Source organism: Aquimarina sp. MAR_2010_214 (genome assembly GCF_002846555.1).
In the GTDB taxonomy this organism is placed as follows: Bacteria; Bacteroidota; Bacteroidia; order Flavobacteriales; family Flavobacteriaceae; genus Aquimarina.
Genome location: NZ_PJMS01000001.1, coordinates 1,903,161 through 1,960,831 on the forward strand (window position 1 = coordinate 1,903,161; position 57,671 = coordinate 1,960,831).

48 protein-coding genes, 1 pseudogene and 2 riboswitches (2 of these 51 cut by a window edge) are annotated in these 57,671 nt (G+C 32.3%); of the genes and pseudogenes, 38 read left to right on the forward strand and 11 right to left on the reverse strand.

What is annotated here, in order from left to right; genetic code table 11:
• Positions 1–295, reverse strand: the 5' portion of a protein-coding gene (locus ATE84_RS07970) for a DoxX family membrane protein (RefSeq protein ID WP_101447400.1). Its footprint begins 86 nt before the window's first position; 295 of the gene's 381 nt are visible here — the first part of the coding sequence; its start codon is at positions 293–295; its stop codon lies beyond the left edge, outside the window.
• 264 nt (positions 296–559) lie between these two features.
• Between ATE84_RS07970 and ATE84_RS07975 the strand changes: the two genes are divergently transcribed.
• Together ATE84_RS07975 and ATE84_RS07980 are read left to right on the forward strand one after the other, a co-directional pair.
• Positions 560–1,774: a heparan-alpha-glucosaminide N-acetyltransferase domain-containing protein gene (locus ATE84_RS07975; RefSeq protein ID WP_158237207.1), complete on the forward strand. Its 1,215-nt coding sequence runs from the start codon at positions 560–562 to the stop codon at positions 1,772–1,774.
• An 86-nt stretch (positions 1,775–1,860) separates the two neighbouring features.
• Positions 1,861–2,283, forward strand: a complete 423-nt coding sequence (locus ATE84_RS07980; protein WP_101447404.1) for a DoxX family protein — start codon at positions 1,861–1,863, stop codon at positions 2,281–2,283.
• Between the two features lie 78 nt (positions 2,284–2,361).
• Here ATE84_RS07980 and ATE84_RS07985 read toward each other — a convergent pair whose 3' ends face one another.
• The 3 genes from ATE84_RS07985 to metK all read right to left on the reverse strand — a co-directional run bounded on the left by ATE84_RS07985 (position 2,362) and on the right by metK (position 5,058).
• Positions 2,362–2,718 (reverse strand): hypothetical protein, encoded by a 357-nt coding sequence (locus ATE84_RS07985; protein ID WP_101447406.1) that lies wholly within the window; start codon positions 2,716–2,718, stop codon positions 2,362–2,364.
• 504 nt (positions 2,719–3,222) lie between these two features.
• Positions 3,223–3,588: a hypothetical protein gene (locus ATE84_RS07990; RefSeq protein ID WP_101447408.1), complete on the reverse strand. Its 366-nt coding sequence runs from the start codon at positions 3,586–3,588 to the stop codon at positions 3,223–3,225.
• A gap of 213 nt (positions 3,589–3,801) precedes the next feature.
• Positions 3,802–5,058, reverse strand: coding sequence for a methionine adenosyltransferase (gene metK / locus ATE84_RS07995; RefSeq protein ID WP_101447424.1), 1,257 nt, complete (start codon positions 5,056–5,058; stop codon positions 3,802–3,804).
• Between the two features lie 331 nt (positions 5,059–5,389).
• Positions 5,390–5,497: riboswitch (SAM riboswitch) on the forward strand.
• 118 nt (positions 5,498–5,615) lie between these two features.
• On the opposite strand from metK, the gene ATE84_RS08000 reads away from it, so the two are divergent.
• The 6 genes and pseudogenes from ATE84_RS08000 (at position 5,616) to ATE84_RS26455 (ending at position 12,701) form a co-directional block, all read left to right on the forward strand.
• The gene (locus tag ATE84_RS08000; protein WP_101447426.1) at positions 5,616–6,902 is read left to right on the forward strand and encodes an O-acetylhomoserine aminocarboxypropyltransferase/cysteine synthase family protein; all 1,287 of its coding nucleotides are present in this window, start codon (positions 5,616–5,618) and stop codon (positions 6,900–6,902) included.
• An 80-nt stretch (positions 6,903–6,982) separates the two neighbouring features.
• Complete coding sequence (locus tag ATE84_RS08005) at positions 6,983–7,945, forward strand: alpha/beta fold hydrolase (RefSeq protein ID WP_101447428.1); 963 nt, start codon at positions 6,983–6,985, stop codon at positions 7,943–7,945.
• A 13-nt stretch (positions 7,946–7,958) separates the two neighbouring features.
• Positions 7,959–10,373, forward strand: coding sequence for a bifunctional aspartate kinase/homoserine dehydrogenase I (gene thrA / locus ATE84_RS08010; protein ID WP_101450907.1), 2,415 nt, complete (start codon positions 7,959–7,961; stop codon positions 10,371–10,373).
• 145 nt (positions 10,374–10,518) lie between these two features.
• On the forward strand, positions 10,519–10,944 hold the full coding sequence (locus ATE84_RS08015; protein ID WP_101447430.1) for an OsmC family protein: 426 nt from the start codon (positions 10,519–10,521) through the stop codon (positions 10,942–10,944).
• Positions 10,941–12,119, forward strand: coding sequence for a PLP-dependent aspartate aminotransferase family protein (locus ATE84_RS08020; protein ID WP_101447432.1), 1,179 nt, complete (start codon positions 10,941–10,943; stop codon positions 12,117–12,119). The genes ATE84_RS08015 and ATE84_RS08020 overlap by 4 nt, the downstream gene beginning before the upstream one ends.
• Positions 12,120–12,444: 325 nt before the next feature.
• Positions 12,445–12,701: pseudogene (locus ATE84_RS26455) on the forward strand (transposase).
• Positions 12,702–12,937: 236 nt separating this feature from the next.
• Here ATE84_RS26455 and ATE84_RS08030 read toward each other — a convergent pair.
• From ATE84_RS08030 to ATE84_RS08050, 5 genes are all read right to left on the reverse strand, one after another.
• Complete coding sequence (locus ATE84_RS08030; RefSeq protein WP_143273597.1) at positions 12,938–14,611, reverse strand: hypothetical protein; 1,674 nt, start codon at positions 14,609–14,611, stop codon at positions 12,938–12,940.
• A gap of 62 nt (positions 14,612–14,673) precedes the next feature.
• Entirely contained in the window at positions 14,674–15,903 is a 1,230-nt protein-coding gene (locus ATE84_RS08035) for a DUF4249 domain-containing protein (protein WP_101447436.1), read from the reverse strand.
• A 7-nt stretch (positions 15,904–15,910) separates the two neighbouring features.
• Positions 15,911–18,619 (reverse strand): carboxypeptidase-like regulatory domain-containing protein, encoded by a 2,709-nt coding sequence (locus ATE84_RS08040; protein WP_233195767.1) that lies wholly within the window; start codon positions 18,617–18,619, stop codon positions 15,911–15,913.
• Positions 18,620–18,677: 58 nt separating this feature from the next.
• On the reverse strand, positions 18,678–19,403 hold the full coding sequence (locus ATE84_RS08045; protein ID WP_101447440.1) for a hypothetical protein: 726 nt from the start codon (positions 19,401–19,403) through the stop codon (positions 18,678–18,680).
• Positions 19,404–19,894: 491 nt separating this feature from the next.
• Positions 19,895–20,437, reverse strand: a complete 543-nt coding sequence (locus tag ATE84_RS08050; protein WP_101447442.1) for a lipocalin family protein — start codon at positions 20,435–20,437, stop codon at positions 19,895–19,897.
• A 321-nt stretch (positions 20,438–20,758) separates the two neighbouring features.
• Between ATE84_RS08050 and ATE84_RS08055 the strand changes: the two genes are divergently transcribed.
• From ATE84_RS08055 to ATE84_RS08150, 20 genes are all read left to right on the forward strand, one after another.
• Positions 20,759–21,025, forward strand: a complete 267-nt coding sequence (locus ATE84_RS08055) for a DUF2061 domain-containing protein (RefSeq protein WP_199176863.1) — start codon at positions 20,759–20,761, stop codon at positions 21,023–21,025.
• A gap of 32 nt (positions 21,026–21,057) precedes the next feature.
• Positions 21,058–21,684, forward strand: coding sequence for a phosphoadenosine phosphosulfate reductase family protein (locus ATE84_RS08060; protein ID WP_101447444.1), 627 nt, complete (start codon positions 21,058–21,060; stop codon positions 21,682–21,684).
• A gap of 21 nt (positions 21,685–21,705) precedes the next feature.
• A complete protein-coding gene (cysD, locus tag ATE84_RS08065; RefSeq protein ID WP_233195768.1) occupies positions 21,706–22,665 on the forward strand; it encodes a sulfate adenylyltransferase subunit CysD in 960 nt (319 codons plus the stop codon).
• A 123-nt stretch (positions 22,666–22,788) separates the two neighbouring features.
• Positions 22,789–24,036 (forward strand): sulfate adenylyltransferase subunit 1, encoded by a 1,248-nt coding sequence (locus tag ATE84_RS08070; RefSeq protein ID WP_101447446.1) that lies wholly within the window; start codon positions 22,789–22,791, stop codon positions 24,034–24,036.
• A gap of 106 nt (positions 24,037–24,142) precedes the next feature.
• Positions 24,143–26,233, forward strand: coding sequence for a HEPN domain-containing protein (locus ATE84_RS08075; protein WP_101447448.1), 2,091 nt, complete (start codon positions 24,143–24,145; stop codon positions 26,231–26,233).
• Positions 26,226–27,008, forward strand: a complete 783-nt coding sequence (gene cobA / locus ATE84_RS08080) for a uroporphyrinogen-III C-methyltransferase (protein WP_101447450.1) — start codon at positions 26,226–26,228, stop codon at positions 27,006–27,008. The genes ATE84_RS08075 and cobA overlap by 8 nt, the downstream gene beginning before the upstream one ends.
• Before the next feature lie 21 nt (positions 27,009–27,029).
• Positions 27,030–27,623 carry a bifunctional precorrin-2 dehydrogenase/sirohydrochlorin ferrochelatase gene (locus ATE84_RS08085; protein WP_101447452.1) on the forward strand — a complete coding sequence of 198 codons (594 nt, stop codon included), beginning with the start codon at positions 27,030–27,032 and terminating at the stop codon, positions 27,621–27,623.
• Positions 27,620–28,675, forward strand: a complete 1,056-nt coding sequence (locus tag ATE84_RS08090) for an NAD(P)/FAD-dependent oxidoreductase (RefSeq protein WP_101447454.1) — start codon at positions 27,620–27,622, stop codon at positions 28,673–28,675. Before ATE84_RS08085 ends, ATE84_RS08090 begins: the two co-directional genes overlap by 4 nt.
• 337 nt (positions 28,676–29,012) lie before the next feature.
• Positions 29,013–30,185 carry a DUF5009 domain-containing protein gene (locus ATE84_RS08095; RefSeq protein WP_101447456.1) on the forward strand — a complete coding sequence of 391 codons (1,173 nt, stop codon included), beginning with the start codon at positions 29,013–29,015 and terminating at the stop codon, positions 30,183–30,185.
• A 324-nt stretch (positions 30,186–30,509) separates the two neighbouring features.
• Positions 30,510–30,830 carry a 2Fe-2S iron-sulfur cluster-binding protein gene (locus ATE84_RS08100; protein ID WP_101447458.1) on the forward strand — a complete coding sequence of 107 codons (321 nt, stop codon included), beginning with the start codon at positions 30,510–30,512 and terminating at the stop codon, positions 30,828–30,830.
• Positions 30,831–31,538: 708 nt separating this feature from the next.
• Positions 31,539–33,050: a M12 family metallopeptidase gene (locus tag ATE84_RS08105; protein WP_101447460.1), complete on the forward strand. Its 1,512-nt coding sequence runs from the start codon at positions 31,539–31,541 to the stop codon at positions 33,048–33,050.
• 160 nt (positions 33,051–33,210) lie between these two features.
• Positions 33,211–33,316: riboswitch (SAM riboswitch) on the forward strand.
• A 152-nt stretch (positions 33,317–33,468) separates the two neighbouring features.
• The gene (locus ATE84_RS08110) at positions 33,469–34,470 is read left to right on the forward strand and encodes a homocysteine S-methyltransferase family protein (protein WP_101447462.1); all 1,002 of its coding nucleotides are present in this window, start codon (positions 33,469–33,471) and stop codon (positions 34,468–34,470) included.
• A 3-nt stretch (positions 34,471–34,473) separates the two neighbouring features.
• Positions 34,474–37,176, forward strand: a complete 2,703-nt coding sequence (gene metH, locus ATE84_RS08115; protein WP_101447464.1) for a methionine synthase — start codon at positions 34,474–34,476, stop codon at positions 37,174–37,176.
• 16 nt (positions 37,177–37,192) lie between these two features.
• Positions 37,193–37,663, forward strand: coding sequence for a DinB family protein (locus tag ATE84_RS08120; RefSeq protein WP_101447466.1), 471 nt, complete (start codon positions 37,193–37,195; stop codon positions 37,661–37,663).
• A 90-nt stretch (positions 37,664–37,753) separates the two neighbouring features.
• Positions 37,754–38,707 (forward strand): methylenetetrahydrofolate reductase [NAD(P)H], encoded by a 954-nt coding sequence (gene metF, locus ATE84_RS08125; RefSeq protein ID WP_101447468.1) that lies wholly within the window; start codon positions 37,754–37,756, stop codon positions 38,705–38,707.
• Positions 38,708–38,957: 250 nt separating this feature from the next.
• Entirely contained in the window at positions 38,958–40,214 is a 1,257-nt protein-coding gene (locus tag ATE84_RS08130) for a leucine-rich repeat domain-containing protein (RefSeq protein ID WP_101447470.1), read from the forward strand.
• Between the two features lie 301 nt (positions 40,215–40,515).
• Positions 40,516–41,613 (forward strand): acyloxyacyl hydrolase, encoded by a 1,098-nt coding sequence (locus ATE84_RS08135; RefSeq protein ID WP_101450914.1) that lies wholly within the window; start codon positions 40,516–40,518, stop codon positions 41,611–41,613.
• Positions 41,614–41,715: 102 nt separating this feature from the next.
• Positions 41,716–42,534 carry a head GIN domain-containing protein gene (locus ATE84_RS08140; protein ID WP_233195769.1) on the forward strand — a complete coding sequence of 273 codons (819 nt, stop codon included), beginning with the start codon at positions 41,716–41,718 and terminating at the stop codon, positions 42,532–42,534.
• 240 nt (positions 42,535–42,774) lie between these two features.
• The gene (locus ATE84_RS08145; RefSeq protein ID WP_101447472.1) at positions 42,775–45,504 is read left to right on the forward strand and encodes a PAS domain S-box protein; all 2,730 of its coding nucleotides are present in this window, start codon (positions 42,775–42,777) and stop codon (positions 45,502–45,504) included.
• On the forward strand, positions 45,491–45,904 hold the full coding sequence (locus ATE84_RS08150; protein WP_101447474.1) for a response regulator: 414 nt from the start codon (positions 45,491–45,493) through the stop codon (positions 45,902–45,904). The genes ATE84_RS08145 and ATE84_RS08150 overlap by 14 nt, the downstream gene beginning before the upstream one ends.
• Before the next feature lie 28 nt (positions 45,905–45,932).
• Here the strand turns inward: ATE84_RS08150 and gldA are convergent, their stop codons facing one another.
• Positions 45,933–46,832 carry a gliding motility-associated ABC transporter ATP-binding subunit GldA gene (gene gldA, locus ATE84_RS08155; RefSeq protein ID WP_101450918.1) on the reverse strand — a complete coding sequence of 300 codons (900 nt, stop codon included), beginning with the start codon at positions 46,830–46,832 and terminating at the stop codon, positions 45,933–45,935.
• A gap of 314 nt (positions 46,833–47,146) precedes the next feature.
• Here gldA and ATE84_RS08160 point away from each other — a divergent pair, with 314 nt between their 5' ends.
• Positions 47,147–48,460, forward strand: coding sequence for a glycoside hydrolase family 1 protein (locus ATE84_RS08160; RefSeq protein ID WP_101447475.1), 1,314 nt, complete (start codon positions 47,147–47,149; stop codon positions 48,458–48,460).
• Here ATE84_RS08160 and ATE84_RS08165 read toward each other — a convergent pair.
• Positions 48,443–48,904 carry an Lrp/AsnC family transcriptional regulator gene (locus ATE84_RS08165; protein ID WP_101447477.1) on the reverse strand — a complete coding sequence of 154 codons (462 nt, stop codon included), beginning with the start codon at positions 48,902–48,904 and terminating at the stop codon, positions 48,443–48,445. The genes ATE84_RS08160 and ATE84_RS08165 overlap by 18 nt on opposite strands.
• Before the next feature lie 180 nt (positions 48,905–49,084).
• Between ATE84_RS08165 and ATE84_RS08170 the strand changes: the two genes are divergently transcribed.
• From ATE84_RS08170 to ATE84_RS08210, 9 genes are all read left to right on the forward strand, one after another.
• A complete protein-coding gene (locus ATE84_RS08170) occupies positions 49,085–50,059 on the forward strand; it encodes an NAD-dependent epimerase/dehydratase family protein (protein ID WP_101450920.1) in 975 nt (324 codons plus the stop codon).
• Positions 50,060–50,112: 53 nt separating this feature from the next.
• Complete coding sequence (gene kbl / locus ATE84_RS08175) at positions 50,113–51,300, forward strand: glycine C-acetyltransferase (RefSeq protein ID WP_101447479.1); 1,188 nt, start codon at positions 50,113–50,115, stop codon at positions 51,298–51,300.
• 344 nt (positions 51,301–51,644) lie between these two features.
• A complete protein-coding gene (locus tag ATE84_RS08180) occupies positions 51,645–52,475 on the forward strand; it encodes a prephenate dehydratase (RefSeq protein ID WP_101447481.1) in 831 nt (276 codons plus the stop codon).
• Positions 52,472–53,668: a pyridoxal phosphate-dependent aminotransferase gene (locus ATE84_RS08185; protein WP_101447483.1), complete on the forward strand. Its 1,197-nt coding sequence runs from the start codon at positions 52,472–52,474 to the stop codon at positions 53,666–53,668. Before ATE84_RS08180 ends, ATE84_RS08185 begins: the two co-directional genes overlap by 4 nt.
• Positions 53,669–54,517, forward strand: a complete 849-nt coding sequence (locus ATE84_RS08190) for a prephenate dehydrogenase (RefSeq protein WP_101447485.1) — start codon at positions 53,669–53,671, stop codon at positions 54,515–54,517. It abuts the gene before it with no gap.
• Between the two features lie 47 nt (positions 54,518–54,564).
• Positions 54,565–55,647, forward strand: a complete 1,083-nt coding sequence (locus ATE84_RS08195; RefSeq protein ID WP_101447487.1) for a bifunctional 3-deoxy-7-phosphoheptulonate synthase/chorismate mutase type II — start codon at positions 54,565–54,567, stop codon at positions 55,645–55,647.
• Positions 55,648–55,886: 239 nt separating this feature from the next.
• Entirely contained in the window at positions 55,887–56,837 is a 951-nt protein-coding gene (gene rsgA / locus ATE84_RS08200) for a ribosome small subunit-dependent GTPase A (RefSeq protein WP_101450922.1), read from the forward strand.
• Between the two features lie 262 nt (positions 56,838–57,099).
• A complete protein-coding gene (gene dtd, locus ATE84_RS08205) occupies positions 57,100–57,552 on the forward strand; it encodes a D-aminoacyl-tRNA deacylase (RefSeq protein ID WP_101447489.1) in 453 nt (150 codons plus the stop codon).
• Positions 57,553–57,574: 22 nt separating this feature from the next.
• Positions 57,575–57,671: the 5' end (the start) of a DUF3857 domain-containing transglutaminase family protein gene (locus tag ATE84_RS08210; RefSeq protein ID WP_101447491.1), read on the forward strand. Its footprint extends 1,820 nt past the window's final position; only the first 97 of its 1,917 coding nucleotides appear in the window; it begins with the start codon at positions 57,575–57,577; the stop codon falls past the right edge of the window.

Here is a 57,671-nt window from a genome sequence, read left to right on the forward strand (position 1 = left end):
TCCAATTTTCGGTATCAAGTTTAATGTGATATAAAAATGCATTGACTGATACACTCATTAGAATGACCATCATTAAGGGAGCAAATCTATTGGTTAGTAAGGCAACTCCTGCGCAGATTTCTACAATGGCTACCAGCATCATAGTTTTAGAGGATACTAAAACTTTTAAAAAACTTATAGCTATTTTGGTTGAAGGAGCTGGAGGATCCATAAAATAAAACAATTTATTACATCCAAAAAATAAAATGGCAAGTCCAAAAACTATTCTAATTCCTAAAATTACTTTTGTATTCATAGATTGAAAATTTTGGTTATTAGTACTATTGTTTAACGTATTAACCTTTTTAAAATTGCCGGGATGCAGATGAGATCTAAGTGATTATATGGGTTTAAAGTATTAAAACTGCCGATATAGAACACTTATATGAGTTTTTCTTTTACGTAAAATCCCACAAATATATAGGCTCAGAGATAAACGCCTTAAAATCAACACGAAACCCATAAAAATTACCTAGATTTGCGCTTTTTTAAGCAATAATACAACTCGAAAACTCGTTTTTTGGAAACAACCCAACCAAAGACTACAATAATGACCAAACGTACTAGTCGATTGCACTTTCTTGATGCAATTCGAGCATTTGCTATTCTTATGATGCTTCAAGGGCATTTTGTACATTCTCTTTTAGGTGATGTGTATAGGGATAAAAATAATATTGTGTATACGATCTGGGAGTATTTTAGAGGAATGACTGCCCCAACGTTTTTTACGATAACAGGCTTTATTTTTACGTATTTATTACTAAAGCAAAACACGAAAGGAATTGATAATCCAAGAGTTTTGAAAGGTATAAAACGTGCTACTAAGGTTATTTTTTGGGGATATTTATTGCGATTAAGTTTTTATGCAGTCTTTACCGGAACAGTAAACCCTTCATTTTTCTATGTAGATGTATTGCAATGTATTGGTACATCATTGTTGCTGTTGATAGGAGTGTATCTTATTTTGAGTCAAATTAATGAAGCGTGGTTTCAAAATGTAATACTGGGTATTGGAGTGATTATTTTTCTTCTGCAACCAATATACGGTAGTTGTATACTAGAGTTTTTACCACAAACAGTTGCTAATTATTTTACAAATAGAAACGGATCTATTTTTACATTACTACCTTGGTTTGGATATGTGTGTATAGGTAGTTTTATGGCTAGTTTGTTTTTGAAATACGGAAAACAAAAGATGTTTTACCCTTATGCTGCTATAATGCTTTTATCCATAGGAGTAGTATTGGTGTTCTATTCTTCAACTATGTTAATGGTAGTTTATAGAATGACAGGTGTGGGCATTTTTAAATCAGTAGCTTATAACAACTTCTTGTTTATAAGATTGGGAAATGTGTGTATGCTTTTTTCTGTATTTATTATGATGAAAAATTATTTTACAAATCATATGATAACCAAAATAGGAGGGAGCACACTATCTATCTATATAGTCCACTTTTTTGTGCTTTACGGAAGTTGGTTTGGATTAGGGCTTAGTCGCTTTTTTTATCACAGTTTAACCCCGATACAAACTTTTATTGGAGCATTATTATTTATAATTGGTGTATGTGCAATAGTTTTATGTTATTATAAATATGAAGAAGAACTGAAGCTTCAAACACATCATGTATTTAAATCGACAAACCAGAAGATAAAAGCTGTTTTACCAGAAGCTTTTATACTGTTTAGAAATACTATTATTCGCACCTATCGAAACATTAGATATACAAGACGGTAGTATTGTAGTCTTTGTATTGGCAGTTGGTTTTTTTATTGTATTAAAAATCAGTACCTTATAGTGGTCTAATCAATACTCATTTTGTCATGCCAACAATAAAATCGTTAAACAAATGGGCTAATGCACATACGTATTATCCGTTAGATTTGTTAAGAATTGCCTTAGGAGTTTTTTTATTTATAAAAGGAATAAATTTTATTAGTAATAGCCAGATTCTTGTAGACCTTATTAAGCCTGTTCAAAACCTTGCAGGTGCTATGATTATAATTCATTATGTAGCTCCGGCACATTTAATAGGGGGCGTGCTTATTTCTTTTGGATTACTGACACGATGGTCAGTTACAGCTCAACTTCCATTATTAATAGGGGCAGTACTCATTAATTTTATAGGAGAGATGAATGTGGCAAATCTTATTATTGCCAGTATAATTCTATTACTATGTGTATTTTTCTTGTTCTACGGTTCGGGGAAACACTCTGTAGATTACTATTTAAAAATGGAACAGTGAAGCTGTAAAGATAGAATAAGATTTAATACATTATTAAAAATAAAAAAACCGCTCAATGAACGGTTTTTTTATTTTTTTTTACCATCCCGATAAACGAGATTTTCCGCTATAGGTTGGAATATCTAGATATACAGTGTCTATCTTTTTTGAAGCATAGACACTATTTTTATATTTAAAAAGCCTCTTTTTATTCTTTTGAATTTGTTTTCTTATTTTTTTCCACTTCTTTTCACTGTATATACTGGTGTTTTTTGATCGCTGGGCTACATTTTTGTTTGCCTCTATTGGATTAGTATTAGTGTGAGAAAGGTTTTGTTTTTGTAACGTATTATTAGTGATAGTAATAGGTTTGAAGTCAGTTGTATTACTTTGTCCTATTGATGAATACGATATACATATCAATATCACTGTAGTCGTAGCGATTCTCATTTTCATTTTTTTAGATTTTTGGGGGTTAGTAATCATAAGTATAAAATTGAAGTTATTTATAGAAATTTGGATAAGGTTAATTTTTACAATCCAAAAAATAAATAAATGACTGATATTCAGTTACTAAGATAGTTATACTAATTCAATTTTGAATACGGAAAAACCGCAACACAGTATGGGGATTTTTCCCCTAAATAGAGCTGGTAAGTACCGTGGTTATTCGTATTTTTTTCTAAATGTTGGGTGAAAATTTTATTTTATTTTTTTCTCAAAAAAACATAAAATACTGGGCCAGTTAAGCTAGAATAGGGGTTGAACGCTGTTTTTTTAAATATTAAATAAATGTACTAATCTTCTTGAAAACAGTTTTTTTTCAAGAAAACACACTTATTTTAATCTCAAAAGAAGATAAAAACGTCAAGTTTTGGATATGATAGAGGTAATAATATGCTATTAAAGAGAAATAGGATAATTAATTGAAAAAGAAATACTTTTGACTTAATTATAAATTTACCAACCTGATAAACGAGATTTGCCTCTAACAGTATTAAAAGACGGTATATCTATATATATAGTATCAATAACCTTATAAGTGTACACACTATTTTTTGTGTTAGAAACTCTCCTTTTATTTTTTTTGAGTTGTTTTTTGATTTTTCGCCACTCTTTTTTGCTATAAAAATCTTTACTTTTAGTTTTTATAGGAGTTTGTATTATTAAACGATCCGTCATAGCAATTTCATCAGTACTATATTGCTCTTGTTGAATTTGATTATCAATGGTTTTTACTGAAGAAAGATCATTTTTAAAATCTTGACCAAAAGAGATGCTACACACTAATAAAAAAGCGATGCTTAATGCAAATTTTAATTTCATTTCCCTAAATTTAAATGTATTAATCAATTGTGATACACTAAAATTTTTAAAAAAACATATCAAAATTATTCCCCCCGAATAGATATGTTATGTATCTTATAACGTTTATGGGGTAAATGTAATGATAATACTTGATTTTGTAATACGGGAAAACCTCATTTCTTCAGGGCTGCACCTGATTTTTCGATGAATAACTATAAAATCAGATAAACGTTAAATCTTAAACGCCTTTTTTACTTTTTCTACATAATCAAGTTTCTCCCAGGTAAATAGTTCTACTTCTTTTTCTATTTTACCAGAATACGGGCTTTCAAAAACTTTAGTAATCGTTTGCGGTTCTTTACCCATATGTCCATAAGCAGCTGTTTCCTGATAGATGGGATTACGTAATTTAAGACGTTTCTCAATCGCAGCTGGACGCATATCGAAGATTTCACCTACTATTTCGGCAATTTCTCCATCTGTTAATCCCAGAGTACCAGTTCCATAAGTGTCTACAAAAATAGAGGTGGGTTCAACAACACCAATCGCATATGATACTTGTACTAATACTTCATTTGCTACTCCTGCAGCTACAAGATTTTTAGCAATATGCCTAGAAGCATATGCAGCAGATCGATCTACTTTACTTGGGTCTTTACCTGAAAATGCACCTCCACCGTGAGCTCCTTTACCACCATAAGTGTCGACTATAATTTTTCTTCCAGTAAGACCAGTGTCACCATGTGGTCCACCAATCACAAATTTTCCAGTCGGATTAATATGATATGTAATCTGATCATTAAACAATTGTTGGATATAACTAGGTAATTGAGCAATTACCCTAGGCATTAAAATAGAAATAATATCATTTTTTATTTTACTCAACATTGCATCATCATTGCTGTCAAAATCATCATGCTGTGTAGATACAACGATGGCAACAATACGTTGAGGTATATTATCATCACTATACTCAATAGTTACCTGACTTTTAGAATCAGGACGCAAATAAGGGATTTCTGTACCTTCACGTCTTAGCTTGGCTAATTCAATTAATATTTTATGTGAAATATCAAGAGCCAAAGGCATATAATTAGCAGTTTCTTTGGTGGCATACCCAAACATCATTCCTTGGTCACCAGCACCTTGCTCTTCTTTATTTTCACGATCAACCCCTTGATTTATATCTTGCGATTGTTCATGGATAAGAGAGATTACTCCACAAGAGTCACCACTAAACTGATATGCCCCTTTAGTATATCCAATCGTATTGATGACATCCCTTGCTATATGTTGTACATCAAGATATGTTTTGGATTTTACTTCTCCGGCAAGTACTACCTGACCAGTAGTTACAAGCGTTTCGCAAGCTACCTTAGAGTCAGCATCAAAAGCTAAAAAGTTATCTAATAATGCATCACTTATCTGATCTGCTACTTTATCCGGATGTCCTTCGGATACACTTTCCGAAGTAAATAAATATGCCATTCTTTATTGTTTTATAGAAAATGCTTTAGACGTAATTGCAATGCGAAGCTTTCGACAGAATATCTAAATCGAACTGCTTTAGCATTTTTGTACTGTAAAAAAGTTATTTCAGTACTTGGGTTGCAATCAGTCAAATCTTTCCCTGAAAAATATTTCGGCAAAGGTAAAAAAAATGATAACACTTAAAAGCATTTAACGTATCATTAATTTTTGATTAGTAAAGAACATTTTTGGTTAGGTGTTTTTCAAAACAAAATAATTTTCGAGAGAAAGACGATGTTGTTAAAAAATAATTACTAGATTTGCCACGAAGTTTCTTATACATATTAGTAAGTTATTAAGAAAGGTGGAGGGAATAGACCCTGTGAAACCTTAGCAACCCTTTAATTATTAAAGAAGGTGCTAAATTCTATCTCGATTAAGCGAGAGAAGATAACTCGATACAATTTCAATTTTGTAATTGTCGTTTTCCTTTCTTTTTAATTTTCTATTTACATACACTATAATCGAGTGTTTGATGTATTTGAATTTTGTTTAAAAATTTAAAATAGAAAATTATGAGTACACAAAAATTTGCAACAGGAGCTTTACATGCAGGTCATGATGTGTCTGCCAATGGAGGAACAAGAGCAGTGCCAATTTATCAAACAACATCGTATGTTTTTAATAATTCTGATCATGCTGCCAATCTATTCAATTTATCCGAAACAGGATTTATTTATACTAGATTAAATAATCCAACAAATGATATTCTGGAACAACGCCTTGCAGCATTAGAGGGAGGTATTGCGGCGGTAGTAACGTCTTCGGGTACAGCGGCGATCAATACAACCTTACTAACCTTATTAAAAACGGGAGACCATATAGTTGCATCTAGTAGTTTATATGGAGGAACGTATAATTTGTTAAACGTTACATTACCTAGATTTGGGATTACAACAACTTTTGTAGATCCTTCAGATCAAAATAATTTTAAAGATGCTATACAAGAGAATACACGTGTATTCTTTGTAGAATCATTAGGAAATCCAAAGTTGGATGTATTAGATTTAAAAGCAATTTCATCTGAAGCCAAAGCCAATAAAGTGCCTTTGATAGTTGATAATACAGTTGCTACGCCAGCACTACTTAACCCTATTGAGTATGGAGCAAATATTGTAATTCATTCACTTACAAAATATATTAGTGGTAATGGTACATCTCTTGGAGGAGCGATTATCGATGCAGGAACTTTTGATTGGTCTAGTGGTAAGTTTCCTGAGTTTACAGAACCTTCACCAGGATATCACGGATTAGTATATCACGATGCATTAGGGCCAGCAGCATTTATAGCAAAAGCAAGAATAGAAGGACTACGAGATCATGGAGCTGCACTAAGTCCGTTTAACGCATTTCAAATTCTACAAGGTCTGGAAACTTTAGAAATCAGAATAAAAAAGCATAGCGAAAACGCATTACAGCTTGCTAAATGGTTAGAAGAACAAGAAGAAGTAAGTTGGGTAAAGTATCCGGGACTCAAAAATAATACGTACTACGAATTAGCTCAGGAATATTTACCAAAAGGGCAAAGTGGGATCATTACATTTGGAGTGAAAGGTGGTTTTGATTCGGCTAAAACAGTAGCTGATGAAACAAAAATCTTCTCTTTACTGGCAAATATTGGGGATTCTAAATCTTTAATTATACATCCCGCTAGTACTACACACCAACAATTAGATTCTGCGCAGCAAGCATCTACTGGAGTAACTCAGGATTTGATTAGGTTATCAGTTGGACTCGAGGATATTGAAGATCTAAAAGAAGACCTGAAAGAAGCTTTTAGTAAAGTAAAAGTCAAAATTTAAAAGATCAAAAAAACGCTATCCTTTCTAAAAGGATTTATAATAAGAGGGTGACCAAAATAGCCTCAAAGAAATTATAAATAATGCTTCAAAAATTAGACATCTTAAATTATATCACGATAAAGGGAAGATCTATTGATCAGATTCATCTCACGTACGAAGTGTTTGGAAAACCGCTTTATACGGCACCAATTGTTCTGGTTAATCACGCTCTTACCGGTAATTCTGCAGTGTGTGGAGAGCATGGTTGGTGGAATAGTTTGATAGGGAAAGATAAGTGCATTGATACCAATAGATATACCGTTTTGTCTTTTAATATTCCAGGAAATGGATATGATGGAAAAGAAGAAAACTTAATTGAAGAATATAAAATATTTAATGCACGTGATATCGCTGCGATCTTTTCTGAAGGCTTAAAACTATTAAAAATTAACGAATTATATGCTGTGATTGGTGGATCTGTTGGTGGTGGAATTGCATGGGAATTAGCTGCTTTTAATCCCAGTTTAATTAAGAATTTAATCCCGGTGGCTACAGATTGGAAATCTACCGATTGGTTGAAGGCTAATTGTTTGGTGCAAGAGCAGATTTTATTAAATTCTAAAAACCCAGTTCATGATGCCAGACTACATGCGATGTTAGTCTATAGGTCTCCAGAATCATTTAGGCAAAAATTTGATCGCACATATAATGATGAAAAAGATATGTATAATATAGAAAGCTGGCTATTGTATCATGGAGAAAGATTAGACAGTAGATTTGCGCTTTCTGCTTACAAAGAATTAAATCATATCCTAGCAAATATCGATATAACTGAAGGGCGTGGAGATTTTAATGAAGTAGCCGCATCGATTCAATCTAGTATTCATATTATAAGTATAGACTCTGATATGTTTTTTACAGCAGCAGAAGATAAGATTACATTCAAAAAACTGAAAGAAGTAAAACAAAATGTTACTCACAAAATAATTAATTCGGTTCATGGTCATGATGCCTTTTTAATAGAATTTGAACAATTGAATGCATTGTTAAAAGATGTGTTTTAAAGAAAAAGAAAAAATGAAAATTTTAAAATTTGGAGGGAAATCACTCGCTAATGGAAAAGGAATTCATGCGGTGATAGATATAATTGAAGATAAGGTGAAAAATGGCGAAAAGATAACCGTTGTCCTTTCTGCTCGTGGTAATACAACCGATGAACTCGAAGAAATTCTTGAAAAGGCTGTCAATGGCAAAAATTATCAATCACAGCTAGAAGCATTTAAAACATACCAAATTGCCGATTTTGATAATGTCGATTTTACCCAGGAGTTCGAAACATTAGACAAACTTTTTGAAGGAGTTTCACTTTTAGAAGACTATAGCAAGAGGATAAAAGATCAGGTGTTATCGCAAGGTGAAGTTATTTCGGCCAAATTGGTAACGCAACTCCTAAAAGAGAAAAATATCAATGCTAATTTTACAGATAGTAGAACTCTTATCATAACAGATGCTCAGTTTGGAGATGCTCAACCTCTCGATAAATTATCTAAAGAAAATGTAATTAATCATTTTCAAAAGTATAATGGCACTACAGTAAATATCGTTACTGGTTTTATAGCATCGAATACCAAAAATGAAACAACTACTTTAGGAAGAAACGGTAGTAACTATACAGCATCATTATTAGCTAATTATCTTGAAGCAGAAGAATTACAAAATTTCACTCATGTAAATGGGATCTATACTGCTGATCCAGACCTGGTACCTAATGCTATAAAAATTGAAAAATTGTCATTTACAGAAGCTAATGAATTGGCATATTTTGGAGCTAATATTTTACATGCGAAAACTATAATTCCTTTAATTGAAAAGAATATCCCGCTTAGGATTTTGAATACTTTTGATCATCAAAATAAAGGAACCTTGATTACATCGGAAGCGAGTGAAAAAGGAATTAAATCTCTTTCAGTTTTAGAGAATGTGGCTCTAATAAACCTAGAAGGAAGAGGTCTATTGGGAAAAGTAGGAGTGGATGCGAGAATATTTAAAGCACTAGCCGATAAAAATATTAGTGTTAGTATCATTTCACAAGGGTCATCAGAACGTGGTATTGGTTTTGTTGTCGAAGCTGATAAAGCAAAAGAAGCTAAATCTATATTAGAAGAAGAGTTCGAATCAGATTTTTATAAACGCGATGTTAGTGGTATTTCAATAGAAAAAGATGTATCTGTGATTTCTATTATTGGTCAGGACTTAAGCACGTTTCATAAACCGTATAATGCATTGATTAAAAATCAAGTAATTCCATTATTGTTTAATAACACAGTTACAGGAAAGAATGTGAGTCTAGTGGTGCGAAAAGAACAGTTGCATCGTGCTTTAAATGTGATTCATGGTGAGATTTTCGAAATTTCTAAAAAAATCAACATAGCTATATTTGGCCATGGTCTGGTTGGAGGTACTTTGATAGATCAAATTTTAAAATCTTCAGAACAGATTGAGAAACGAAAAAAAATCAACCTCAATATTTTTGCAGTCGCAAATTCAAGAAAAGTACTCTTGGATAAAAACGGGGTAGCTCAAGATTGGAAAAATGCTATCAATGAAAAAGGAGTTTCGTATACAGTTGAGGATGTGATTCGATATGCAGATGATCATCATTTAGAAAACCTAATAGCTATTGATAATACAGCTAGTCAGGTGTTTACCGAAAATTACATAAATTTGGTAGAACATGGTTTCGATTTGGTATCTTCTAATAAAGTTGCCAATACATTAAGTTTTGACTTTTATAAGGAGTTAAGAATTAAGCTAGAAGAGAATCAAAAACAATATCTGTATGAAACTAACGTAGGAGCTGGATTACCGTTGATTGATACTATTAAGTTATTGCATTTGTCTGGAGAAAATATAACTCGAATCAAAGGAGTTTTCTCTGGATCACTAAGTTATTTATTCAATACTTTTTCTGTAGAAGAACGACCTTTTAGCGAAGTGTTGCAAGAGGCAATTGATAAAGGGTTTACAGAACCCGATCCAAGAGAAGATCTCTGTGGTAATGATGTAGGTCGAAAATTATTAATTCTCGCAAGAGAGTTGGATCTAAGTAACGAATTTGAAGATATTAATATTCATAATCTAATTCCTGAAGAATTACGAGCTGGAGAAGCAAAAGAATTTTTAGGAAGACTGAAAGAGTTGGATGTCGTTTATAAAAAAGTTAAAGAAGAGCAAAAACCTGATCATGTATTGCGATATATTGGTGATCTTTGGGGTGATTTGTCACAAGAGAAAGGAAATCTGGATGTTAAATTAGTTTCTGTACCTCAAAGTAGTGCGTTAGGACAAGTAAAAGGTTCCGACTCTATATTCGAGATTTATACAGAATCATATGGTGATCAACCTATTGTAATTCAAGGAGCCGGCGCTGGAGCTGCAGTAACGGCAAGAGGTGTGTTTGGAGATGTGTTGCGATTGACAGAAAAAGGATAAAATTATAATTGCGTTAGGGATTGAAGCGACATCCTTTTATAATCCTGTCACCCCGAGCGAAGTCGAAGGGTTTCTGACAGGTTATAAAAGATATAGCCGAAAGCCCGACCCTGATTGGTCAGGGGAGCGCCCAAAACAATATAAAATGAAAATACAACTCAAAAGAATAGATAGTGATTATCATTTCGAATTAAAAAACGAAAGAGGTCATGTAACCTATATAGATAGTACAGCCAAGGTTGGAGGACACGATCTGGCTCCAAGTCCAATGGAATATGTTTTAATGGGAGTAGCGGGGTGTAGTGCTATTGATGTGATCTCTATTTTAAAAAAACAACGACAAGAAATTACTGACTATAGAGCAGAAGTAGATGGTGCTCGCGAAGAAATTGATGGAGCAAAACCGTTTAAAAAAATAACAGTAACTGTTTACCTCGAAGGAGATATAATTCCAGAAAAAGCACAGAGGGCAGCGCAATTGTCTTTTGAGAAATATTGTTCGGTATCCAAAACATTAGAACCTACAGCTACAATAGAGTACAAGGTTGTGGTTAATAATAAAGAAATATGAGTCTGGAAAGTTTAAATTTTGAAACGCAAGCGGTAAGAACGCAAACTGATAAAACACAGTTTTTAGAGCATTCTACACCAATGTATTTAACCTCTGGCTTTGTTTTTGAAGATGCCGAAGAAATGAGAGCTGCTTTTGCAGAAGAGAAAGAACGAAATCTATATAGCCGTTTTAGTAATCCTAATACAACAGAATTTGTAGACAAGATCTGCAAGTTAGAAGGAGCAGAAGAAGGGTATGCATTTGCGACAGGTATGGCGGCAGTGTTTTCTACATTTGCAGCATTATTAGATGCTGGTGATCATATTGTTTCTGCTCGATCTGTATTTGGTTCTACTCATACTTTATTTACCAAATATTTTCCAAAATGGAATATCGAAACTAGCTATTTTAGGGTAGATGAAGTGGATAAAGTAGAAAGTTTAATCCAGTCCAATACAAAAATTATATATGCCGAATCTCCAACAAATCCTGGTGTAGATGTTTTAGATTTAGAATTATTGGGAGCGATAGCAAAAAAGCATAATTTACTTTTAATTATTGATAACTGTTTTGCGACTCCATACCTTCAAAACCCAATTAAGTTTGGTGCAGATTTAGTAATCCATTCTGCAACTAAGCTAATTGATGGCCAGGGAAGAGTTTTGGGAGGAGTCACTGTTGGTAAAAAAGAGCTGATAAGAGAAATTTACCTCTTTTCACGTAATACTGGGCCGTCACTATCACCTTTTAATGCATGGGTGTTGTCAAAAAGTTTAGAAACTCTGGCTGTTCGGGTAGATCGTCATTGTGAGAATGCTCTAAAATTAGCAGAATTTTTAGAATCACACCCTAAAATAAACTGGGTAAAATACCCATTCTTGAAATCTCATCCACAATATGAAGTTGCCAAAAAGCAAATGAAAATGGGAGGTAATGTTGTTGCTTTTGAGGTAAAAGGAGGAGTACAAGGTGGTAAAACTTTTTTTAATAGTGTGCAAATGTGTTCTCTATCTGCTAACCTTGGTGATACCAGAACCATAATTACGCATCCTGCTTCGACAACACATAGTAAACTAGCCGATGAAGATAAGCTTGTTGTAGGGATTACAGATGGAATGGTACGTTGTTCTGTGGGACTAGAACATATTGATGATATTATATTGGATCTAGAACAAGCGCTGGAAAAAATTTAATTTAAAAGTATTGTTCCTTCGATAAAAAATATGATAGGTTACGGTTGTTAGAATTAAGAAATATTTTTATAAATGCAACGTAGTAAACAGTTTAAAATGGATATATAGGGGTGCTGTGTGATATTTTTTCATGGTATATTCCCTTTTGTAATCATATACGCTGCTTGTTCGGTTGAAAGGATTTTGACCAGTTTTTATTGTAGTTGAACCCTTTCATAACAAAGTTCTATTCTATAAATTTTCTATCATATAACCCTAGTTTTAATTCAGTTTAGAAATTCACTTACTTTGCAGGTTGTTATGTTCTGATGGCTATGCCCCTATAATTGTTCTCTGGGTAAAATATAAGAAATTAAGCCATGTAGTTTATAAGTGTAATTATCATCTAGTTTCTGTTCCTCCAAAAGTTTCAATTTCGAAATTGATGGGTGTTTTGAAAGGCAAAATCTCGATCAAGTTATTCAAGAGTTACACAACATTGAAACAAAAACCTTATTGAGGAATCATTTTTGGGCTGGTAGAGGGTATTTTGTAAGTATGGTAGGTTTAGATAAAGATATGATAAAGAAGTATATTAAGTAAGTATCAGTAGAAAGAAGAGAAGGTAATTGAAGATGAATAATTTAGTACCAGTCCAACTGCCCCCTATGATGGTTAGCCAAAGCCACTTTCTAAAAAGGTGTGATTTTTAATTGATTTGGCTTTTTGCTATTATTTTTTCAGTTTGTTGTTATATTTTATTGGAATATGAGCCTGCTCATCAAAAACTAATGCATAATTCAGGTTAAAGAAAGAAACTTCAAAAGCATACTCTTTTCTTAGCGAATTTTAAAGTAATGCTTTAGTAGCTTATAATCACCTTTATTAGTGTATCCTTCTAATGTAATCTCATAAGTACCTGTGATATCTGAAGCATAAAAATATTTTACTGTTTTTTTTGAAGTAAGTGTTATATCCGGTTGCCAGTATAGTTGAACTCTATAATCTGGAATTCTATCAAGAGATGTATTAGAATAATCAGGAGAATATAACTCGTTATATACTAGAGATTTTTCTATTTTCAATTCTTTAATATAATCCCCTTGCATTTTAGGTCTAAAATTTTGTTTTATTGTTTTGATATCAATAATACCACCGTATACTTTTGGGCCATACCGATAGGGTTTTTCTAATACATTAATGCTTTTAATATTTTTTGCATCATAGTCTAAAATTTCGTCTGCCTCTTGTATTAATATACCATCCATTAAAACCAATGGATCTAATGAACTAAATAATGTTTTTCCTTCTAGATCCCGAGTAGGAAATATTACAAATTTGTTTTTTTTTCTTTTTTTTCTTACCCCAGCAAGCTTTACTATCTCTACAAAGGTTTCTTTCATTGTGTTAAAACGGTTATAATCATCTAACACGTATTTTGTCCCCATAGTGTTATAAAAAGAAGGAATGTAGTGTTCTTTTAAAGTAGTTTTTGTAGAAGGGTTAAAGTATGCGTTTTTAATTTGTAACTGAATACTACGTTCTTGTAACCAGTTTTTTATACTCGGATCAAGTTGTAGATTAGTATTTGCTGTTTTTTTCTTAAGGCTAAGCTCTTTTTTGTCTAAAATAAGTTTGTACTTGTCTCTATCGGGCTCATTGATCTGGACAATACTATTGCTAGTTTGATGTATTTCAGGAATTGAAAAGAAGAAATGGCCATTATTATTTGTTTTTGATACCTTGAAGATATAATTCTCTCCTAATATTGTAAGTGTTATTATCTTGTTTTTTATGGGTGTTTTTTCTTCTACAGGTATTATTTTACCTGAGATAAGCTCTCCACGAAGTTCAGGAAGATAAAAAATAGATTCATTTTGTGTATGATTAGTATTTTGTACAGATGAATCTAAAACCAGAACAGAATCTGTTTTTCGAACAGATAATACATAATCTCCATGTCCCGCTTTTTTTATAAAATTATCAATACTTAAAGTGATTTTTTCTCTGGTTTTGTATGTCTCTTTATCTGTCTTGATTAAAATATCATTTTGTGATTTTTTGACACCTGTAGTATCAGTAGTGACAATTGATCGTACAGTAATAGATTCTGAAGAGTTTATTTTTTTCGGAAAATTAGTAGTCTTGATAAACGGATTTATGATATATATAGTTTTGGAAGAAAACGGTTTTTTAAAATTGTTACGAGAAAAATTAGTATACCCCAGAAGTCTATATACTCCGGTTTTAAGTGTAGATGGGATAAAGAATGCTCCTTGTTGAGTTCCTTTCTGATTCAATACTAATTTATGATTAAATATTATAGAATCTCTTTCATTGCGTAATGAAACATAACTAATCTTACTTAATAAACTTTTGGAGTTAGAATTAGTGTGATTGTATATTTTATATAAGAGTGACTCTCCTGATAGTAGTATGCTGTTGTTGAGTGTTATATTGATTTTTTCTTTTATGAAAATTTGCGTATCAACAGAAGTTTTATCAGTGTACATCTGCCCTTTTGCAGTAATGCAAAAACATATAAATATTAAAAATACGATTTCTTTACACATAATTAATCTTCCCAGAAATCGGGTTTTACATTTGATGAAATAGAAGTACATACGCTACATTCTTGTTTGATGATATGATAAAATGGATGATGAAAATATATAATCTGATAATTATAACGCCGTATACTTATTCTTATGTTAGCACGATCATTTGGTTCTAAAGAACCATCTTCATTTCTTTTCGTACCTGTTTTACGATAGTCCAATCTAAGAGGAGATTCACAATCTTCTATAAGATATGGAGGTTTTTCTACACCAAAATCAGTATAATTAAAATAAATTCTTTTTGAAGTTACTGAGGATACTTCAAAAAAACCTAAAACCTTTTCATCGGAATTTGTTACCATATTAATGTTACCCACAATATAACCAGGTTGATTTTGAGATAATAAGCTTTCGGTATTTCCTAATTCTTTAATAGTTTTGTAGAAAATATAGGCCTCAGGGCTTTGTACATATTGTTTTACCAAAATACTGTAGCGATCTCGTAACATACCACTGTTTTTATTCATAAACCGAATTGGAAAACGAAATACCTCATTTTCATTTAGATTGGAGGTGGCTATTTGTAAAATACCTTCCGATTTTACAGTCGAATAACAAACTTCTTCTGGTGTTCTAGAGGTAGTATGAACGTCATATTTTTCATCACCGTTAATTATCTCGAAATTTACTATTTCAGCAAGATAAGATGAAGGAAAAGGAGCTACTACTTTATACGTTTCTTCATATTCATATTTAAAATATTTTGTCTTTTTTGTTGGATCAGATGTGTTTACAAACACTTGAACACCTTCTTGATCATCCTTTGAGATTAACTCAGAATATAGACTGTCTATCTCAATAGTTGGAGGCAATGTAACCGCAGACGAAATGTAATTTTTGCCTTCTTTAGTAGTGATGTGTAGTGTATAAGTGACATCTTTTAGTGCCTGAAATTCTATGTCAGAAAGGTATTCTCCTGTTGTAAGATCTTGTGAAAAATTAAAAACATTTCCATTACTAGCTTTAACAGTTACTGAAGCATTGTTTTCTATAACTACATTTAGATTTTCTAGAGTTGTTGTGCGGGATAATTTAATTATTTGTTGTTTTAGTTCGTTGGTAAGAGTGCTTTCTACAACTAAAATATTTTCAAAATCAATAGTTTTGATATCAAAAGGTTCTGTACAGCCTATTTGTATGAGGAGTATAGAAAATATCTGAATGTATAGTATTGCTGCCTTTTTCATAAATTTTCTAAAACTTAAAATTATACGTTATAGTTGGTATCGGAATCGAAAATATGGAAGTTTTATAGGCTTTTATTTGCTGATCATCGTTCACAAAAAATACTGAGTATGGATTATTTCTTCCTAATACATTATAAACAGATATATTAATAAAGCTATGCCCTAATTTTTTTAACTTATGATTCCCTTCTATATTGATACCTATATCTAGGCGGTAATAATCAGGAATTCGATATTGATTTCTATCACTATAAACTACTTGCTCTTGACCAGCTATTGTATATCTGCCAACGGGATAAGTAACCGGTCGTCCAGTTTGATATGTGAAATTGGTAGAAATGCTATATCGCTTTGTAAGTTTGTAATTTGCAACAAGTGAAAAATCATGTGGCTTATCATAATTTGCAGAAAAGAACTTGCCATTGTTAACTCGTTCTTGATAAATTTCACTGTCCAATTTAATTAATGCTCTAGAATAACTATAGCCAAAATATCCATTTAGTTTTCCTTTTGTTTTTTTAAATAAAAATTCTATTCCGTACGCCTTTCCTTCTCCTTGTAATAATTCAGTTTCAATATTTTTGTTGAGAATTAATTCTGCTCCAATTTTATAATCCAATATGTCATTCATTTTTTTATAATACCCCTCAAGACTAAATTCTAGGTTTTTATTTGTAATATTTTTGAATACTCCCAAAGAATATTGATTTGCTTGTTGTGGTCTTATATTACGATCAGAAAGTTTCCATATATCTGTAGGAGACATAGTCGTATTAGTAGATAGTAAATGTATATATTGAGAAGTTTTATTATAACTGCCTTTTATAGAAAATTCATTTCCTAGAAGATATCTTCCCGAAATACGATATTCTGGCATCCCATAAGTCTTTATGATTTCATTGTTGCCATATTCTTTAACTTCGATTATAGAGTTTTCATTAATAGGTTGATTAGCAGCATATATATTCTGAGTCGATTTTCCTAAAGCAGCATATAAAGAATATCTAAATCCAATTTCTAATAACAGTTTATCAGTTGCCTTATAAAGGTCTGAAAAATAAAATGCAGATTCCAACCCTTTTTCTCGTTCTATTATTTGTAGTTTGATATCAGAATTAACTCCTACAGGTTTGATTGTTCCAGGGTCTATAGTGTATAACTTACTACTCAATCCATAACTAAATTTATGTTTATTGTTTAAGGTGTAATTAAAATTCAATTTAGCTTGACTTTCATTAAGTTTATACCCAAAATCAAAATCCAAATTAGCATTAGCTTTATAAAGGATTTCATACTTATATTCACTGTTAACTAGAATTAAATTAGCTTTGCTTTTTTCGCTAAAACTACGATTCCATTTTAGAGAAATAAGCCTATTATTGTATTTGAAAATAGAATCTGAAGTAATACTAAACTTATCTTTGCTATAATAGAAAGTCCCTTGTAGAGAATTATTGGTGTTAATTTTGTGGTTATATTTTATAATACCATCATAAAAAGAAGCTTCGCTATTTTTTAAGGACTCTTCATCTAGATTCTTTAAAATATAATCAGAATACGTAGCACGTACACCTACAATCACTGAAGCTTTTTTCTTTACTATAGGGATTTCTCCCGCAAGATTAGCCGTAATAGGACCAATAGAGCCTTCTGCTGAAAGTTTTTCAGGAGTGTCCGATTTTGTTTCTATATCAAAAACTGATGACAATCGACCTCCATATTCTATGGGGATACTTGCTTTATAAATATTGATGTTTTTTGTTGTGAATGGATTAACAGCAGAAAAAAAACCTAAAAAATGTGATGGATTATATAGTACGGCATCATCGAGTAAAATAAGGTTTTGATCTGCTCGACCTCCTCGTACATTAAAGCCACTAGCTCCTTCACCTACTGTTTTTATACCGGGTAAAGTGGTAGCTACTTTTAAGATATCTCGTTCGCCTAATACTAGTGGTATTGTTTTAATAGATTCGGCTTCAATTTGGTTAGTTCCCATTAAAACTTCTTTTACATTGCTCCCTTTTTTGGATTCAATAAGTACTTCATCAAGAGTTTCAGTGTTTTCTTCTATTTTTAGATTGAAGGTACCATCATTGTATACGATCATATCTTGAATTGTTTTTCTATACCCTAATAAATTTGTTTCAAGTTGATTAAAACCATAGGATAGTTTAATAGAATAGAATCCGTTAGAATCAGATGTGGTATAAATAGATCTGTTAACAGTAAAAATAGATACTTCCTCAATAGGAACGTTGGTTTTTGAATCTTTAACATATCCAGAGACAGTAAAGGTTTTATTTCTTGTATTTGTATTTTGTTTTCCAATAGCAATCAAGTTTTTACTTTGTTTTGTAGCTTGAGATATGTATTCTTCTTGAAAAATAGGAGTGTTATTATCTAATGTTTTTTTTTCGTCAAATAAGCTATTGGGTAATTCTTGATAAATTATATTATTAAATAATAAAATAACTTTCTTGCCTTTTATAAAAAAGTTGATATTGGTTTTTTCTAGTATTCCTTTTAAAATGGTTTTTAGATCTGTCTGATCATATTTTTTTGATACAGTATGATTCTTAAGCCATTCTTCTTCAAAGTAAAAAAAAGTGTCAGTGGATCTTTCTAGATGTAAAATAGCTTCTTTTAAAGTTATGTTGTCGAATTCTATTGTTATAGCAGAATGATCTTGACCATTCATAGAATAAATAGACATCAAAAAAATAATTGTTAGTATACTTTTTTTCGTAATAGAAGATATGATTAATAAGTACTTATTCATTTAAATTCTCTAGTGTGCCATTTAAGTATTTTACAAATTCAATCATAAAACGTTTCCGGTTTGATTTATAGATAGATTTATAACTTTTATAGAAATTATTAATCTGTTTTTTGTTTTTGGGGAAAATTTTATTTAAATCTTTAATAGAATCAATAGGATAATAAGCGTCATTATAGAATAATAGGTACAAATTATCCTTTTTAAAACGATATTGAAAGCGTTTATTTACAATAGCGCGATTTTTCTTTTTAATATGTTTTGTATATAAATGAATTGTATTTCCTATATATAGGATTTCAAAAAAAATATGATCAGTACGATTTAATTTGGTATCGGTCAGCTTAATAAAATTATGACCATAGATAGAAAAAGCTGAAATATTTTCAGAAATTAACTTAATGTTAAAATAACTGAAGGTATTATTAGATTTTGTGATTACATTATCATGTAATACATCATATTTTAAAAGAACATTTGCATAGAATTGATTATTGTAAATAATAGTTCCTTTTGTAAAGTTAAAATGACCAAAATATCGATAACTCCCATCTGTGTTGAGATAAGGGTCCTTAAATTCGACACCATTATACAAACCAGTATTTTCTATACTAACCAATTCATCATAGGCATTATATATGTTTTTAGAGTTATAGGACTGGGAAAATGATGTGTAACCAAAAAAAATAAAAATAAATAAATTTATTTTGTAGAAGATCATTATTTATGTTTAAACTTTTGTTTGCCTTTAATGAAATACTTGCTGCGATTAATTTAGCATTAATGACTAAGATAATATAAGTATTGTGCCAACTAGAATTGATCAATGCATGCAATAAATGTATGGTATTTAGTATAGAAACCGGCTTACTTTTTTGTTTTTTTTACCTAATTACAATAAAAGCGACGAAATTAAATCCTTCATGGCTAGTCAATGTAGTGTATGCTTTTTTTTAGATAAAAATTTATAACCAGCTAACCGATCTATTTTAATCCGTTTCATACATTCGAAAATCTATAGAAGCTTTTAATGCAATAAAAACTGATATCTCATTATATTTTAAGACAACCTTAGCGGGTGGGTAGCTATGTTGAAACTTAGAAAATATCAATTTTTATTGCATTAAAAGCTCTATAACAAAGTTCTAATAACACCTCCTGCAAATATGAGTGTACGTTTTTTATTATTCAAAGAATTTGAGATTTACAACCTTATTTTTTTGTCAAAGTAAAAATTTGACTTCCAGTTACTTCAAAACTAATACCTTGTTGTTCAACTGTTTCTTTGATATCTTTTTTTATGCTCATGGTTTGAGCAGTTAATGCAATAATGTCAAAAGAAACTTCTTTATTCGCAACAGTAGTAATGAGTTTAGTTCCATCTACTTTCCATTCTCCGGATCCAATAAAATCAGGAATAGCTTGTTCGTAGTCAATAGATTGAGTGGGGATCGTTATTTTTGCTATTAATGTAAACCCTCCAGAGCTAACAAAAGTATTGGGTTTGTCGGCTTCAGAAACTTCTGTAAAAGTCGCTTTTGCAGTATAATCTTTACCTGATAAAGAATAATCACCACTCACGGGTATGTTTTCAATGGTAGCGGTAACTTTTCCATTTTCAGATTTAACTTCTGTGAGATCCCATTCACCAGGAATTAGGGATTGATTAATTTCAATAGGAGAATCATCATCACTATTACAGGAAACAAATAGTGAGGTACTTGCTAAAAATAAAAGCATTGCAAATCTTTTCATTTTGATTATATATTTTGGGTTAATATCACTTTATCAACGAGATAGGAATTTACATATTGCCATTTTTCTATACGGAATCTCTTTTTATGAGATTTTTAAGGACAATTAATAAAAGTTTAATAGAGTGTTTTTCAATAAATTATATAAAGAATGTAAGTTTACCTTAGTAATCTACTAAGTTACTAGGGTTTTTGTTGAAGATATCATAATTCTTATGATTTTCTGTAAGAACTTGTGAGATTTTTATGCTATAAACAAAATATTATATATACATTTGCTTAATAATCTACTAGTCCGATAGGGTAATAGAATATTTAAAAAATGATTGTAGATCAAATGATATTAGATAAAGTAGCTACGCAGAAAACAACGTATCAGGATGATAAAACCTCAGAAAAACCAATACGTAGTATTGTAAAAGCAGTAAGTTGGAGAGTAGTAGGTACATTAGATACATTAATAGTGTCTTATGTATTAACAGGAGAGATCGCTCTTGCTACTTCAATTGCATCTATTGACTTTGTGACAAAAATGATTCTGTATTTCTTTCATGAAAGAATTTGGAATCGTATTAAATGGGGAAAATAATTGCTATAGTAGAAAAACAAGTATAGGAAACTATGAGTTTAATAGAAAAAGAATTAGAAAACTTAAATAAGTCTCTAAAGGATAAGACACCTTTAGAAATTGCAAAATGGGCAATTTTAAATGCGAAATCTCCGGTTGTAACTACTAATTTTAGGCCTTACGAGGTTGCAATTCTTAACGTTTGTTCAAAAGCATTCTCAGATATTCCGGTAATATGGTGCGACTCTGGATACAATACTCCAAATACCTATAAACATGCAGAAGAAGTAATTGATATATTAAAGCTGAACGTTAAATTATATGTACCAAAACAAACTACAGCGCATAGAGATGTAATTATGGGAATTCCAGACATTGATGATCCTAAGCACAAAATTTTTACAGAACAAGTAAAATTAGAACCATTTAGAAGAGCAATGTCAGATTTTACTCCAGATGTATGGTTCACAAATCTTAGGAAAGGACAAACAGCCCTTAGAGATTCATTGGATATTGTGAGTATGGGTAAAGATGGGGTTTTGAAAGTAAGCCCATTCTATTATTACAGTGATGAGGAGTTAGATGCGTATTTAGAAGAACATAAATTGCCTAATGAATTCAAATATTTTGATCCAACTAAAGTGTTAGAAAATAGAGAGTGTGGATTACATACTAACTAATAAATTACGAAAAAGATAAGAATGGAAATACTAGAAAAAAAAATAGAACAATTAGAAGGATCAGCAGGTAATTTGGCTGGAGTATCTGTTCTTAAGGTAAATCCTTTGGAGAGTGAAGCGATTTATATTTTTAGAGAAGTAGTTGCGCAGTTTGAAAAACCAGTATTACTTTTTTCTGGAGGAAAAGATTCTATTACTTTAGTTCGATTAGCCCAGAAAGCATTTTATCCCGGAAAAATTCCTTTTCCTTTATTGCATATTGATACGGGGCATAATTTTCCTGAAACTATAGAATTTAGAGATCGATTAGTAGAAGAATTGGGAGTAGAGCTTATTGTTCGCAATGTTCAGGATTCTATCGATCAAGGTAAGGTTGTAGAAGAAAAAGGAAAATATGCTAGTCGTAATAGTTTGCAAACTACTACGCTTTTGGATGCTTTGGAAGAATTTAAATTTGATGCAGCTATTGGTGGAGCTCGTAGAGATGAAGAAAAGGCTAGAGCCAAAGAACGTATATTCTCTGTTAGAGATGATTTTGGTCAATGGGATGAAAAAAACCAACGTCCTGAGTTATTTGATCACCTTAACGGAAAAATTGATTTAGGCCAAAATGTACGAGTGTTTCCGATTAGTAACTGGACAGAATTAGATGTATGGAGCTATATCCAGAAAGAAGGAATCGAAATTCCGTCTATATATTTCGCTCATACTCGTAAAACATTTGTGAGAGATGGGATGATTTGGTCAGCAGAAGATGGTGTTGTGTATAGAGAAGATGATGAAGTGGTAGAAGAAAGAATGGTGCGTTTTAGAACTGTTGGCGATATGTCATGTACTGCAGCAGTGCTTTCTGATGCAATTACCATTGATAAAGTTGTATCAGAAATCAGAGAGTCTACAATTTCAGAACGAGGAGCACGTATCGATGATAAACGATCAGAAGCTGCGATGGAAAAACGAAAACAACAAGGGTATTTCTAGATTGACTTTTGTTATTCCAATACTTCGTCTACGCTAAGCATAGACTTCGGTTGGAATCCAAAGTTAAGTCATAAAGCAATAATAATAACGAATATTACTCCAAAAGGAGAAACAATAAGAGCTATGGACGTATTAAAAATAGCAACAGCAGGAAGTGTGGATGATGGTAAAAGTACCTTAATAGGTCGTATACTATATGATACAAAATCATTAACTACAGATAAATTAGAAGCAATTGAAACCCGAAGTAAAGCTAACGGTTTTGATTATTTAGATTTCTCATTAGCAACAGATGGATTAGTAGCCGAACGGGAACAAGGGATTACTATTGATGTTGCTCATATCTATTTTTCTACAAAAACTAAAAGTTATATTATAGCAGATACTCCCGGACATATTGAATATACAAGAAATATGGTTACTGGAGCATCAACATCACAAGCCTCTATCATTTTGGTAGATGCTCGTAAAGGTGTAATAGAACAAACATATCGTCACTTTTTTATCAATAACCTGTTAAGAATTAAAGACGTCATTGTAGCTGTTAATAAAATGGATTTGGTAGATTTTTCTCAGGAGAAATACGAAGCTATTAAAGCCGATTTTGAAACATTGATCGAAAAAAGCGATTACAAAGAACAGAATGTAACGTTTATTCCGGTAAGTGCATTGCAAGGAGATAATGTGGTAGATAAATCAGAAAATACTCCTTGGTATAATGGGCAAACTTTATTAGAACACTTAGAGAAATTGGATGCACAAGATGTATATGAAAAAGCTCAAGTGCGTTTTCCAATTCAAACTGTGATTCGTCCTAAGAAAGATGAGTTTCATGATTTTAGAGGGTATGCAGGTAAATTATACGGAGGTGACCTTTCGGTTGGAGATGAAGTAACAGTTTTACCCTCATTAACTACTTCAAAAGTAAAAGAAATTCACTTCTTTGACCAGAAATTTGATAGCGCAGGTAGGGGAAGTTCTTGTACAATTACTTTAGAAGATGATGTAAATGTAAGTCGAGGAGATATGATTGTGAAATCATCAGAAACTCCTCGAGTAGAGAAACAGCTGACCGCAACAGTATGCTGGATGGATAGTGCAGCTCTAAATCCAGGAACAAATTACTTTATACAAAGTGGAAGTAATCGGATTTTAGCAAAAGTGAAAAGTATAAACGGAACCATTGCAACTGATTTTTCTGGAGATGATACTTCAAAAAATACTTTGAGTTTGAACGAAATAGGGAAGGTTCAGATACAGTTGAGCAAACCTTTGGCAATTGATTCTTATAGCAAGAATAAAGCTTCAGGATCATTTATATTAATAGATTCACAAACCAATACTACTTCAGGAGTTGGCTTTATAGAATAAATATAAGCCATTCTTTATAGAAAGAAAAACAAAAAATTAGAATCATAAAACCATCATACAAAAGTCATAACTATGACCTTTTTTAAAGGCAGAAATACGAAAAAAGATGCAAAGTTTTAGAACCGAAATAGAAAACCCAATTGTTCAAAAAGATGTTATAGAATTAGCTAATAAAATTGAGCAATTCCATAAGGGTAAGATTGATGAAGAAAAGTTTCGTAGCCTTCGTTTGGCACGTGGCGTATATGGTCAACGCCAGGAAGGAGTGCAGATGATTCGTATTAAGTTGCCATATGGTAAAGTGTTAAGTAATCAATTAAGACGTATTTGTGAAGTCTCTGATGAATATTCCCGAGGGAGATTGCATATCACTACACGTCAGGATATTCAGATTCATTATGTAGACTTAAATAGAACCCCAGAACTTTGGGCAGAGTTAGAAAAAGATGATGTAACGTTAAGAGAAGCTTGTGGTAATACAGTACGTAATGTAACTGCATCAGAAACTGCCGGAATTGATCCAAAAGAACCTTTTGATGTATCACCTTATGCAGATGCATTATTTCGTTTCTTTTTAAGAAACCCTATATGTCAGGAAATGGGACGTAAATTCAAAGTTTCTTTTTCAGGAACTGAAGAAGATACAGGACTATCCTATATGCATGATCTTGGCTTTATTGCTAAAATTGAAAATGGAGTTCGAGGATTTAAAGTGATGATAGCCGGTGGATTAGGTTCACAACCAAGACATGCAGATGAGTTGTATAGTTTCTTGCCATCAGAAAAGATTATTCCCTTGATGGAAGGAGTATTGAGAGTTTTTGATCGCCATGGGGAACGTAAAAGTAGAGCCAAAGCAAGAATGAAATTCTTACTTAAAGATATAGGTCTTGAAGCATTCAAAGAATTAGTAGAAGCAGAACAAAATGCAATAGAACAAAAAACTGTTGTGATTGATGCAGAAGCATATAAAACTTCAGTTCCGGTTGAAGTTGAAGTACCTCAAGTAGAGATTAAAAACCAAAAAACTTTTGATTTGTGGAAATCTACTAATGTAATAGCGCAAAAACAAGAAGGGTATGTAGCCATTGGTGTCAAAGTGTTATTGGGAGATTTTTATACAGATAAAGCTAGGTTATTGGCAGATTTAGTAGAGAAATACGCAGCAGGAGAGATAAGACTATCATTGCGTCAGAATATTTTGATCCCTTTTGTAAAAGAAGATTTAGTACCATTCTTCTATCAAGAGCTAGAGAAATTAGGATTTGTAGAGTCTGGTTATAATAAAGCAGTAGATATAACAGCTTGTCCAGGAACAGATACCTGTAATCTGGGAATTGCAAGTAGTACAGGTATTGCCGAAGAATTAGAACGAGTAATAAAAACAGAATATCCTCAATATCTTGAAAAAGAAGATTTGGTGATCAAAATTAGTGGATGTATGAATGCTTGCGGGCAACACAATATGGCGAATATTGGTTTTCAGGGAATGTCCGTACGTACCAAGGATAAGCTAGTTGCGCCTGCATTGCAAGTATTATTAGGAGGAGGAAATTTGGGAGATGGTAATGGTCGTTTTGCAGATAAAGTAGTGAAAATACCAAGTAGAAGAGGACCAGAAGCATTGCGAAGAATCCTTAATGATTTTGAAGCAAATGCTAATGGTAAAACTTTTGTAGCATATTATGCTGCTCAAGGAGAAAAGTATTTCTATGATTTTCTTACCGATTTATCCAATGTAGATAATCTTACTCAAGAAGATTTTATCGATTGGGGAACAGAAGAGAATTATGTAAAGGCAATTGGTGTAGGAGAATGTGCAGGAGTAGTTATAGATTTGATAGCTACCTTATTCTTAGAAAGTGAAGAGAAAATAGAAAATGCTAAAATATCTTTTGAGAATGAAATATACTCTGACGCTGTATATCATGCATACAGCTCATTGGTAAATTCTGCAAAAGCATTATTACTGGCTGAAAATAAAAAAACCAATACACATGCGGGAATCATTCGTCAGTTTGACGAAGAATTTGTAGCAAGTGGAAAAGTACAATTAGAAGGAACATTTGCAGATTTGATCTATCAGCTTCAAAAAAATGCGCCTACCAGAGACTTTGCGGTAGATTATATTAATAGTGCAAAACAGTTTTTGCAAAAAGTTCAGGAGTTTAGAGCTGTTGAAGTAGAAAATGCATAAAGAAGTAATGAACAATAAAACACCAAAACTAACAGTAGTAGGAGCAGGCCCGGGAGATCCGGACTTGATCACTCTAAAAGCGATTAAAGCATTGGAGTCTGCAGATGTGGTGTTATATGATGCACTTATTAATGAAACCTTATTAGGTTATGCATATAAAGCAGAGAGAATATTCGTTGGTAAAAGAAAAGGATGCTATGCATATCAGCAAGACCAAATTAATGAACTGATAGTGAGCAGAGCCAAAAGTCATGGTCATGTAGTTCGATTAAAAGGAGGAGATCCATTTATTTTTGGTCGCGGAGCAGAAGAGATTGATTATGTACAGCAATTTGATGTAGAAACGGATATGGTTCCGGGTATATCATCATCTTTAGCTGTTCCTGCATATCAAGGAATACCATTAACAAAAAGAGGATCCTCAGAAAGTTTTTGGGTAATTACAGGAACCACAAAATCCCACAAATTATCACAGGATATATGCCTGGCAGCAAAATCAAATGCAACTGTGGTAATTTTGATGGGAATGAGTAAGTTGAACGAAATAGTTAGTATCTTTGCTGCCGAAAATAAGCAAGACATTCCGGTAGCTATTATTCAAAACGGAACTACAGAAAAGGAAAGGTATGGGTATGGTACAGTTAGTACTATTGAAGATGTAGTTTCAGAAAAAGAATTATCGTCTCCGGCAATTATTATAATCGGAGAAGTAGTTAACCAAAAAGTTCGACTAGCTTCAATTTATAATGAAATTCAGGAAGAAATTGTATCTTGATAGTTCAGGATTAACTAAATCATGAAAGAAAGAAACAATCTATATCCGGTTTTTTTAAAGGCTGCAAACCTTGAAATCTTAATTGTAGGAGGAGGAAATGTAGCCGAAGAAAAACTTACGTTCTTATTAAAATCTAGTCCAGATGCCAAAGTAACCATAGTATCACCAATGTATAGAGAGGGTACAATGAAATTGGTAAATAAATTTGGAATAGAAATGATACATAAAAAATATCACAAACGTTTTCTCAAAGGAAAACACATTGTGATTGCTACTACAGATGTTCCCAAAGTTAATATGCAAGTATATAAAGATTGCAGGAAACGAAGTATATTGGTTAATGTAGCAGACAATCCACCATATTGCGATTTTTATATGGGAGCAATTGTAACCAAAGGCAATGTGAAAGTGGCTATTTCGACTAATGGGAAATCGCCAACGACAGCCAAACGATTACGTCAGTTTTTTGAGGAAGTGATACCTGAGGATATTGATGATTTAGTCAAAAATTTAAACGAATACAGAAAAACAATAAAAGGTAATTTTGAAGAAAAAGTGGAAACACTAAACGAATTTACTAAAGGATTAATAGGAAAAAAAGAAGTTGAAAAATGATTAAGACTGATATTTTAATAATCGGAGCAGGACCAACAGGATTATTTACTGTTTTTGAAGCAGGATTACTGAAGTTAAAAACACATCTTATTGATGCTTTGCCACAACCAGGTGGGCAATGTTCAGAGATATATCCTAAAAAACCAATTTATGATATTCCTGGGTTTCCAGAGATATTAGCAGGAGAACTGGTAGATAACTTAATGGAGCAAATAAAGCCATTTAAGCCTGGATTTACCCTAGGTGAAAGAGCAGAAACTATCGAGAAGTTAGAAGATGATACGTTTTTGGTAACTACTAATAAAGGAACAAAACATAATGCACCGGTAGTTGCAATTGCTGGAGGGTTAGGTTCTTTTGAACCTCGTAAACCACCTATCCCAAATATTACTGATTTTGAAGATAAAGGAGTCGCTTATATTATACGTGATCCAGAAGTATATAGAGATAAACGAGTTGTAATTGCAGGTGGAGGAGATTCTGCTCTGGATTGGTCAATTTTCCTGGCAGATGTGGCTAGTGAGGTAACCTTGGTGCATAGAAGAAATGAATTTAGAGGAGCTTTGGACTCAGTAGAACGAGTGGCAGAACTTTCTAAGTTAGGAAAAGTAAACCTGATCACCGAAGCAGAAGTTAAAGAATTAAAAGGAGATGATCACGTTACTGCTGTTGGTATAAAACATAAAACAAAAGGTGAAATTATTTTGGACACAGATTATTTCATTCCTTTATTTGGGTTATCACCAAAATTAGGACCAATAGGAGATTGGGGATTAGAAATCGAAAAAAATGCGATTAAAGTAGATAATTCGTATGATTATCAAACTAATATCCCAGGGATTTATGCTATTGGTGATGTAAATACATATAAAGGAAAACTAAAACTTATTCTTTCAGGTTTTCATGAAGCAGCTATTATGTGTCAAAGTGCCTACCAAAGAATTTTTCCAGATAAAAAGTATGTAATGAAATATACAACTGTTGGAGGAGTAGAAGGATTTGATGGAACTAAAAAAGAGGCTAAAAAAGAAGTGGTGAAAGCCATTAACTAGAAAAGATTTTACTTTAAAAACAAAAAAGGTGTGTACTGAAAAATCTGTTTCAGTACACACCTTTTTTTGATCCCTACCCATGAAGATGTAGTTGTCCATTATTCTTTTAATTTTTGACCTTTGTTTTATTTTAATATCATCAAAAATGGTATAATAGAGTAAAAAACAAGTCGTACCTCTATTAAATGATGTGTTTTGCAGAAAAAAATTTTCAACCCTATTTTTTTTCTTTACCTATGATTCTAACTTTTTTTAAACGGTTTTTATTCTAAATAACTATTTAAAGTAAAAATGTCTGTTTATGAATAGGAATAATTATCCATAAAAGGGTTTATATATGAGAATAACATCGATAGATATTTTTAGAGCTTTGACAATGGTTTTAATGATTTGGGTGAATGATTTCTGGACACTTACAGAAGTTCCTAAATGGCTTGAACATGCAACTGCCAGCGAAGATTATATGGGACTTTCTGATATTGTCTTTCCTTTGTTTTTGTTTATCGTAGGCCTTAGTATTCCTTATGCAATCGAAAATAGACTTGCTAAAAAGGAAAGTAAAGCTTTAATCGCAAAGCATATAATTATAAGATCTTTATCATTATTGTTAATTGGCTTTTTTATGGTAAACTATGAAACAGCACACCACCAAAGTATTCTTATTGGTAAATACTTTTGGGGTTTACTAATGGTGATATCCGTATTCTTAATTTGGATGAATTGGAAGAGAAGCCCAGTTCAAAAAAAATGGCATATTTATTTTAGAATTTTGGGATTAGGAATACTCCTTTTTTTAGCGGTAATATATAATGGAGACCCTAAGGGAGAGAGCTGGATGAAAATACAATGGTGGGGTATTTTGGGACTTATAGGATGGGCTTATATTATAAACGGATTAATATATCTATATAGTAAAGGAAACATGATAACGATTATTGTTTTATGGATAATTTTTAATGTATTTTCTGTATTAAATCAGACTAATGAAATAGTTTTTGAAAATGATATCGTTACTATTTTTTCAACACTATATACAGGTACTATTCCTGCATTTACTACTGCAGGTATTCTAGCAACACTAATATTCAAAAAATTATTGAAAACAAATGAAAAATGGTGCTATATAAGTTTAATAGGACTAGGAGTAATTAATATTATTTATGGAATAGCGACCAGACCGTATTGGGGGATTTCTAAAATACAAGGAACACCTTCCTGGTTGGCTATCTGTACGGGTATAAGTTTTCTTGTGTTCATCATATTATATTATATTGCAGATATAAAAAAACAAATAAATTGGGCAATAATAATTGCTCCAGCCGGTACAGCAACGTTGACATGTTATATGCTTCCTTGTTTTATATATCCAATTTGTGTCATGACCAATATTGAGCTTCCAGATGTATTAAGTTCTTCAATTATAGGCCTATTCAAATCTTTTGTTTTTTCTTTATTAGTAGTCATTTTTGCAGGCTGGTTAGAACAAAAACGATACAAGCTAAAACTATAATATTTTCTGTTTTTTATTTTCTATCTTTTAACATGATAATGATAGAAAATAAACGGTAATGTTGGTCTAGTTTTTTCATTAAGTACTATTATTCTTTGTTGATTTAGTATTGGTATAATATATGCTAATACATGGGTTATTATTTGGGTGATTTTTATAAGATTCAGTATATTTGACGCTTCAAAAACCCTTATAATTATGGGTTTAAAAAAATGAGATACAACTCTTAAATAAAACACTCTAAATAATTCAAAATAAAATGTAAAGACCTTACATAAAATCTGTGGGGTCTTTGATTATATTTGTACACAGAAATAAAGAAATATGTCTGATATTACTATAAAGATAAAAGATAGAGAAGGTGTAGTACATGAGATACAAGCACCTACAGATATGGCAATGAATTTAATGGAAGTTTGCAAAGCTTATGAATTGCCAGTAGAAGGAACTTGCGGTGGAATGGCCATGTGTGCTTCTTGTCAATGCTATATTTTATCTGATCACGAATTACCAGAAATGGGACAGGACGAAGATTTGATGTTGGCAGAAGCCTTTTATGTAGAGGATAATAGTAGGTTAGGATGTCAAATCCCGATTACTCCAGAGTTGGATGGATTAGAGATAGAACTAGCTCCTGAGTCTTAATTATACTGTTGACTTAAGAATTCAATAGCTTTCTTTTTTTATTCTAACCGTAATTTTTTGATATCCCCAGTTCGCTTCTTTTTTTGATGCTATACTATCTAATTTAGCTTTTCTTTTGATACTTCTTACTTCAACAGTTAATGCAATTGAAGTTTTATAATTAGAATATTCAAGTTCTCCTTGTAGTAGTTTGTAGAAGTCTATCGAGGATAATTCACATGATTTTTCAATAACATGATCATTTTTTTAGCTATTTTAAATGTGTTTTCGGTTAGATGAGGTTGAACGAAGGCAGATCTATACCTACATATCGTATCACTGTTGTCATAAAAATACAAATACACAAGTGATCATTCCTGTTGTGAGAAGTAACTATTTCCAGTTTCGATTCACCATTTTTTGTTTACAGTTCTCCCATTTTGATTACTAATCATCAGAGCTTTTTTACTATAGTGGTGTTTTGTAAAAAGTAATTGTTATTTATATAACTACTGTGATTACTTTTTTGTGTACCAAATATACTGCATGTTTAGGGTATAATACCCCATAAAAGATCCATTATTAGCCTATGTGTAAAGGGTTCTTAGCCTCTGTTCTAAGGGTGTTTTGTATACTACTTTTGAACATGTATAATTGATTTTCCGGATAATCAAATTATCAACCTAATTATTTTACACAAAAAAATAAAACAATAAAAAAACTAACAACATGAAATCAAAAACATTTTGGTTGAAATCAAGGATTTCAACCTTAGTATTAGTAGGGGTATTATTAATATTTACTAATTGTGAAAAAGAGAATGAGTTTTTTAAAGAAGAAACTTCTGAAGAAGTAGTAGAAACTCAAGAAAAAGATATTACAGAAAAAGCATTCCCAGAAAAGACAGGAGAAATTACAGAAATAACATATCAGGGGCAGCAGTTAGCTGTAGAAAAAATAGATGGTTTGTATGTGTTTGAAGGAGATATACTTATTACACCAGAAGAACTTCGAAATGCAAACAAAAGTACAGGAAGAACAAAAAACCTTTGGCCAAATTGTATTGTGTACTATAGTATAGAAAGTAGTTTGCCAAATAAACAGAGGGTGTACGATGCTATTGCGCATTGGAAAAGTAAAACCAATCTTCAATTTATAAAAAGAACCAATCAGGTTGCATATGTTAATTTCCGTAAAGGAAGCGGATGTTCTTCTAGTGTTGGACGCACAGGAGGAAAACAAAATATAAACCTGGCAAATGGATGTTCTACAGGAAATACTATACATGAGGTAGGTCATGCTATAGGGTTGTGGCATGAGCAAAGCAGAAAAGATAGAAATACATATATAAATGTGAATTTTGCTAATATTAAGGCAGGAAAAGAACATAATTTTAAAACATATGTGCAAAGAGGGAAAGATGGAGACGAATATTCGCCAACCTTAGATTTTGGGAGTATTATGATGTATGGACCTTATGCTTTTTCGAAAAACGGAAAACCTACTATTACCAAAAAGAATGGTAGTACCTATAGTGTACAACGTAATGCACTATCTACATGGGATAAAATAGGAGTTTCCCGAATGTATAAAAAAGTATGCGGTACAGTGCCGAATATGAGTGGATATTACAAAGCAAATGATGGCGGACATTATTATATTAGACATATAGGAACTAATGTATATTGGTTTGGAGAGCATCCTTCGGGAAAATGGGCTAATATATTTAAAGGGAAATTAAATGGGAATAAAATTACAGGATACTTTTATGACGTACCTAAAGGCAAAATAAAAGGATCTGGACAATTAAAACTTACTGTGAACTATAACAGTACTAAAATAACTAAAACATCAGGAAGTAATTTTGGAGGGTCAATTTGGACAAAAACAACAAGGCCTTCCAATCTTCCTGGAACTAGGCCTGCCGGATTTGGAGTACGAAATAATATCAATAATCTAACCGCAAGATGGTATGCCAATGATGGCGGGTATTACTATGTAAGACAAGTAGGAAGCCGTGTAGTGTGGTTTGGAGAACGCCATTTTACATCAGGACGACCGGCTTGGGCTAATGTAGGATATGGTACCAAAATAGGAAATAACATATATCTGAGTTGGGCAGATGTTCCTAAAGGAAATGCTAAAGGAAGTGGAACTCTGCAATTGAAAATGAACGGAGCCAATAAAATGACCAGAGTAAAAGTTACTGGAGGATTTGGAGGATCAAGTTGGATTAGGTAATAAAAAAATAGTTGATTTAATATCTAGAGATTGCTCAAAAGAGCAATCTCTTTTTGTTAATCCTTTTAAAATCTATAAATAAACTTGCATAACAAAAGGCTATGTCTTTTATTTGTACTCAAATTAACAGTAGATACTGTTTAGTTCATATATATATTAATTGTTATCAAGAAAGGTGGAGGGAATAGACCCTATGAAACCTTAGCAACCCTTTATCCTGTAAAGAAGGTGCTACATTCTATCCGTTGTAACGGTATAGATAACGAGAACTCATAGCTTCGCTATATTTTCCATTTATTTTCTTGATACACTAATTCTTTATTTTGATAGAGAATTAATACTGTTTTTTGTTATTCCAGCACTTTGTTTCTGTTAGATGTAGATTACACCTGGAATTCACAATAATACTTGAAAGTTAATGAAAGAGATATACAAAATACTAGAAGAAAGAATTCTTGTGCTTGATGGGGCCATGGGGACCATGTTACAAAGACATAAGTTTACAGAAGAAGATTTTAGAGGAGAACGATTCAAGGATTGGCCTGTTCCTGTGCAAGGTAATAATGATTTATTGAGTATTACTCAACCCGAAGCAATAAAAGAAGTACATCGACTTTATTTTGAAGCGGGAGCAGATATTGTAGAAACCAACACCTTTTCTGGAACAACCATAGCTATGGCAGATTATGAAATGGAAGATTTGGTCTATGAATTAAATTATCAGTCAGCAAAAATTGCTAAAGAAGTAGCAGATGAGTTAACCGAAAAAGAACCTCATAAACCTCGCTTTGTGGCAGGGTCGATTGGTCCAACAAATAGAACGGCTAGTATGTCTCCAGATGTAAACGATCCTGGATATAGGGCGGTAACTTTTGATGAATTAAGAATCGCTTATAAGCAGCAAGTTGAAGCACTATTAGATGGAGGTGTGGATATCTTATTAGTAGAAACTGTTTTCGATACTTTAAATGCCAAAGCAGCACTTTTTGCAATTGAAGAAGTAAAAGACGAAAGAGGGATTGATGTCCCAATTATGATAAGTGGTACAATAACAGATGCAAGTGGTAGAACATTATCAGGTCAAACTGCAGAAGCATTTTTAATATCGGTATCTCATATCCCAATGTTGTCAGTTGGATTTAATTGTGCATTGGGAGCAAATCAACTGACTCCCTATTTAGAAGTTTTAGCTCAGAAAGCAAGTTTTGGAGTGTCTGCCCACCCTAATGCGGGATTGCCAAATGCATTTGGAGAGTATGATGAAACACCAGAGCAAATGGCAGAACAGATTAAAGAATACATGGACAAAAATCTAGTGAATATTGTAGGTGGTTGTTGTGGTACTACTCCAGAACATATTAAAGCAATAGCAGATTTAGCAAAGGATTATAAACCAAGAGTAGTAGGAGTAGAAGTATAGCATATGAGTACTAAGGAAAAAAGAAAATACCTTAAGCTCTCTGGTTTGGAGCCGATGATCGTTTCTGCTGAAACGAATTTCATTAATGTTGGAGAGCGAACTAATGTAGCAGGGTCACGTAAGTTTTTGCGTCTGGTCAAAGAAGAAAAATTTGATGAAGCTTTAGATATAGCAAGACACCAGGTAGAAGGAGGAGCACAGGTCATTGATATCAACATGGATGATGGCTTGATTGATGGTAAGGATGCAATGGTAAGATTTCTTAATCTTATCATGGCAGAACCCGATATTGCCCGAGTACCCATTATGATAGATAGCTCTAAATGGGAAATCATCGAAGCTGGATTGCAAGTAGTACAAGGGAAATGTGTAGTAAATTCTATAAGTCTTAAAGAAGGAGAAGAAGAATTTATATCACATGCAAAAGCTATAAAAAGATATGGTGCAGCTGTAATTATAATGGCATTTGATGAGGTTGGGCAAGCAGATAATTATGAACGTCGTATAGAAATCTCAAAACGATCCTATGATCTATTGGTCCATAAATTAAAGTTTCCACCAGAAGATATCATATTTGATTTAAATATATTTCCGGTTGCAACCGGAATGGAAGAACATCGTAAAAATGCCATTGATTTTATTGAAGCTACGCGATGGGTGAGAGAAAATTTACCACATAGTAGTGTAAGCGGAGGTGTAAGTAATGTTTCGTTTTCTTTTAGAGGAAATAATACAGTTCGCGAAGCTATGCATTCTGTTTTTCTGTATCATGCAATTAAGGCAGGAATGAATATGGGAATCGTTAATCCGGCAATGTTAGAGGTGTATGATGATATTCCCAAAGATCTTTTAGAGCATGTAGAAGATGTAATTCTGGATCGACGAGATGATGCTACCGAACGATTATTGGATTTTGCAGAAACGGTTAAAGGAACCAGTAAAGAGAGAGTTGTTGATCTTTCATGGCGAGAAGAACCATTACAGGATAGAATCACAAGAGCCCTTGTGAAGGGGATTGATCAATATATCGTAGAAGATGTAGAAGAAGCAAGGCAAGTAGCAGATAAACCTATAGAAGTTATAGAAGGAAATCTGATGACAGGGATGAATGTTGTTGGTGATCTTTTTGGATCTGGTAAAATGTTCTTACCTCAAGTAGTGAAATCTGCCAGGGTAATGAAAAAAGCAGTAGCATACCTACTCCCATTTATTGAAGAAGAAAAGAAAAAGAATGCACTCTCGGGAGGAGTAGTAAAAGAAAATGATTCTAATGGCCGTATTTTGATGGCAACGGTAAAAGGCGATGTACATGATATAGGTAAGAATATTGTTTCGGTAGTATTAGGGTGCAATAACTATGAGATTGTAGATCTTGGAGTGATGGTTCCTCCTGATAAAATTATTCAGACAGCAATCGATGAACAAGTAGATATCATTGGATTAAGTGGATTAATAACTCCATCACTAGATGAAATGGTTCATCTGGCTAAAGAAATGGAACGTAAGAATTTCAATATTCCATTATTGATTGGTGGAGCAACAACATCAAAAGCTCATACAGCAGTTAAGATTGATCCACAATATAAAAATGCCGTAGTGCATGTTAATGACGCATCAAGAGCAGTAACAGTTGTGGGTGATTTGTTGAATAAAAGAAGCAACCAAAAATATGTAGGTGATCTTAAAGAAGATTATGAAAAATTTAGAGATGGGTTTCTAAAGAGAACAAAACAAAAAGAATACCTGAGTATTGAAGAGGCCAGAAAAAATAAATATGTAGTTGATTGGCAAACCTCTGAAATTGTAAAACCAAAACAATTAGGGGTTCAGGTTATAGAAGATTTTGATTTACGAAAACTAGAACCTTATATCGATTGGTCACCATTTTTTAGATCCTGGGACTTACATGGTAAATACCCTGCTATTTTAACTGATACTGTTGTTGGCGAACAGGCCACATCTTTATTTAAAGATGCACAAGAATTATTACAAAGAGTGTTTGATGAAAAATTGTTAGGAGCAAAAGCTATTTATGGATTGTTCGAAGCCAATACAATAAATGATGATGATATTGAAGTGTCTTCAGAACAGGGAACTTTTAAATTCAGAACACTACGTCAACAATTAAAAAAACATGCCGGTAAGCCTAATTTTGCTTTGTCTGATTTTGTTGCCCCAAAAGAAAGCGAAATTCAAGATTATATGGGATGTTTTTGTGTAACAACAGGTTTTGGAACCAAGGAACTTGCAGAAACTTTTGAAGCTGATCACGATGATTATAATTCTATTATGATTAAAGCATTGGCAGATCGTTTAGCCGAAGCTTTTGCAGAATATTTACATAAAAAAGTGCGTAAAGAAGATTGGGGGTATGCTAATAATGAATCATTAACCAATGAAGAATTAATAAAAGAAGCGTATAAAGGTATTCGACCCGCACCTGGATATCCTGCTTGCCCGGATCATCTCGAAAAGATAACGATTTGGGAATTACTTCAGGTAAAAGAACAAATCGGAGTAGAATTAACAGAAAGCTTGGCTATGTGGCCTGCAGCATCTGTATCGGGATATTATTTTGCTAATCCCGAAGCTCGATATTTTGGATTAGGAAAAATGCAAGAAGATCAGGTAAAAGATTTTGCAAAGCGTAAAGATGTAGATCTTGAATATGCAAAGAAATGGTTGAGCCCTAATATCGTTGATTAAATAAATACAAACCTGGATGAATATAAAAGATAGCATTAAAAAATATGATGAGGTTTTTGAAGGAGAACCATGGTTTGGTATTTCTATGTTGAAATCATTAGAACATATTCCTATACTTTTTTGGGATAAAAAACCGAATAAAGTATCACACTCCATATCAGAATTAGTGTATCACCTTATAGATTGGAGAGGGTTCGTTATCGAAAAGCTGAAAGGAAATAAAGCTTTTGATATTGAATTAAATTCTGAAAAGGATTGGAGGAAAGATGTTTCAATACAAAATGAAAAAGAAAAGAAAAAAATTCTTGAAGAATTAATTGAAACTCAAAATATAATATGTGAACTACTATTAGCAAAGCCAAATTCATGGCTGAATGAACAAGTAGCTGGGCGTCAATATAGAAATGAGTACATGATAAGTGGAGTAATACAACATGATATATATCACTTAGGGCAAATCAATATGGTATACAGTCAATTGAAATAAGGAATGCTAAGAATAAGTCTTAAAATGTAGATAATCAAAGTTATCCTAACACCGAAAACGATAAACGAAGAATCAGGAATTATAGAGTAGATGAAAGTAACAGACCACATAAGAAAAGCAAAAGACAAAACATTATTTTCTTTTGAACTAATACCACCACAAAAAGGAAGAAGTATACAAGAGTTATATAATAATATTGATCCATTAATGGAATTTAATCCTCCTTTCATTGATGTAACCACTTCACGAGAAGAATTTATTTATATTGATAGAGAAGGGTTGTTGGATAAAAAACTAACCCGCATGCGTCCGGGTACCGTAGGTATTTGTGCTTCTATTACACATAAATACAATGTGGATACAATCCCTCATGTATTGTGTGGTGGGTTTACTAAAGAGGAAACAGAATATTTATTGGTAGATTGTCATTATTTAGGTATTGAAAATGTAATGGCTTTACGTGGTGACGCGATGAAGGAGGAAAAATATTTTACACCTACCAAAGGAGGGCATAATTATGCTAATGAGTTGGTAGAACAAATATTGAACATGAATAAAGGGCAGTTTCTTCATGAAGTAATTGAAACAGATAATAAATCTGATTTTTGCATAGGAGTTGCTGGTTATCCAGAAAAACATATGGAAGCCCCTTCTGTAGATTCTGATATCAGAAGGTTAAAAGATAAGGTAGATGCAGGAGCAGATTATGTAGTAACCCAAATGTTTTTTGATAATAAAAGATATTTTGATTTTGTAAAAAGAGCTAGAGAAGCAGGAATTAATGTGCCTATAATTCCTGGAATTAAACCCGTAGCAGTAAAAAGACATTTACAATTATTACCTCAAGTCTTTAAACTGGATATGCCAGATGAATTAGTGAGAGCAGTAGAAAAATGTAAAACCAATAAAGAAGTTAGAGAGGTAGGAGTAGAGTTTGCAATACAACAATCTAAAGAACTGATGGAGTATGGAGTTCCTGTATTGCATTATTATTCAATGGGTAAATCGGATAATATCAGAAAGATTGCTGAAGGAGTGTTTTAGAAAACTTCGAAACTTTCTTTTTAAATATAAGAGAACGATAATACCTATCGATTTTAAGTATATAGTTTTAGTATCACCCTGTTAGATAAATACCTAACAGGGTTTTTTATGAAATATGAACTAATTTTTTTTACTTTTTTATCAGATTCACTGTTTACAGGGTTTTTTTTATTCTCCACAAAACAGAATTTTGTGCATTAATTACTGCAGTAATTAAAAACACACTCTAAAAACCTTTAAATTAAAACACATGAAAAATTTGAAATTATTTGTTACGCTGTTTATCTGCGTAATGGTTGTCTCATGTTCTAGTGATGATGACACTTTAAATTCTGAAACCAACAAAGAAACTAAGGCAAAAACAAAAGCAAAAATTATTGAAGGGAATATCGCATTTCCTGATCCTAACTTTAAAAAAGCATTACTAGAAGATTATGTAGATAGAAATAATGACAACGAAATCTCTGTAGAAGAAGCTGAAAATGTAACATCACTTTATATAGATTATAAAAACATTTCTAACCTCTCAGGAATAGAATATTTTATTAATTTGACCGATTTGACTTGTAGTGGTAATGAAATCAATACGTTAGATATAAGTAAGAATACGAAGTTAACTAGTCTAAGGTGTCGGTCAAATCAACTTAGGGCATTACACGTGTGCTATAATATAGCGTTGAAAACTCTGGATTGTAGTGATAATTGGTCTATGACTACTCTGGATGTAAGTAAAAATATAAAATTAACTAGTTTGGATTGTGGTAGTAACCAACTTACTAACTTGGATGTAAGTAAAAATGTTGCATTAGAAGATTTGAATTGTAGTAGCAACCAACTTACTACTCTGGATGTAGGTGGAAATGTGATGTTGGAAACTTTGGATTGTGGTTATAACAAAATTGCAGCTCTTGATATTGAAGAAAATAAAGCGTTGACTAGTTTATTCTGCCAGGATAATCAAATTACTACTTTAGATGTGAGTAAACGTACGAGATTAAGGTATTTAAACTGTGGTAGGAATAAGATTGCAACACTAAATCTAAATAAAAACACATCATTACACTACCTGATTTGTTCAGATAACCCATTAAGAACATTGGATGTAAGTAAAAATACAGCGTTGAGTTTGCTGTCATGTTCTAACAATCAACTTACTACTTTAGATATAACGAAGAATACTGCTTTAAGTAGTTTTCATTGTGACGATAATCAATTGACTACCTTGGATGTAAGTAAAAATACAGCTTTGTATGGGTTATACTGTTATAAGAATAAGTTGACTACGCTGGATGTACAAAAAAATAATGCTTTACGCTATTTATATTGTCATGACAATCAATTGACTACTTTGAATGTAAAGAATGGAACAAACGATAGATTGGTAAGATCAGAGTTACAAAATAATCCTTCTCTTGCTTGTATAGAAGTAGATAACCCTACTGCTTCTTATTTGAGTAAATGGAAAAAAGATGCTATGGCTAACTATTCTGGTGATTGTGCACCATAATTATTAAAATTATATTACCCCAATACAGAGCCCCTTATCACAGTGAGTATAAACATACTGTTTTCAAGGGGTTTTTGTTATATATACAGGATGAGCTATTTAGGTTTAGATTCAAAGGAGATTCTATAACCTTTTATAAGGGTTCACCTTAGATTTAAACCTTTTTTTGAGCAATGTTTTAAAGTTAAGGAGAAAGGCTAAATATTTGACTTTCAAGTGTTTAAAAGGAGATGGTGGTGCTGAAATAAAACCAAGCCTATCAGTGTTTGGAAACCTCGAAGGTCTATCATACTTTTGCCGGATGATAAAAAGGATTTATTTACTCATCTTTATTGTTCATTTTGGCACCTATGCTCAGATAGAATCTAAAGTAAATTACACATTGGATGTCAATAATTTTTATGGCACCATTCTAAAGCATAATCCTGATATCTCACATTTAATTACGGACCATTCATCTGGGGTGATTCTTTCCTTTCAGCGCAAAACATTTGGAGATGAAAAATGGCAACGATTATATAATTATCCTGATTATGGTGTTTCCTTTTTGTATCAAGATATGAATAATGAGTTTTTGGGAACACATTTAGGACTATTTGTTCATTATAATTTTTATTTCTTAAAACGATATCTAAACCTTAGAATAGGCCAAGGAATCGGGTATACTACAAATCCTTATGATGAAGATGATAATTATAGAAATGTAGCCCATGGTACACATTTATCCAGTGGAACTTATTTTTTATTACAAGCTAAAAAAGAGAACCTTTTTAAAGGTTTTGGGTTGCAAGCAGGCTTGGGAGTTGTTCATTATTCTAACGGAAATTCTAAGGCGCCAAATAAAAGTACTAATACATTGTTTTTAAATGCAGGAATAACCTACGCATTAGATCAAGAAACCCCAGAATATATAGAGAAGGAAAAAGGAGATCTTAAAGGAGCAGAACCAATAGGTTATGGTTTTATTTTTAGAAGTGGAGTTAATGAAAGTGACGTAGTAGGATCGGGACGATTTCCTTTTTACACATTTGGAGGTTTCGTAGATAAGAGACTAAATAAAAAAAGTGCTATTCAGTTAGGAGCAGAAGTGTTTTTTTCTAAAGCTTTGGAGCGTTATATAGATTTTAGAGCTGTAGGAGGATTTAATGACGGAACTACCGGTGATGAAGATGCTAAACGAGTAGGGATGTTCCTGGGGCACGAATTAAGAGTAAATAGAATTTCTGTGCTTACACAGGTAGGGTACTATGTGTATTACCCGTACGATTTTGAAGGACAAACATATCTTAGAGCAGGAGTTCAATATTATTTTACTAAAAAGATATTTAGCTCACTAACCGTTAAGTCTCATGCTGCCAAAGCTGAGGCTATGGAGTTTTCGATAGGATATAGATTATAAAAGCACTGCTATGAAATGAGCCATAACAATTGAGTGGATACCAACCAAGATGTTAAATGGCGAATTCCATCTGACAACTAAAAAACAATAAAAAAAGAACAGATGAATCTTAGTATACGTTTAAAAAAACAAAATGTTAGACTTAACATGTCGAAGTCTTTTTTACAATATATAATGGTAAGATGCATTGGGATATGGGTAGTATTATTTTTGTTTGGCTGTGATTCTGAAAATGCGTCAGATTGTTTTCAAAGAACAGGAACAATAGTTAGAAAAGAAATTGAAGTTGCTGATTTTACGCGTATTTTGGTGAATCCAAATATAGAACTAATCATAAAGGAAGGAGCGACTACTTCAGTAATTATTGAAACAGGAGATAACCTGCTAAACGAAGTTTCAGCAATAGTCGAAGATGACCGTTTAGTACTTAGTAATACCAATGATTGTGCATTTTTTCGAGATTCTAATCAAACTAAGATTTTTGTTACTGCTCCTAATATCAATGAAGTAAGAAGTGGAACACAATTCGATATCTCCTCTGATGGAGTCTTAAGATATGCTTCATTAACATTATTATCCGAAGATTTTGGTGAGAATACCGAAACTACGACCGGAACATTTCATATACAAATCGATAATGAATCTGTATCAGTTGTTGGCAATAATATTGCTTCATTTTTTGTAGAAGGAAAAACAAAATTATTAAATGTCAATTTTGCTTCGGGAACCGGAAGATTTGAAGGAGCTAATTTAGTAGCTGAGAATGTTCAAATTTTTCATAGAGGAACCAATAAAATTATAGTAAACCCCCAACAATCAATTACAGGAGAGATACGAAGTACAGGAGATGTAATTTCGGTGAATAGACCTTCAGTTATTGAAGTGGAAGAGTTTTTTACAGGGAAACTTATATTTCAATAATTATATTAATATGCCTCTCTTAGTATTGATAAATAGAAAACGGGTGCTTTTCTATACATGCTTTGGTGTTTCTTTTTCATCTATAGTATCATTTCAATTTCAAGCTGATTTCAATAGAATTTTCCAAGAGAAGAATAAGGGAAGACCATAAAAAGTTTGCGGAATTAAAATCTTTTTAATTGGAATTAATGTCTAACTTTATGAGATACCAAGATTTTATTCCAAATTTCATATTTAAAAATGATTCGAAATCAGTTTGATAAGACTCAAGATGTTGAGAATGTAGAAGAAAATTATCTTAAAGAAGAACTGTATGCTCTGATTAAGAAAGACGATTATATTTTTGATTTTATACAAAAATCCAGTCTCGATGGACTTTGGTTTTGGGATTTGGATAATCCCGAAAATGAGTGGATGAACTCTAAGTTTTGGACCACTCTGGGATATGATCCAGATGAGATGCCACATAGTGCTTCTGCCTGGCAGGACATTATAAATAAAGAGGATTTAGAAGTAGTATTCCTTAATTTTACAAAACATTGTAAAGACCCTTTGCATCCATATGATCAAATCGTAAGATATAAACATAAACTAGGACATACTGTATGGGTACACTGTAGAGGATTAGCGATACGTGATCGTAACGGTAAACCAGTACGAATGCTGGGAGCTCATACTGACATTACTAAATTAAAAAAAGTAGAAATACAACTGCAAAGGCAGGTAGAACGTTATCAGCATATTATTGAAGGTACACATCTGGGAACTTGGGAGTGGAATATAAAAACAGGAGAAACCATATTTAACGAGAGGTGGGCTAATATAACAGGGTATACTCTTTTAGAATTAGAACCCGTTTCTATCAATACATGGTTAGAAGCTTCACATCCTGATGATCTCGAGAAATCTAATCAACTGTTACAAGATCATTTTTCTGGAAAAACACCTTTTTATGAATGTGAGGCTCGAATGAAGCATAAAAATGGAGAATGGATATGGGTTCTGGATCGGGGAAAAGTAGTAAGTTGGGACTCAGAAGGAAATCCAGAATGGATGATTGGTTCTCATCAAGAAATTACTAAGAGTAAGAAAGATCTAGAAAAAAATAAATTATTTATACAACAGGCTCCAAGTGCTATAGCAATGTTTGACACTGATATGTGCTACTTGGCAGTTTCTCAAAAATGGTATGAAGATTATAATATTACCGATGATGATATTATAGGTAAATCACATTATGACATTTTCCCTGAAATAGGTGAAAAATGGAAAGACGATCATAAAAGATGCCTTAATGGAGAAGTACTAAAAAGTGAAGAAGATAGTTTTGAGAGAGTAGATGGGTCTATACAGTGGCTCACCTGGGAGCTGAGACCGTGGTATACCGATGAAAATAAAATAGGCGGTATCTTAATGCATACCGCAGATATTACAAGAGCTAAAAAAGCAGAAATTAGCCTTCGCATTAGTGAAGAAATGTTTAGAAGAAATTTTGAAAATGCCGCAATAGGAATGGTCATGTTAGATCAAAAAGGTCATTTTACGAAAGTAAATTATAAACTATGCGAGATTCTTGGATATTCTAATAAAGAATTAATAAAACTGGCTTTTAAAGATATTCTTCATCCAGATGATTTAGCAATTAGTAATACATCATTTCAAAAACTTTTTAGAGGAGAAATCTTATACAGCAATATGGAAGAAAGATGCTTTCATAAGGATGGTCATATTGTATATATTAATCTTTCGGTTTCGGTTATTAAAGGAGAAAGTGATAAACCTACATACTTTATTGCTCAAATTGCAGATATAAGTCATAAAATTATTGCCAGGCAGAAACTACAGAATACAGTTGGTGAACTAAAAAGTATAATCGATGATATAAGTCAAGTAATTATAATAGGTACAGATAAGAATGGTTTGGTGACTACATTTAATAAAGGAGCAGAAAATTTATTAGGATATACTAAAGATGAAGTACTATTAAAAGAATTCCCTTCAAGGTTTCTTCAAAAAGAAGAATTGGAAAAAAGAGGAAAAGAACTATCATTGTTGCTTGGTAGAGAAATAACAGGTTTTGAGTATTTTATAGCATTGTTGGAGAAAGAGGAATATGATGCCAGAGAATGGACACATGTAAGAAAAGACGGGACTTGTTTTCCTGTTCAGATAACAGTGTCGCCAATAAAAGAGAATAATGAAATTACTGGGTACTTGGGGGTTGCGGTGGATATTAGTGAAATCAAAAAAGCAGAAAAAGATTTAAAATTATGGTTAACTGTTGCAGAAGATCAAAATAAAAGACTACGTAATTTTGCACATATAGTTTCGCATAATCTAAAATCACATTCTGGGAATTTTGAAATGTTATTGGATTTGTTTATTCAAGAAAATCCAGAGATAGAGGAGAATGAAATTATTCAACTTTTTAAAACAGCATCCGAAAACCTTTCTGAAACCATTGTGCATTTAAATGAAGTGGTCTTAATGAACACTTCTGTTGATGAGAATTTGATTGGGTTAAATTTACATGAAGCAATTAATAAAGCTATTGAAAGTGTTTCTGCTATCGCAATAGAGACAAATGTTGTTATTAATAATATCGTCGAGTCTGATGTGAATATTTTAGGAATACCTGCTTATTTGGATAGTATTTTACTGAATTTTATTACCAACGGAATAAAATATGGCTCTGAAGAAAGAGATAGTTATATTAATTTGAGAGCGACTATAGAAAGAGAATTTGTGGTATTAAGTATTGAAGATAATGGACTAGGAATTGACCTAAAAAAACACCAGGCTAAACTATTTGGAATGTATAAGACTTTTCATAATAATAAAGAAGCCAGAGGTATAGGGCTATTTATTACCAAGAATCAGGTAGAAGCTATTGGAGGTAAAATTGAAGTAGAAAGTATTGTAAATAAAGGAACAACTTTTAAAATTTATATGAAACATGAAAAAAATTGATATAGCTTGTATTATTGATGATGATCCAATTTTTGTATTTGGGATTAAAAAAATAATGGAACTTGTTGATTTTTGCAATGGTTTTATGGTTTTCCGAAATGGAGAAGAAGCCTTAAATAATCTAAAAGCAATTATTTCAGCAAATGAAAAATTACCAGATGTCATTTTGTTAGATCTAAATATGCCAGTACTTGACGGGATACAGTTTTTGGAAGAATTTATAAAAGTTCCTTGTGAGAAGAAAATAATTATTTATGTTGTTTCTTCATCCGTTGATCCAGAAGATATCCTAAGGGCTAAATCTTTTGAGAATGTAAGTGATTATATTGTTAAACCTATTTCTGTAAAAAAACTCAAAGAGATATTAAGCTATATAGAAAAAGCCAATCATTGTCAATAACATGCATAGATTGTCGGTTAATATGTCTCTAAGAAGGATGAGTTAGTTCTCTAAATAGACTTTCTAGGTTTTTGTTTTTTCGGGATAGTTGTAATATTTTCAGCTTATTATCATGGGCAAAATCAAAAACTATAGGGCGCATATCTGTTTTGGTATCAAAAGTAATTTGGTAGACAAATCCATGAGTGTTTTTTACATCACTTGCATTAGATAGTTTTTGTAAAAAAGCTTCTTCTACACGATAATCAAACTCTACTTCGATAATCTGCTCGGTTTCATCTAAGATTTCAGATAAATATTTGTCAGCAACAATTTCTCCTTTATTAATGATAATAACCCGATCACACATTGCTTCAACTTCTTGCATTATATGAGTAGATAAGAAAACTGTTTTTTCTTTACCAATTGTTTTTATTAGCTCTCTAATCTCTACTAATTGATTGGGATCTAATCCTGTTGTAGGTTCATCTAATATTAAAACTTGAGGATCATGGAGCAATGCACATGCTAAACCAACTCGCTGACGATATCCTTTAGAAAGTTGGCTGATTTTTTTATTGGCCTCTGGAGTTAATCCCGTTAATTTGATTACTTCTTCAATTCTGGATTTAGAAATCTTATATACACGAGCATTAAATACTAAATACTCTCGCACATACATTTCTATGTATAAAGGGTTATGTTCAGGAAGGTATCCTATGCTTTTTTGTACGTCAATGGCTTGAGAATCAATGTCAAAATTATTAACAACGGCAGAACCTTCAGAAGGATCAAGGTATGTTGTTAGAATTTTCATCATGGTTGATTTACCTGCTCCATTGGGGCCTAAAAAACCAACAATCTCACCTTGTTTTATGGTAAAAGAAATAGCATTAAGTGCTTTTTGATCATTATAAAGCTTAGAAATATTAGATACCGAAATTGACATATAGAATGAGTATGAAATCTGTTTATATCCAAAAGTACATAATTCAACATTTATTGTGCGATAAACCCAAGAAAATGATATTAACATTAAGATAATGTTGAGGTAAAATAATGAAATAGTGGATGTATTACCTTTATAAAAGATAAGATTTTTAATATGCTACTGATCAATTTAAAACAAATAGTCTATAATTTTCTTTACAAGCTGCTCTGTCTAAGTCAGCAAATCATCTTTTTTATAGTATCTCTTTTCTTAAAAAAAGGATTGTTTAAGCATTGATATTTTATGTTTTTCTTTTTAGGGTTTAACGCATAATGAACAAAATTAAGGATCTTAAGTGGGGAGTTACGACTGCCGCTTATCAAACCGAAGGAGCTTATGATAAAGATGAAAAAGGTCTTTCTATTTGGGATACATTCACTCAAAAGTCACATAAGATCAAAGATCGTTCTAATGCTAGAATAGCAACAGATTTCTATCATAGATTTGAAGAAGATATTGATCTTGCAGTCGATATTGGGTTACAGATATTTCGCTTTTCCATTTCCTGGTCAAGAATATTTCCAGAAGGTGTAGGAGTAGTTAATCCAAAAGGAATTAAATTTTATGATAAGGTAATTAATTACTGTTTAAAAGTAGGGATTGAACCTTGGGTAACCACTTATCATTGGGATTTGCCACAAAAATTACAAGATAAAGGAGGTTGGACAAACCGAGATGTTATTAATTGGTACTCTGGATATGTGACTGTACTTAGAGATCATTTTGCAGATCGAGTAAAGCATTGGGTGTTAATTAATGAAGGGATAGTATGTGTTGGAGCTGGTTATTTTCTTGGAGTGCACGCTCCTGGTAAAAGAGGGATTCGCAATTTTGTTTCGAGTACACACCATCTTTTATTGGCGCAAGCCGAAGGATTTAAAATTTTGAAGGAAAGAACAGGACTTCAGGTAGGTACAGCAATAAGTTGTACTAAAATCGAGCCCTATAGAAATACGACTGCTGATCATAAAGCAGCTATTAGGATTGATACATTGATGAATCGCCTGTTTATAGAGCCTCATTTGGGGTTGGGATATCCTGACAATGATTTTCCGGTTCTAAAGCGCATTTCTAAATATTATAAAAAAGGAGATATTGAAGCGTTAAAAACTGATTTTGATTTTTGGGGAATTCAAACCTATGCAAGAGAAGTAGTTAAAGCCGCTTGGTATATCCCATACCTTGGAGCCATTCAGGTGAAACCTAAAAAAAGAAATGTGAAAACTTCGGTGATGGGATGGGAAACATATCCAGAAGGAGCGCAGTATTTTTTAGAAAGGTTTGCAAAATACAACCCCAAAAAAGCACTATGGCTTTCTGAATGTGGAATGGCATTATCTAAAAAAGAAGATGACCAGATTAGAATTGAATATTACCAAAAAATAATTGAAGGGATGAAAACAGTATTGGATAAAAATATAAACCTCAAAGGGATTTTACTATGGACATTGGTAGATAATTTTGAATGGGCAGAAGGATATATTCCTAAGTTTGGGATAATAAGTTTGGATAGAAAAACCATGCAACGCCAAATGAAAAAATCTGCATTCTGGTTAAAAAAATACTTGTCAAATATAAAACTCTGATGTGTGTTTTATCTCTTTAAGAACAAAAGTGCTATTTAAGACACCGATATTTTCAATTTTGGAGAGTTTTGTTTTTACAAAATCATGATACTCTTCCAGACTTTTGGTATGAATTTTTAAAACAAAATCTACCTGTCCTGCCATATGGTAACATTCTTGCACTTCTTGCAGATTTTGGATTTGCTTTTCAAATTTTTCTATAAAAGCTTCATTGTGATAGCGCATAGAAACCTGACAAATTGTAGTGATAGCTCGATCGATTAATTCCTTATCTAAGATGGCAACATACTTTTTAATATAGCCTTGTTTTTCTAATCGTCGTATTCGTTCATATACAGGAGAAGCAGTAATGTTAAGGATTTTGGCAATCTCTTTTGCTGTTTTTTTAGAATCTTCTTGCAGAATTCTAAGGATAGTAATGTCTGTATGATCTAATTGTTCCATTTTAATTCAAAAAAAAATTACTTCAAAAATAGAAGTTAAGGTTGAGTAAAAGTAAATATAGCTGAAATTATTATAATAATTAGTAATTATTGCTTAATTATTTAATTTTCATGGCAGTAAAAGTTACATTTTGTATTTTGGCGAGTAAATAACACTGTGGAAAATAAAAATTTAGAAGGTATGAAAACGGTTGTTTTAATAATAGGAGCGAATGGTCAATTAGGATCTGTGCTAACAGAATCTCTTAAGCAGAAATTTGGAAACTCTAACGTAATTGCTTCAGATTTAAGGTCTAGAGAAGGATATGAAGGTTCTTTCGAAATAATCGATGCAACAGATATAAATAGAATAGAAGAAGTAGTTGTTCAATATAAGGTTACTCAAATCTATCACCTTGCTGCAATTCTTTCTGCCAAAGGAGAGGAGACACCTTTGAGAACTTGGGATATTAATATGCAAACGTTGTTCAATGTTCTCGAAGTTTCCAGAAAACATAATATTGATAGAGTATTTTTTCCAAGCTCTATTGCTGTTTTTGGTGAAGGAGCTCCTCTAGAAAATACACCAAATAATGCTTATTTGGATCCTGCAACAGTATATGGAATCAGTAAGGCGGCAGGAGAGAATTGGGCACAATACTATTTTTTAAGGTACGGACTTGATGTTAGATCGATTCGTTACCCTGGTGTGATTGGATATCAATCATTACCAGGAGGAGGTACTACGGATTATGCAGTAGATATCTATCATAAAGCAGTTTTAGAACAAGATTTTAATTGTTTTCTAAAAGAAAATGCTACTTTACCAATGATCTTTATGGAAGATGCAATACGAGCAACAATAGAGCTTATGGATGCACCAAAAGAAGATATTCATACACGAACCTCATATAATATTGCAGGAATTAGCTTTTCTCCTGCAGAAGTAGTGACAGAAATTCGTAAATTATATCCGGATTTTAAAGTTAGATATGAACCTGATTTTAGACAAGAAATCGCTGCACGATGGCCTAATTCTATAGATGATTCTGCAGCAGCTAAAGATTGGGGTTGGAAACCAAAATATGATCTTAAATTAATTACGACTACAATGATCCAAAAATTGAAAGAAAAATACAGAAAAGGATCAAAGAATCAGGCAGCTTTAATGCTTTGATTACATCTTTGCATAGCATAAAATATAATAATAAAGAATAAATACTAAGTAACATGTTTTCAAATATAAAAGACGATTTGCAAAAAGAACTGGATGAGATTGTATCTGCAGGACTATATAAATCTGAAAGAATAATCACTACCCCACAAGGAGCCAGTATAGACACGACAAACACAAAAGATGTACTAAATTTTTGTGCAAATAATTATTTAGGTCTTTCGTCACACCCAGATGTAATTGACGCAGGTAAGAAAGCCATAGATTCTCATGGATATGGACTATCATCTGTGAGATTCATTTGCGGAACTCAAGATATTCATAAAGAATTAGAGCGTAAGACAGCAGAGTTTTTAGGAATGGAAGACTGTATTTTATATGCAGCCGCTTTTGATGCTAATGGAGGTGTGTTTGAACCTATTCTAGAACCAGAGGATGCTATTATTTCTGATGCACTTAACCATGCTTCTATTATTGATGGTATTAGATTATGTAAAGCAAAACGCTTTAGATATGAGCATAATAATATGGTAGATCTAGAAAAGCAATTGAAATCTGCAGAAGGATCAAGACGTAAGCTTATTGTAACCGATGGTTCTTTTTCTATGGATGGCACAATTGCTCAATTAGATAAGATTTGTGATCTGGCAGATCAATACGAAGCCATGGTTATGATAGACGAATGTCACTCTACAGGTTTTTTAGGAAAAACAGGACGCGGGACGCATGAGTATCGTAATGTAATGGGACGTATCGATATTATTACCGGAACCTATGGTAAAGCATTGGGTGGTGCTTCTGGTGGATTTACTGCAGCAAGAAAGGAAATTGTAGAAATGTTAAGACAACGATCCAGACCTTATTTATTTTCTAATACAGTTGCACCATCAATAGTTGGAGCCTCAATTAAAGTATTAGATCTGTTAAGCTCTTCTACAGTACTACGAGATAAACTAGAAGAAAACACAAAATACTTTAGATCAGAAATGACCGCAGCAGGATTTGATATTATTCCGGGAGATCATCCTATAGTTCCGGTAATGTTGTATGAAGCAAAACTTGCACAAGAATTTGCGGCTAAACTACTCGAAGAAGGAATTTATGTGATAGGATTTTTCTATCCGGTTGTACCTAAAGGGAAAGCAAGAATTAGAGTGCAATTATCAGCTGCTCATGATCGCAATCACTTAGAAAAAGCAGTGAAAGCTTTTACTAAAGTAGGTAAAGAGCTGAATGTGATATAAATACAAACGTTTGTTAGCGGTTTGAAAAGTAGAAGATTCATAGAATACTTAAGGTTTTATTTAAAATCTTTCATTGATATTCATTAAAAAATCAAAATTTGATGATAATGCTTTGATGATTATAAAAAAATCAAAAATTATTTTGAATCGTAATAGTTTTGCCTAATTTAGCAATGTAATAATGATACAATAATGAGCAGTTTATTTACTTGGAACGGATTCTATTTTTTCTTCTTTTATTTTAAAAGGGAGATCGGGATCGCTATGTAAATAAATCAGCAGAAATTTATAAAACGAAAATCCCGATGAAAAATCGGGATTTTTTTTTGCAATAAAATTAACACATGAAACAAAAGGTTGCTATACAAGGGATTAAAGGTTCGTATCATCACGGTGTTGCTCAGGCATATTTTGGAGAAGATGTAGCTGTAAATGAATGTATGTCTTTTCAGGAATTAGTGTATAGTTTAGAACATAATAAGAGTACAGATGGCGTTATGGCAATCGAAAACTCTATTGCAGGCTCTATTATTCCTAACTATGCTTATATAGATGAGCATGACCTTACAATTAGAGGAGAATATTTTTTGCCTATTCATCACTGTTTAATGGCTTTAGAAGGTCAGGAGATTTCGGATGTCAAAGAAGTGTATTCTCATCCAATGGCTTTGCTACAATGTAAAGAGTTTTTTAGAGGGCAACCACATATCAAATTGATTGAGGACGCAGATACAGCCGATGTTGCAAAAAGAATTCATGAACAACAATTAGAAGGGGTTGCTGCGGTAGCAGGAGAAACCGCTGCAAATATTTATCAGTTAAATGTTTTAGCCAAAGAGATTCAAACGATAAAATCAAATAGTACTCGGTTTTTTATTCTAAATACTTCACAAGACTCAAGTTTAGAAAAGGGAGATATTAACAAAGCATCCTTAAAGTTTTTAACAGATCATAAAAAAGGAAGTTTGGCTACAGTACTTAATGTAATGAGTGATTGTGGATTGAATTTAACTAAAATCCAATCATTACCCGTTATTAGTATGCCCTGGAAATATTCTTTTTTTGTAGATGTGACTTTTACTGATTATGATGATTATGCTAAAGCAATGTCGATCTTAAAAATTATGGCATTAGAATTAAAAGTATTGGGTGAATATAAAAATCAAAATGGATGAGCATTCAAACGGCTAAAAGATTAGAAACAGTAGAGGAATATTATTTCTCTAAAAAATTAAGAGAGGTTAGAGAACTTGTTGCTTCAGGAAAACCAGTTTTAAATATGGCTATTGGAAGCCCTGACCTGGATCCGCCAAAAGAAGTAGTGCAGGCTATTCAGGAAGCGGTACTTGTAGATGGAGCTCATAAATATCAAAGCTATCAAGGGTTGCCGGAGTTACGAGAAGCTATAGCAGATTTTTATAGTGCAAAATATCAAGTTTCCTTAAACCCCAAAAACGAAATTTTACCCTTAATGGGGTCCAAAGAAGGAATTATGCATATTTCTCTGGCTTATCTTAATAAAGGAGATGAAGTATTGATCCCTAATCCAGGATATCCAACGTATAGTGCAGTAACTAATTTAGTAGGCGCAAAACCAGTTTTTTATGATTTAATTGAGGATAATGGATGGGAACCTGATTTTCATAGCCTTTCAAAGAAAGATCTAAGTAAAGTGAAAATTATGTGGGTGAATTATCCAAATATGCCAACAGGGGCTTCAGGTGATGTAGTGCTGTTTAAAAAAATGATTGATTTTGCTAAAAAACATAGTATTCTATTGGTCAAAGATAATCCATACAGTTTCATCTTAAATGATAGTCCTACAAGTATTTTATCGATAGAAGGAGCAAGAGAAGTATCGCTGGAGTTAAATTCTTTAAGCAAAACTTTTAATATGGCCGGATGGCGTGTGGGAATGGTTAGTGGTAGTTCTGATAAAATTGAAGCAATCTTAAAAGTAAAAAGCAATATGGATAGTGGTATGTTTCAAGGAATCCAAAGAGGGGCAATTGCGGCATTACGTATTTCTAATGATTGGTATGATAAAATGAATGCAATCTATAAAGAAAGAAGAACGTTGATATGGGAGTTAGTAAATCTTTTAGGTTGTAGTTATGATAAAACTACAAAAGGAATGTTTGTCTGGGCAAAGTTGCCAGAAGGGGTAGATGCTATAGAATTTATAGATACAATCTTATATGAGAATGATATCTTCATTGCCCCAGGTGATATTTTTGGAAGTAATGGTAAAGGATACATACGTTTTTCACTTTGTGTAACCAAAGAAAATATAAAAGAAGCTATAGGAAGGTTTAGTAAAACAGAATTACCATTGATGAAGAATATCACAAATCAAAATTATAACTAGATGAATGTATTTGTAGTAGGGATAGGACTAATTGGAGGCTCTTTTGCCATAGATATTAAAGCAGCCTTTAATGAAGCCATAATTTATGGTATTGATAGGAGTGAAGACAATCTGGAGGAAGCATTATCATTAGGTCTTATTGATCATAAATCTAGTTTGGATATGTTAGATAAGGCAAATGTGGTTATAGTTGCTATACCTGTAGATGCAACTGTTGAAATGTTACCTGTTATCTTGGATAAAATAGATGACGATTGTTTAGTTTTTGATGCTGGTTCGACCAAGAAGAAATTATGTAATGCGGTTGAAAACCATAACAAAAGAAGGAATTATTTAGCTATACACCCAATTGCTGGTACAGAATTTTCTGGACCACAAGCAGCAATTGCAAACTTATATAGAGGAAAAACGAATATTATATGTGAAGTAGAAAAAACAGCATTTAAATTACAAGAAAAAGGAATGGAGATTTTTTCCAGATTAGGTATGCGAATTCGTTATATGGATCCCTCATCACATGATAAACATATTGCTTATGTTTCGCACCTATCACATATTAGTTCTTTTATGTTGGGTAAAACTGTGATCGAAAAAGAAAAAAACGAAAGAGATATTTTCGATATGGCTGGTAGTGGTTTTGCTTCTACGGTTCGATTGGCAAAGAGTTCACCTGCTATGTGGGCACCGATTTTTAAACATAATAAAGAGAATATAATAGAAACATTAGAAGAGTATATTGCTAATCTTACTCAATTTAAGGAGTTGATTAAGAATGATGATTTTTTAGCAGTATATAGAGAAATGGAAGACACAAATCACATAAAAACAATTTTAAAAGGAATCGCTTAAACTATAAAACCAATAAAAACTTTAATAAATAAGAATAAAAAATAAAAATGGAAAATAATAAAGAACTTAGAAACTGGCTAGATGATTACAATCTAGAGCATCCATTGGTGATCGGAGGGCCTTGTAGTGCCGAAACAGAAGATCAAGTAGTAAAAATAGCACATCAACTTAAAGATTCTGATGCTACAGTATTGCGCGCAGGAATTTGGAAACCAAGAACTAGACCCGGAAATTTTGAAGGAGTAGGCGCTCTGGGATTAAAATGGTTGCAAAGAGCTAAAGAAGAAACCGGGATGAAAATTGCTACAGAGGTAGCAAATCCGCATCATGTAGAATTAGCTTTAGAGCATGGTGTTGATGTTTTATGGATAGGAGCAAGAAGTACGGTGTCACCTTTTATTGTTCAGGATATTGCAGATGCCTGTAAAGGAATTGATAATCCGGTATTGATCAAAAACCCAATTAATCCTGATTTATCTCTTTGGTTAGGTGCTGTAGAACGTTTTTATACTGCAGATGTTAAAAACTTGGGAGTGATCCATAGAGGGTTTTCAACATACGAGAAAACAAAATATCGTAATATCCCAGAGTGGCAGATTCCGATTGATTTACAAAACCGTTTTCCTGATTTACCATTGATCTTAGATCCTTCTCACATTGCAGGAAGAAGAGATTTAATTTTTGATTTATCTCAAACAGCTTTAGATCTTAATTTTGATGGGCTTATTGTAGAAACACACTACGATCCTGACAATGCATGGAGTGATGCCAAACAACAAATTACACCAGAAACATTGGTTCAGTATATGAAAGATTTAAAAATCCGTAAAGAGATTGGAGAAGATGAAGCGTATCAAAAAGCACTTAATGAATTACGTGCTAAGATTGACATAGCGGATAATCAATTATTAGAAACTTTATCAAAAAGAATGAAAATTTCTGATGATATCGGAAAAGTTAAAGCCAAGCAAAACGTAGCTATTTTACAATCTAAACGATGGAACGAAATTCTAGGGAGAATGATTCTTGAAGGAGAAGGAAATGGATTGAGTGAAGAATTTATACTTCGTATATATAAAGCAATTCACCAAGAATCAATAAATCATCAGAAAAAAATAGCAAGAGGATGATGTAAAGAAACCACTTGTTAGTTACTATAACGAGTGGTTTTTTGTTTTCTTTTGAATGATGTGTTTCATTGTTATTAGATTTTACCGTCAAAAACTCTACTTCAGTATGAGTTTTTTGAATGATACCTCAGAGATAAACAATAATCATGTAGGAAAAGAGCTTCGTAAAATTGTATGTTTTTTTAATTAAGAGAAGAAATAGAGGGTCTAGAAATATTAATATTTGCATCTTTGTATCTATGACAGGTACCGTTTATAAATCTACAGGAAGTTGGTATACCGTAAAAACGAATAGCGGAAAAATATACGAATGCCGTATAAAAGGAAAGTTTAGAATTAAAGGCATTAAAAGTACTAACCCCGTAGCTGTAGGAGATCTTGTAGATTTTAAATTAGAAACTAATAACGATCAGGAAACGGGAGTTATCGAAAATATTCATGAGAGGCGTAATTATATTATTAGAAAATCAGTAAATCTGTCGAAACAGACCCATATTATTGCTTCAAATATTGATGTAGTCTTTTTATTAATAACACTTAATAATCCAACAACATTTACAACATTTATAGATCGGTTCCTAGTTACAGCAGAAGCATATGGTATTAAAGCAGTTTTGCTTTTCAATAAAATAGATACATATAATGAAGATGAGCTTCTGGAGATTAAATATTTGGCAGCACTATATAGAAAAATAGGATATGAATGTATAGGAATATCAGCTAAGAAAGGTAAAAATGTAGACAAAGTAAAAGCAATAATGAAAAATAAAGTAAGTATGTTTTCTGGTCATAGTGGAGTGGGAAAATCTACTTTAGTTAACACGATTGCTCCTGGTTTGTCGTTAAAAACAGCAGAAATAAGTGATCAACATCAACAAGGTTTGCACACTACTACTTTTGCAGAAATGTTTGATCTTAATTTTGACGCTAAGATTATTGATACACCTGGTATAAAAGGTTTTGGAGTTGTTGATATGGATAAAGAAGAATTGGGAGATTATTTTCCCGAATTTTTTGAATTAAAATCAGACTGTAAATTTAATAACTGCTTGCATATTAATGAACCTAAATGTGCTGTTAAAAAAGCCTTAGATAATGAAGAAATTGCTTGGTCAAGGTATAAAAGCTATTTGCAAATTCTTGAAGGAGAAGAGGAACACTACAGAAAAAATAATTACGACGACGAATAATTTTTATAATCTACAGAGGTGAAATAGATTGCAATTCTAAGATGTACTAAATCAGTAGGCAAGAAAATAAAAAAAAATTATCAGTTCCGAAAAATGAAACTCAAACACGGTATACTTGTGCCATAAAGTTGTTAATTAAAATGATTTTTAGGATTATTTAATGTAATAATTGAATGAAAAACACACAAACAAAACACGTTGTCCTATATCAAATAGATAGAGTAATAGAAAAGCTTTTGTTTTTAAAATTAATAATGAATACATGAGAGCCGTAATTCAAAGAGTGTCTGAGGCAACAGTACGTGTCGAAGGCAAAATTATTTCAAATATAAATCAAGGGCTACTTATTCTAATAGGAATAGAAGAAAAGGATTCACAAGAGGATATAGATTGGTTGTCAGGGAAAATATCTCGTCTTAGGATATTTGAAGATGAAGCAGGGGTGATGAACAAAAGTATATTGGATATAAATGGAGATGCTATAGTCGTAAGTCAATTTACACTACATGCCAATATAAAAAAAGGCAATAGGCCCAGCTATATTAAAGCAGCAAAACCAGAAATAGCTATTCCAATCTATGAGAACTTTGTACAACGATTAGAGTTGGATATGAGAAAGAAAATAGGCACAGGTGTATTTGGTGCAGATATGAAAATATCATTGCTTAACGATGGACCTGTTACTATTATAATAGACACGAAAAATAAAGAATAAACTACCCCCTAAAATAATTTTTATGTTACAAAAAATGCTGTTGGTTTCAGTTGTACTTACATTATTTTCTATAAAGTCAATCTCAGCTCAGGATGATTTGAAATTACAGGCTATACTCT

Excerpts from the sequence above, each read along its gene's own strand:
- ATE84_RS08170 (WP_101450920.1), top strand. The coding sequence starts at position 49,085 with ATGAAAACGGTTGTTTTAATAATAGGAGCGAATGGTCAATTAGGATCT.
- ATE84_RS07985 (WP_101447406.1), bottom strand. The coding sequence starts at position 2,718 with ATGAAAATGAGAATCGCTACGACTACAGTGATATTGATATGTATATCG.
- ATE84_RS08020 (WP_101447432.1), top strand. The coding sequence starts at position 10,941 with ATGAGTCTGGAAAGTTTAAATTTTGAAACGCAAGCGGTAAGAACGCAA.
- ATE84_RS08180 (WP_101447481.1), top strand. The coding sequence starts at position 51,645 with ATGAAACAAAAGGTTGCTATACAAGGGATTAAAGGTTCGTATCATCAC.
- ATE84_RS08055 (WP_199176863.1), top strand. The coding sequence starts at position 20,759 with ATGATTGTAGATCAAATGATATTAGATAAAGTAGCTACGCAGAAAACA.
- ATE84_RS08190 (WP_101447485.1), top strand. The coding sequence starts at position 53,669 with ATGAATGTATTTGTAGTAGGGATAGGACTAATTGGAGGCTCTTTTGCC.
- ATE84_RS08185 (WP_101447483.1), top strand. The coding sequence starts at position 52,472 with ATGAGCATTCAAACGGCTAAAAGATTAGAAACAGTAGAGGAATATTAT.
- ATE84_RS08145 (WP_101447472.1), top strand. The coding sequence starts at position 42,775 with ATGATTCGAAATCAGTTTGATAAGACTCAAGATGTTGAGAATGTAGAA.
- gldA (WP_101450918.1), bottom strand. The coding sequence starts at position 46,832 with ATGTCAATTTCGGTATCTAATATTTCTAAGCTTTATAATGATCAAAAA.
- kbl (WP_101447479.1), top strand. The coding sequence starts at position 50,113 with ATGTTTTCAAATATAAAAGACGATTTGCAAAAAGAACTGGATGAGATT.
- ATE84_RS08040 (WP_233195767.1), bottom strand. The coding sequence starts at position 18,619 with ATGTCTATTTATTCTATGAATGGTCAAGATCATTCTGCTATAACAATA.
- metH (WP_101447464.1), top strand. The coding sequence starts at position 34,474 with ATGAGTACTAAGGAAAAAAGAAAATACCTTAAGCTCTCTGGTTTGGAG.
- cysD (WP_233195768.1), top strand. The coding sequence starts at position 21,706 with ATGGAAATACTAGAAAAAAAAATAGAACAATTAGAAGGATCAGCAGGT.
- dtd (WP_101447489.1), top strand. The coding sequence starts at position 57,100 with ATGAGAGCCGTAATTCAAAGAGTGTCTGAGGCAACAGTACGTGTCGAA.
- ATE84_RS08000 (WP_101447426.1), top strand. The coding sequence starts at position 5,616 with ATGAGTACACAAAAATTTGCAACAGGAGCTTTACATGCAGGTCATGAT.
- ATE84_RS08110 (WP_101447462.1), top strand. The coding sequence starts at position 33,469 with ATGAAAGAGATATACAAAATACTAGAAGAAAGAATTCTTGTGCTTGAT.
- ATE84_RS08160 (WP_101447475.1), top strand. The coding sequence starts at position 47,147 with ATGAACAAAATTAAGGATCTTAAGTGGGGAGTTACGACTGCCGCTTAT.
- ATE84_RS08075 (WP_101447448.1), top strand. The coding sequence starts at position 24,143 with ATGCAAAGTTTTAGAACCGAAATAGAAAACCCAATTGTTCAAAAAGAT.
- metF (WP_101447468.1), top strand. The coding sequence starts at position 37,754 with ATGAAAGTAACAGACCACATAAGAAAAGCAAAAGACAAAACATTATTT.
- ATE84_RS08085 (WP_101447452.1), top strand. The coding sequence starts at position 27,030 with ATGAAAGAAAGAAACAATCTATATCCGGTTTTTTTAAAGGCTGCAAAC.
- ATE84_RS08005 (WP_101447428.1), top strand. The coding sequence starts at position 6,983 with ATGCTTCAAAAATTAGACATCTTAAATTATATCACGATAAAGGGAAGA.
- ATE84_RS08045 (WP_101447440.1), bottom strand. The coding sequence starts at position 19,403 with ATGATCTTCTACAAAATAAATTTATTTATTTTTATTTTTTTTGGTTAC.
- ATE84_RS08100 (WP_101447458.1), top strand. The coding sequence starts at position 30,510 with ATGTCTGATATTACTATAAAGATAAAAGATAGAGAAGGTGTAGTACAT.
- ATE84_RS08030 (WP_143273597.1), bottom strand. The coding sequence starts at position 14,611 with ATGTACACTGATAAAACTTCTGTTGATACGCAAATTTTCATAAAAGAA.
- ATE84_RS08050 (WP_101447442.1), bottom strand. The coding sequence starts at position 20,437 with ATGAAAAGATTTGCAATGCTTTTATTTTTAGCAAGTACCTCACTATTT.
- ATE84_RS08165 (WP_101447477.1), bottom strand. The coding sequence starts at position 48,904 with ATGGAACAATTAGATCATACAGACATTACTATCCTTAGAATTCTGCAA.
- ATE84_RS08015 (WP_101447430.1), top strand. The coding sequence starts at position 10,519 with ATGAAAATACAACTCAAAAGAATAGATAGTGATTATCATTTCGAATTA.
- ATE84_RS08130 (WP_101447470.1), top strand. The coding sequence starts at position 38,958 with ATGAAAAATTTGAAATTATTTGTTACGCTGTTTATCTGCGTAATGGTT.
- ATE84_RS07990 (WP_101447408.1), bottom strand. The coding sequence starts at position 3,588 with ATGAAATTAAAATTTGCATTAAGCATCGCTTTTTTATTAGTGTGTAGC.
- ATE84_RS08105 (WP_101447460.1), top strand. The coding sequence starts at position 31,539 with ATGAAATCAAAAACATTTTGGTTGAAATCAAGGATTTCAACCTTAGTA.
- ATE84_RS08090 (WP_101447454.1), top strand. The coding sequence starts at position 27,620 with ATGATTAAGACTGATATTTTAATAATCGGAGCAGGACCAACAGGATTA.
- metK (WP_101447424.1), bottom strand. The coding sequence starts at position 5,058 with ATGGCATATTTATTTACTTCGGAAAGTGTATCCGAAGGACATCCGGAT.
- thrA (WP_101450907.1), top strand. The coding sequence starts at position 7,959 with ATGAAAATTTTAAAATTTGGAGGGAAATCACTCGCTAATGGAAAAGGA.
- ATE84_RS08120 (WP_101447466.1), top strand. The coding sequence starts at position 37,193 with ATGAATATAAAAGATAGCATTAAAAAATATGATGAGGTTTTTGAAGGA.
- ATE84_RS08135 (WP_101450914.1), top strand. The coding sequence starts at position 40,516 with ATGATAAAAAGGATTTATTTACTCATCTTTATTGTTCATTTTGGCACC.
- cobA (WP_101447450.1), top strand. The coding sequence starts at position 26,226 with ATGCATAAAGAAGTAATGAACAATAAAACACCAAAACTAACAGTAGTA.
- ATE84_RS08070 (WP_101447446.1), top strand. The coding sequence starts at position 22,789 with ATGGACGTATTAAAAATAGCAACAGCAGGAAGTGTGGATGATGGTAAA.
- ATE84_RS08195 (WP_101447487.1), top strand. The coding sequence starts at position 54,565 with ATGGAAAATAATAAAGAACTTAGAAACTGGCTAGATGATTACAATCTA.
- ATE84_RS08035 (WP_101447436.1), bottom strand. The coding sequence starts at position 15,903 with ATGAAAAAGGCAGCAATACTATACATTCAGATATTTTCTATACTCCTC.
- rsgA (WP_101450922.1), top strand. The coding sequence starts at position 55,887 with ATGACAGGTACCGTTTATAAATCTACAGGAAGTTGGTATACCGTAAAA.
- ATE84_RS08140 (WP_233195769.1), top strand. The coding sequence starts at position 41,716 with ATGAATCTTAGTATACGTTTAAAAAAACAAAATGTTAGACTTAACATG.
- ATE84_RS07980 (WP_101447404.1), top strand. The coding sequence starts at position 1,861 with ATGCCAACAATAAAATCGTTAAACAAATGGGCTAATGCACATACGTAT.
- ATE84_RS08095 (WP_101447456.1), top strand. The coding sequence starts at position 29,013 with ATGAGAATAACATCGATAGATATTTTTAGAGCTTTGACAATGGTTTTA.
- ATE84_RS08150 (WP_101447474.1), top strand. The coding sequence starts at position 45,491 with ATGAAAAAAATTGATATAGCTTGTATTATTGATGATGATCCAATTTTT.
- ATE84_RS08060 (WP_101447444.1), top strand. The coding sequence starts at position 21,058 with ATGAGTTTAATAGAAAAAGAATTAGAAAACTTAAATAAGTCTCTAAAG.